We start from the raw sequence: 54,781 nt of genomic DNA, 5'->3' as shown, positions 1-54,781 counted from the left end.
CATCGGCGGGAACAGCACGACTGAAACAGCGAAGATGATCGGGATGACGCCGGCCATGTTCACTCGCAAAGGCAAGTGGCTGGTCGAACCGCCGAACATCCGGTTACCTCGCATCTGCTTGGCGTATTGCACCGGCACGTTGCGCTGGCCCTCGCTGATGATGACAACACCGATAATGGTGGTTATGGCGATAGCCAGGAACCACAGCAAGGTGAACAGCTGCGACTGGTCGAAATTGACCATGATCTGCTGCAAAGAGACCGGGATGCGGGCGACGATGCCAGCGAAGATGATCAAGGAAATTCCGTTGCCAACCTTCTTTTCGCTGATCAGCTCACCGAGCCACATCACGAAGACGGTGCCGGCGGTGATAGTGAGCAGCATGACGAAAATATCGAAAGGATTGGTTGCGGTGATGATATCGCGGTTAGACTGGCGCAAGATAGTGATCATGCCATAGCCCTGTAGAACAGCCATCGGTACGGTCAGCCAGCGGGTCCACATATTGATTTTCTGCCGTCCCGCCTCTTCCTTGTTCATTTCTTCCAAAGAAGGAATGATCATGCCCAAAAGCTGGAAGATGATCGAAGCGGTGATGTACGGACCGACGCTCATCATGATGACGGAGAAGTTCTCCATGCCGCCGCCGGAAAAGAGATTCATGAGACCGAGAATCTGGTTCGAATTCATGAATGCCTGCAATTCCTTGACATCGACTCCCGGAACTGGAACGTGGGCAGCCATGCGGAATATGACCAACATGCCCAAAACATAAAGGATGTTGTTCCTCAAGTCTCTGGCCTTCCAAATTTGGATAAGCTTATTCATATGGATGAGTGGTGCTATTTGGTAATAACCTTGCCGCCAAGCTTTTCTAGTTGCGCTTTAGCGGTCGCGCTGACTTTCAGGTTCACTAACTCCAGATTTTTAAGGGAAAGCTGGCCCTGTCCCAAAATTTTGACAGATTTGCTTGCATTCTCAATCAGGCCCGCCTTGAGGAGGGTGTTAGGGGTTACCTTGCCGCCTTCTTTGAAGTGGCGGTTGATGGCCGTCAGATTGACGACCTGATCCTTGTCCTGAAGCGAAGTAAAGCCGCGCTTCTTAGGCAGGTTCAAAAGCATCGGCTTCATGCCGAGCCTCTTCAGGCCGGAAACGCCCGAACGGGATTTCTGACCCTTCAGACCGCGAGTACTATAGGTGCCGTGTCCGGAGGCGTTACCGCGTCCGACGCGTTTGCGCTTCTTGGTTGCGCCCTTATTCGGCTTCAAATTGCTTAAACTCAACATACGATATCAAATTCAATGTGTTAAAAACTATTTAGCAGATTCGGCTACGGCTTCAGTGACCGGAACAGCCTCCTTCTTCATTTCAATTTTAGCCTTTTTGGCCGGTTTCTTCAAATTGGCCAAGGCATCGGAAACGCACTTGGCGTTATTCACCTTGTTGCTAGTGCCCAAAGTCTTACAAGTGATGTTCTTGATGCCGGAAAGCTCCAAAACCATGCGGACAGCGCCGCCAGCAATGATACCGCGGCCTTTAGAAGCCGGCTTGAACAGGATTTCGGCTGCACCCAGCTTATGAGTGATGGCATGAGGGATGGTGTCGTTGACAATCGGCACTTCGACCAGATTCTTCTTGGCCTGGGTCGCTGCCTTGGAAATAGCTGCAGTCACATCGAGGCCTTTGGCCAAACCGATGCCGACTTTGCCCTTCTTGTTGCCGACAACCACACAAGCTCGGAAACGCATTCTCTTGCCGCCGGCCATAACGCGGGTAACGCGGGCCAAATCGACTATCTTCTGCTCGAATTCCTCGATGATTTCCTCACGACGGCCGCGATTCATCGGACGACGAGCTCCGCCGCCGCGGGCATCTTTCCTGACTGGGCGGTTAGCTGCGCCGGCTGGCCTATTATCAGCTGGCTTTGTTTGTTCTTTTTTGACTGGTTCTGTCATATTTTCCAATGTTTATAGTGATAAGTTAAAACACTAGTCCGCCTTCGCGAGCACCGTCAGCAACCGCTTTGACGCGTCCATGATACTGGTAACCGCCGCGATCGAAAACCACAGCCGTAATGCCGGCCTTCTTGGCCTTTTCAGCGATCAGCTTGCCGAGGCCGAAACCTACGCCGACTTTGCCGCCTTCCTTCTCCTTCTTGAGCTCGGTGGCGTTAGCGCTAACGATGGTCTTGCCAGCCTGGTCATCGATCAACTGGATGAACATGCCCTTATTCGAGCGGAAAACGCTCAAGCGCGGACAAGCAGCGGCACCCTCCACCTTGGACCTGATCTTGGCCCGGCGGCGGTCTCGTTTCAATGTTTTCTCTTTAGTCTGATTCATATGCGAGATATATTATCTAAATTTATTTGCCGCCCTTAGCCGCGGTCTTGCCGGCCTTGCGTCGGATAACTTCATCGGAATATTTGATGCCCTTGCCTTTGTAAGGTTCAGGCTTCCTGACTTTGCGGATCTGAGCAGCGGTTTCGCCCAAAAGGTATTTATCAATGCTGTTCAAGGTGATCACGTTGGCTGCGACTGCTGCAACTACGCCTTCTGGCAGAGTGAAATCTACCGGATGGGAGAAACCCACGTTCAAGGTCAACTTGTTGCCTGCGACTGCGGCGCGATAACCGACACCATTGATTTCCAACTTCTTTTCGTAACCCTGATTGACACCGATTACCATATTATTGATCAAAGTGCGGAACAGTCCCCAGATGGCGCGCTCTTTCTTGACGTCCGGCTTAGCCACGTTCACTTTGATTTCCTGCTCAGCCAGCTCGACTAAGGCCAAAGGATGGATCTTTTCGCGAAGCTCGCCCTTAGGTCCTTTGACGACCAAAAATTCTCCGTCCATCCTGGCGGAAGTGCCTGTCGGTAAGCTGATTGGTAATTTGCCGATTCTCGACATATGTTTATCGTAACTTTAGGTGATTAATAAATTTCACAGACAACTTCGCCGCCCATGCCGTTCTTGCGAGCCTCTTTGTTCGTCATCAGCCCCTTGGAAGTGGAGATGATAGCGATGCCGAGGTTATTCAAGACGCGTGGCAGCTCTTCTTTGGTGACATAAACGCGCAAGCTAGGCTTGCTGATGCGCTTGATCGAGCTGATAGCTGATTTGCCGTCCGACTTATACTTCAGGACGATCTTCAGCTGATCAAAAGCTCCGCCTTGGTTTTTCTGGCCATCAGCCTTGATTACCTCGGTGCGTTCAACCCAGCCTTCTTTCTGTAATATCTTTCCAATGTTGAACTTGATCTTGCTCATGGGTAAAACAACCTCTGGCTTTCTGATAGCTGAAGCATTTCTTATCCTTGTTAGCATGTCCGCAATAGGATCCATCATAATATTGCTACTTAAAAAATGTTATGTAAACGAATGATTACCAGCTTGATTTCGTCACCCCTGGAAGTTCGCCAGCAGTGGCTAGTTCGCGAAAACAGATGCGGCAGAGGTTGAAATCACGGATGTACCCATGGTTTCGACCACATCGCCAGCAACGACGGACAACCCTGGTGCTAAATTTCGGCTTTCTGTTAGACTTTGCGATTTGTGCTTTAGTCGCCATATTCTTTGATCAATTATTTTTCTTCGGTCTTAAAAGGAAAACCCAACGCTCGGAACAGGGCCAAACCGGTCTCGCGGTTCTCGGCGGTAGTGTCGATGCAGATCTCCAGGCCATGGACATTGTCGATATCTTCAGCTCTGACTTCCGGGAAAGCCGTGTGCTCTTTGAAGCCGATGGTCATATTGCCCTGCTTGTCGACCATCTTGTCAGAGATGCCGCGGAAGTCGCGGATGCGCGGGAAAGACACGGATACCAGCTTCTCGAGGAAGTCATACATCCGCTGGCCGCGCAAAGTCACCTTGAGGCCGATGATCTGGCCCTCACGGACCTTGAAAGAAGCAATCGACTTCCTGGCCTTGGTCTTGACCGGCTTCTGGCCAGTGATCCTGGTCAGGGTCTTCTCGACGTTATCGACGAAAGCCTGCTCCTTGGTCTGGCGGCCGACACCGACGTTCAACACTACCTTCACTAAGCGCGGTGTTGCCAAGATGTTCTTGATGCCGAATTCCTTCTGGAGGCTAGGCAATATTTCCTTTTTGTATCGCTCTTGTAATCTCATATGGTTAATCGATCACTTGTTTACATTTCTTACATACTCGCACCTTGGTCTTCTTGGCGCCATCAGCGCCTTCGGTGACCTTATAGGCGACTCGGGTCGGCTTGCCGCACTTGGTGCAGACCAGCATGACATTGGACATGTTCAATGGGGCTGGAAACTCGATGCGCTGGCCTTTCTCGCCTTCGCGACGTGGGCGCAAATGCTTGATCAAAAGATTCAAGCCTTCAACGCTGACGCGCTGCCTTACCGGGAATACCTGCAGGACCTTGCCGGTCTTGCCGTTATCCTTGCCGGCCAGGATCATTACTTTGTCGTTTTTCTTGATTTTCATATACGCTGTCCAATGTTTTAGTTATAGCACCTCAGGAGCGAGCGAGGCGATCTTCTGATAGCCTGCCTTGCGCACTTCGCGGGCGATCGGACCGAACACGCGGGTGGCCTTCGGTTCCTTCTTGTTCTTATCGATAATGACGCAAGCGTTCTCGCTGAAGCGGATATAGGTCCCGTCGTTGCGCCTGATCTCTTTCTTGACGCGAACAATCACGGCGTGAGCTACATCACCCTTCTTGATCGACATGTGCGGTGCCGCTTCCTTGACTGCAACGGTGATGATTTCAGCGATGCGGGCATAGCGCTTCTTGGTCGCGCCGAGCACCTTAATGCACTGGACCCTCTTGGCTCCGCTGTTGTCGGCTACTAATAAACGTGTTCCCATCTGTATCATATGATTGTTCTCAAATATTTCTTAGGCGTTAACTACGCGCCAGCGCTTGTCGCGAGACAAAGGGCGGCATTCGACGAAATTGACCTTATCCCCTACCTTATACTGGTTCTTCTCGTCATGAACTTTATATTTGGTGCTGACGGTATAGCGCTTCTTGTACTTGGGGTGGATCTTCACCTGCTCGACTTTGACGGTGATGGTCTTATCCATCTTGTCGCTCATGACCACGCCGCTGAATTTGCGGTGGATCGGGGCGGCGGCTGTATTTTCAGTTTTAATAACTTCTTTAGTCATAGTTATCTAATGATTGGATTATTGATCACTCGACTGCTTCGGCAGATGGAGCAGAGTTAAAATCTGGGCAATTAGCTTTTTCACTTCCCTGATTTCGCGCACATCCTTCAGCTGTCGTGAAGCGTCCTTGAAGCGCAGATCGCGCAACTTCTCCCGTGATTCGGCCAACGAACGGTGCAATTCCGCTTCACTCTTGGTTTTTAACTCTTTTAGTTCCATATTCTTAGTGCTTAGTTACGAACTTAGACTTCACCGGCAGCTTGTGGCCGGCCAAAGTTATCGCCTCGCGTGCCAATTCAGCGGTAATACCTTCGATTTCGAACAAGACCATGCCTGGCTTGACGACTGCCACATAATGATCGACTGAACCCTTACCTTTACCCATAGGCACTTCGCCTGACTTCTGAGTGACCGGCTTGTGCGGGAAAACGCGGATCCAGAGCTTGCCGCCCTTTTTCAAGTAGCGGGTCAAGACACGGCGGGTAGCTTCAATCTGACGGGCGGTAACCCAGCAGTTCTCAGTGCTCTGCAAGCCGAACTCGCCGAAACTGACATCGATCATGCGAGTAGCCTTGCCTCCGCGGCTGCCTTTATGTGATTTGCGCCATTTAGTTTTCTTGGGCATTAACATAGTATTTTCTTCAAACTATTATACAAAAATTACTTTTTAGACCTTTCTCTGATGACTTCGCCCTTCTTGGACTGGGCACCGCCGAATACTTCGCCTTTGTAGACCCAGACTTTGATGCCGATAGCGCCGTAGGTGGTGGCGGCAGTGGTCAGAGCGTAATCGATGTCTGCGCGCATGGTGTGCAGCGGGATCGAACCGGAAGTCAGGACTTCGCTACGGGCGATTTCCGCACCGTTCAGACGACCCTTGATGCCGACTTTGACGCCCAAGGCTCCGGCCCGCTCGACGCGGTTGATAGCCTGCTTCATGACGCGGCGGAAAGGCATGCGCTTCTCGATTTCCAAAGCCATCGACTGGGCCAGGATTTGGGCTGACAGATTCGGACGATCAACTTCGGTGATATTCAAAGTAATGTCGGAAATCTTATAATTTTTCAAAAACTTGGTGTGGATCTTCTTCTTCAAATCTTCCGCACCTGCGCCACCGCGGCCGATAATCAGTCCCGGCTTAGCAGTAAAGATGCCGACAGAAATCTTCTTATGATTCCGTTCGACTTCTACGCGATCGACACCGGCTTCGCGCAATTCCTTGATCAAATACCTGCGCACTTTGGTATCCTGTTCCAAATTGCTTGCATAGGCCTTGCCTTGAGCAAACCACTTCGAATCCCAGGTTCTAGTAATGCCGATTCGGAAAATTTTTGGATTGACTTTTTGTCCCATAGTATCTTATTAGTTATTCTCAAAATATTAGCCGCTCTTGCGCTGAAACATCTTGCCGACGAAGCCTTTGCTGCCGCCTTCGACTTTAGCGTGTCCGCTGCGTCCGGTATAGCGCGGGTCATTGACCTTGGCGCCCTTCTCATCAGCAGTCTCGGTCGGTACATTTGATTTGTCAGTCTTCTTGACCTTGACTCCCTCTTCTTCGGTCGGCTTAGTGCCGAGTTTGATCGGAGCCTCGATCTTCTGCTCGCGAGCCTTCAGGCTGCCGCTATCTTTGATTTCAGCCAGAGTCACGATGATGTGGCTGGAGCGCTTGCGGATCGGGGTAGCGCGTCCATGAGCCTTAGGCATCCAGCGCTTCATGGTCACGCCTTCATCGACGCGGATGGTCTTGACGAACAGGTTGGTGCGATCCAGATTGAAGTTGTGTTCCGCGTTGGCGATAGCCGAATTGATCAGCTTGGCGACCGGTTTGGTAGCAAGCTTATTGATGAACTGCAACTGTGCTAAAGCCTGATCAACCTTATTGCCGCGCACCACATCAACCACCAGGCGGACCTTGCGTGCTGACATGTGAATATGTTTTGCTTTGGCTGTAATTTCCATATGATTACCTAATGTCCAAGTTTAGTTAAATGCTTACTTCTTGCCTTTGGCCTGATCTTTGGCCATCTTGCCGCCATGGCTGACGAACTTCCTGGTCGGAGAGAATTCTCCCAGCTTGTGGCCGACCATGTTCTCAACCACATAAACCGGAGTGTGCTGGCGGCCGTTGTGGACGCCGAATGTGAATCCTACCATTTCCGGGGTGATGGTGGCAGCGCGATCCCAAACCTTGATCACAGTCTTATCGCCTGGCTTCAGGTTCAGCACCTTCTTTACGATGCGCTCATTAACGTATGGACCTTTTTTTAAACTTCTCGACATAATATTGGAATGTTGAATTACTTGTTCTTTTTGCGCCTCTGGATGATCAGCTTGCTCGAGGACTTCTTGCTCCTGCGAGTCTTGACGCCCAAAGCGTGCTTGCCCCACTTGGTCTTCGGATGCTTCAAACCGATCGGCTGGTTGCCTTCGCCGCCGCCATGTGGATGATCATTCGGATTCATGGCCGTACCGCGGACGGTAGGACGGATGCCCATACGGCGGCTGCGTCCGGCCTTGCCGACATTGATCTTCGAATGGTCAGGATTGGAGACTTGGCCGATAGAGCACAAGCATTCTTTCTTGATCAGGCGGATTTCGCCGGATGGCATCTTGATCTGGGCGAAATTGCCCTCGACGCCCATCACGCGGACTCCGACACCGGCACCGCGGGCGATCTTGCCGCCCTGGCCAGGCTGTAACTCGATATTGTAAATCATGACACCGGCTGGGATGAACTTGACCGGCATCGCGTTTCCTGGAAGGATCTCGATCTGCTCTTGTGAGCTCATAATGGCTGCGCCGACATTCAAGTCGACAGGAGCGACGATATAACGCTTCGCGCCATCGGCATAATTAATCAAAGCTAAACGGGCTCCGCGATTCGGATCGTACTCGATAGCTGCGACCTTGCCCGGAATGCCGAACTTGTCACGCTTGAAATCGATGATGCGGATGCCGCGCTTAGAACCGCCGCCGCGATGGCGGACAGTGATCTTACCCTGGTTATTGCGGCCAGAGCAGCGCTTTTTTACGATGACCAATGCCTTTTCCGGTTCGCGTTTGGTGATGTCTGAAAAATCATCAAAACTCATTCCGCGCCGTCCATTGGTTGTAGGTTTTACTTTGATAATAGCCATATATGCTCAATGCGAATTACTTTCTATTAAACTCCTTCGTAAACTTTGATCGACTTGCCGGCCGGCAGAGTGACGACGGCCTTCTTCCAATCCTTGCGCTTGCCCTGGATGCGTCCGAAGCGGACGTTCTTGCCAGAGACACGCAGCATGTTTACGGAAACCGGCTTGACTCCGTAGATCGACTCGATGGCCTTGGCCACCTCGATCTTGTTGGCATCCTTAGCAACGGCGAAAACATATTGGTTCAAGGCGTTCAGGACGCTGGCCTTCTCAGTAACCAACGGCTTGACGATCCAGCGATAAGCCTGATCATACTTGCGCTTGCTCTCGGTCTTATCAGACGCTTTCTTGCCGCCTTCCGAATAAAGATCCTTCATGCTGGAATCGGCTGGAGCCTTGGCAGCGGCAGTCTTAGCAGTCTTAGGGGCAGCCGATTTCTTGGCGGCCGGCTTGCTGGCAGCTGCAGTTTCTTCTTTTTTGCCAAATATTGCCATAGATTTACTTTAATCTTGCTTCTAATTTTTTAACACCATCGACGGTCATGATCAGGTCGCGGTATTTCAGGACATCGACGATGTTCAGGTTGTCCAGATTGATGACCTCGACGCCAGCCAGGTTGCGTCCAGAAAGCTTGGTATTTTCATCCTTGCCGGCTAATACGACCAAAGCGCTGCGCTTAGTCTTAGCCTCGCGAGGCAAAACCTTAGTCTCGATACCCTTAAGCATCTCACTAAAAACCTTGGTCTTGATTTCGGTGAACTCGACCTTATCAAGCAGCATCAGCTGATTGTGAGCCAACTTGTCGGTCAAAGCCATATATAAAGCCTGCTGCTTCATCTTCGTGTTGATCTTCTTTGTGAAATTGCGATTGTTCAACGGACCGAAGGTCACGCCGCCGCCGATCCAGATCGGTGAACGGGATGAACCGGCGCGAGCGCGTCCGGTGCCCTTCTGTTTCCATGGCTTCTTGCCGCCGCCGCGCACTTCAGCGCGACCTTTGGTGTGGGCCAAAACCTGTCGTTCGTTAGCCAGCTGGGTAACGACTGCCTGATGGACCAAGCCATCATTCAAAGCAACAGCGAAAATACGGTCATTCAATTCCTGCTCGCCAATTGCCTCGGCTTTTTGATTGTACAACTTAACTTTAGTCATAGTTATTTTTCGCTAGTTACTGGAGCCTCTGTTGGGGCAGCCGGAGCGGCGGCAACGAGGTTAAAAATTTTATCTTGCATGGCCTTGGCGATTTCCTCAGCCTTGGCGGTCTCAAGCTTGAATTCGGTCTCGATGAACTTGGCGACCTCTTCGGTCTTGAGTTCGGCAACTGCAACCTTGGTCAAGACAGGAACCAAATCAATGTTATATTGCCTTTCCAATTCGTTCAAAGCATCCATGATGGCTGGCTGTGAATATTTCTCACGTTCAGCTTCTGGTAAGTGATTGAACTTATCAATATAGCTATCTTCAAACTTCTCTTCAGCTTTCTTTTCAGTCTTTGGCTTAGGCTCTTCCTTTTTCTCTTCCGACTTCTCTTCAACCTTAGCCTCCTCTTTCACTTCGGCAGCTGGCTTCTCTTCGGCCTTTGTTTCAGCCTTAGTCTCGGTCTTCTCTTCTGCCTTGGTTTCTTCAACCTTCTCTTCAGCTTTGACCTCGGTCTTAGCTTCTTCCTGCTTCACCTCTTCGACCTTCTCTTCAGCTTTTGCTTCAGCTGCAGCCTTGGTCTTGAGGTCGCCGCGTCCGACGATGGTCAGAACGCCGTTGCGAGCGCCTGGCAAAGCGCCTTTGACCAGCATAGTGCCTTCTTCAAGGTCGATATCGATAATCTCTAAATTCGAAACGGTAACAGACTCACCGCCCATGCGGCCAGCCATGCGGGTGCCTTTGAAAACGTGCTGCGGCTCACCGGCGCCGATCGAGCCAGGCATACGGACCTGGTCTTTGGTACCATGAGTGGTCTTATGGCCGGCAAAACGATGGCGCTTGACGCCACCCTGGAAGCCCTTGCCCTTGCTGTCACCCTGGACCTTGACCATGTCGCCGACTTCGAAAGTGGCTGGGTCGATGGCCAAACCGCGAGTCAGAGCGGCAAACTCAGCCTTCTCGTTAGTGCGGATATCCAAACGATAACGGAATTCTTTCAAATAACGGAAATTGCCGACGCCCTTCATCTGCCCGAGCTGTGGCTTAGCGATATTCTTGGCGCGGCGTGAACCGAAACCAACGACAACAGCATCATAACCGTCGCGGTCTGATGTCTTGATCTGAACGATTGAACCTGGCTCGAGTTTTACCTTGGTAACGGGGATTGCGATCTCGTTACGCCAAACCTGGGTCATCTCAACTTTCTTGGCTAATGCGAATTTCATAATCTGTTGAATTCAATCCAGCAAAGCGGAACCATCGGCTCATTTGCCTGCCAGACCCCTTAAGGATCCAGAGAATTCGATAATATCTTTATAAAATAAAAAACTGCTTTGTTCATAAACAAACCAGTCTAAACAAATAATCGTTCTTAAGGCCCTCTTGAGCTCGAACTTTTATCCCGTGACTATGTAGCTTATTTATGAATGTTACTCCTGCAATTTCCAGAGTCGCTTTCTCACCTTTTCTTTTAGCTAACTTTAGATAAAAGAAGTGTAAAATTGCTTGTTGGAAACTTATATTTCTTTCGAACTATTAAATCTTACACGAAAACTAGCACTATGTCAAGGCTCTGCGACGGGCGTGTTGCCAGTGCCCAGAAGGGCCCGCAAGGACCAAGAAAAGCCGCCCTAACCGGCTTCAAATAACCACAAGATACATTGACAAATTTAACAAATTATGCTATATTATTAAGTATTTTAATCAACCGAACCGGAGGCTGCCATGTTGGCAAAACCTAAAAAACAAAAAAGCAACTTTTTAACCGACCTCGGCTTCCGAGAAGAATTTCAAAAAATTCAATTGGAGGCAACACGAAATCAGGGGAGATATCTCCTCAAAAACCCCACCCCTTTAACAGTCTCTGCACCGAAGGCAAAGATAAACATCTATGCCTGACGATCCCCCAGGCGCGCCGCTGATAACGGCGCGCTTCTTCTTGCCCTGAAAGCAAAAACACCCGGGTTAAGCCGGGTGTTTTTGTATGATATCTGAGTTCGGGTAAATAAAGCAGGTGACGATGGGTCGATCGTCATGAGTTCGTTACTGATTGTTTTGAGATCTTGGTGATGATTACTCATCAGTCCTCAGTGGCCCTTTCGAGCGATAGGACAATCTCGTTTTACATCTTAATCTCCACGTCGACGCCAGATGGCAAGCTCAACGAAGAAAGCGCCTCGATGGTCTGAGCAGACGGCTCGACGATATCCACGATGCGCTTATGGATGCGCATCTCGAACTGGTCGCGAGCATCCTTGTGCACGAAGGTGGAACGGTTAACCGTGTACTTCTTCTTCTCGGTCGGCAACGGGATCGGGCCGAAGACCTTGGCACCACTCCTTAAAGCTGTGTCGATTATGGTCTTGGTCGATTGGTCGATGATCTTATGATCAAAGGCCTTGATCTTGATCCGGATGCGCTGGGAGAATTCTTCCTTGCCGCCGGCAACCTTTTTCGCTTCGGTTTTTCCTTTTGCTTCGGTCATGAAATTGCTTAATTACTTACATAATAGATTAACCCTCGCCAATTTCTTGACGAGGGATGAATCTGCTATTTAAGAATCTTGGTTACGACACCAGCGCCGACGGTACGACCGCCTTCGCGGATAGCGAAACGCATCTTCTCTTCGAGTGCAACAGCAGTCAACAGCTTGACGGTGAAGCTGACGGTATCGCCAGGCATAACCATCTCAGTGCCGGCTGGCAGTTCGACCTCACCAGTAACGTCAGTGGTGCGGATATAGAACTGCGGCTTGTAGCCCTTGAAGAAAGGCTTGTGGCGTCCGCCTTCTTCCTTGGTCAAAATGACGACCTCGGCTTCGAATTCGGAGTGAGGAGTAACGGTGCCGGTCTTAGCCAATACCTGGCCGCGCTCGACTTCGTCCTTCTTGGTACCGCGCAAGAGCAAGCCAGCGTTATCGCCGGACATACCCTGGTCCAACTGCTTGTTGAACATTTCGATACCAGTAACGACGGTCTTGCGGGTCTCGCCCAAACCGACGATCTCGACTTCTTCGTTGACCTTGATGACACCGCGCTCGATACGGCCGGTGACAACAGTGCCGCGACCTTCGATGGAGAAGATGTCTTCGATAGGCATCAAGAAAGGCTTATCGGTATCGCGGATCGGTTCTGGGATATATTCGTCGCAAGCTTTGATCAGTTCCATGACCTTGTCGCCGTATTCGCCGGCAGGATTGTTCAAAGCCTGCAAAGCGGAACCGCGGATGATCGGAGTTGCGTCGCCTGGGAATTCATACTTCTTCAAGAGATCGCGGACTTCCTCTTCGACGAGGTCGATCAATTCCTTGTCCTCAACCATGTCGCACTTGTTCAAGAAGACGACGATGTAAGGCACGCCGACCTGGCGAGCCAAAAGGATGTGCTCGCGAGTCTGAGGCATAGGGCCATCAGTCGCAGCGACAACCAAGATAGCGCCGTCCATCTGAGCAGCACCGGTAATCATGTTCTTGACGTAGTCAGCATGACCAGGACAATCGACATGAGCGTAGTGGCGCTTCTCCGATTCGTATTCGACGTGGGCGGTTGCGATGGTGATACCGCGAGCTTTCTCTTCCGGAGCTGAGTCGATCTGGTCGACTGAGCGATCAGAAGCAGTCAAACCGCGGTCGCTCAGAACCCTGAGGATAGCTGCGGTAAGAGTGGTCTTGCCGTGGTCAACGTGGCCGATGGTGCCGATGTTGACATGCGGCTTTGTTCGTTCGAATTTCTCTGCCATATTATTTTTTCCTTTTTTTACACGGCCCACCAAACGAAAGAACGTGTGGAGGTTATTAGCCCAACTGATTATAGAGGCAACCAGCCGTTAGTTTAATTAGGTTATTTAATAAATGATTTAATAAGTGACTGTCTCGAGGTACTGGCGGTCTTCTTCGATCACTTCTTCGGCCGCATTCTTAACCTCGTCTTTGATGGCCCACTGGGAGCGCTTGGATTCGGGGGTCGCCGACTCATCACTCAGTGGCATATCTTCTTTAATACTAGCAAGAAAATCTACTGCGCTGTCGGTCGATTCAAGGGTCTCCTGTTCGCTTTTCCACAGCGCAATGTCGCGATTTATCTTATCAAGTAACTCCGCTTCTGTCAAGCCACGGACCTCGCTCCCAGAAACAGCTATTTTCTCATAATCCGTCAAGTTCATCAGCACGAAGGGGTTTTCGGCCTGCGGACTTTCGAAAACGATAATCCGGTCGCCGGTCTTCTTGCATAGTGCCAAGGCTTTTTCCAATTGGTTGGACATACGGGCTATGTGATTAATAGTTAAGGCTATTTCTTGTTCTTGCCGATGATTTCCTCAGCGACATTGTTCGGTACCTCGGTGTAATAGGCGAATTCCATGGAATAGCTGGCTCTTCCTTGGGTCATTGAGCGCAAGCTGGTGGAATAGCCGAACATGTTGGCCAAAGGCACCTTGGCGTGAATCACCTTGGCCTGACCCTGGTCAGCCATCTCTTCGATCTGGCCGCGCTTAGAGTTCAGATCGCCGATCACGTCGCCCATGAACTGTTCCGGGGTAACGACATCGACTTTCATCATCGGCTCAAGGATGACAGGCTTGGCCTTGCGGGCCGCCTCTTGGAATGCCATGGAACCGGCGATCTTAAAGGCAGCTTCGTTAGAGTCGACTTCGTGGTATGAACCGTCAAAAACGGTAGCTTTGATGTCGACCATCGGATAGCCGGCCAGAACGCCGCGGCCCAGAGCTTCTTTGACGCCCTTGCCGATCGGAGCGATATATTCACGCGGAATCGAACCGCCCTTAGTCTCATCATTGAATTCATAACCCTTGCCCTGCTCATTCGGCTCGATGCGGAGCCAGCAATGGCCGTATTGGCCGCGACCGCCGGACTGCTTGACATATTTGCCTTCAGCCTCGGCCTTGGTCTTGATGGTTTCGCGATAGGCAACCTGCGGTTGGCCGATATTGGCTTCGACGTTGAACTCGCGCCTCATACGATCGATAATGATGTCCAAGTGCAGCTCACCCATGCCGGCGATCAAAGTCTGATTAGTCTCTTCGTTCGAAGTGACGCGGAAAGTCGGATCTTCTTCGGCCAATTTGGACAAAGCGATACCCATCTTTTCCTGGTCGACTTTGGTCTTCGGCTCGACTGCGATCTGGATAACCGGCTCGGGAAAGGTGATTGATTCGAGCAAGACCGGATGTTCAGGGTCGCACAAAGTGTTGCCGGTAGTAGTTCCCTTCAAGCCGATAACAGCGGCGATTTCACCCGAGTAAACCTCTTTGACCTCTTCACGGCTATTGGCATGCATGCGGACGATGCGGCCGATGCGCTCGCGTTCGCCAGAGGAGACGTTCAAAACATATGAACCGGATGTCAAGACGCCTGAATAAACGCGGATGAAGCACAGTTTGCCGACAAAAGGATCGGTAGCTATCTTAAAGGCCAACGCTGAAAAATTCTCATCATCAGCAATGCGTACGGTAATCTGTTTGGTTTCGTCTTCAGGATCGGTAGCGATCATTGGCGGGATGTCTAACGGGTTAGGCAATAACTCAACGATCGAATCGAGCAAGAACTGGACGCCCTTATTCTTCAAAGCTGAGCCGCAAAGCACTGGCAGCAGCTTGTTGGCGATGACTGCCTTACGCAATTCAGCTTTCAAGACTGCCACTTCGATCTCTTCGCCAGCCAGATATTTCTCCATCAGCGTCTCGTTATTCTCGACGATCGCTTCAACCAGCTGAGCGCGGAAAGTCTCGACCTTCTCCTTCATGTCTTCAGGAATATCACGGACTTCGTGCTTGGTACCGAGTTCGTCGAGATAGAAGTGAGCTTCGCGTTCAAACAGATCGATAATACCTAAAAAATCCGCTTCAGCGCCGATTGGCAGCTGGATCGGAAAAGCGTTCTTGGTCAGGCGGGTATGGATAGACTCCAAATCCTTATAGAAATCGGCGCCGGTACGATCCATCTTGTTGATGAAGGCGATGCGCGGTACCTTGTACTTCTCAGCCTGGTGCCAGACGGTCTCGGATTGCGGCTCAACGCCGGCAACGCCGTCGAAAACCATGACGCCGCCGTCAAGGACACGCAAAGAGCGCTCTACCTCAACGGTAAAGTCCACGTGGCCCGGGGTGTCGATAATATTGATGCGATGGTTGTTCCAAAAACAAGTCGTAGCGGCGGAAGTAATGGTGATTCCGCGTTCTTGCTCCTGTTCCATCCAGTCCATGGTGGCCGCTCCCTCATGCACTTCGCCGATCTTGTGCTTCTTGCCGGTAAAGAACAGGATGCGTTCAGTCACGGTCGTCTTGCCGGCATCGATATGGGCGATAATGCCGATATTGCGGGTCTTTTCGAGTGAATATTCTCGGGGCATAATATAAGTTCAAGATTAAATGTGAAAATTCGAGTCTTAGCGCGCAAAATGGGCGAAGGCCTTGTTGGATTCGGCCTGGCGGTGGACATCGTCGCGCTTCTTGATAGCAGTGCCTTCGTTGCGGAAGGCGGCCATCAGCTCTTCGGCCAATTTCTCACCCATAGGCTTGCCGGTGCGTGCAGCGGCGGCAGCGATGATCCAACGATAGGCTAAGACGAAACGACGTTCGCCACGGACCTGGTGCGGAACCTGATAGTTGGCGCCGCCGACGCGCTTGCCGCGGACTTCGAGCAAAGGTGCGACATTCTTCAATGCTTTGTTGAAGACATGGCGCGGATCCTGGTTGGTCTTGTCCTTGATGATATCAAAAGCGGAGTAAACGACTTTCTGGGCAACGGTCTTCTTGCCATCCTTCATGATATAGTTGATGAACTTGGCGATGTCGATATCGTTATAGCGGATGTCGCCTTCGATCTTGCGTTTTGGTGCTGGTTTTCCTCTCATATATTTCTAATTACTTGCGATTATTTAGCGGCCGCCTTAGGTTTCTTAGCGCCGTAGCTGGAGCGGGACTGTCTGCGGTTGGCAACACCCTGGGTATCATAAACGCCGCGCACGATCTTGTAGCGGACGCCTGGCAGATCCTTGGTCTTGCCGCCCTTGATCAGAACGACCGAATGCTCCTGCAAGTTGTGGCCCATGCCGGGAATATAGCAGGTGACTTCCATGCCGTTAGACAGGCGGACACGAGCGATCTTACGCAAAGCCGAGTTAGGCTTTTTCGGAGTGGTAGTGGTAACCTTCAAGCAAACACCGCGCTTGAAAGCGGCACCGGCAGGCAGAATGGTGCGCTTGCGGTGCAGAGTGTCCAAAGTGGACTGCAGGGCTGGACTCTTACTCTTGGTCTTGGTCTTGATACGCCCTTTGCGAACTAATTGGTTGATTGTTGGCATAAATACAAAAATTTCTAATATTAGCTTCAAAAGCGCTCATCCCGCAAGCCTAGCCACAGGATTGATGATGAGTCAGGTCGGTCAGTCGAGTGCAGCACGACTCAACTTTCCGAAAAACTAAAATCCCCCAAAGAATTGGGGCATTTTTATTGCTTAAATAATGTAGCAGTTTTAAGAGGCTGTGTCAACAGCCGAAATGGGCGCTAAAGCCCGGTTATAAGGGAAAAAATCAAGGTCAAAGGGATTGTCAGCAGACTGAATACCCCGAGATAAGCAAGGACTAATATAATAAGGAACCCGTATGCGCTTAACTGATGGTAGCGCATCTGATTGCGATAAGACAGGAAAGGCAAGATTACCTTTGAACCGTCCAGCGGGGGCAGCGGAATCAAATTGAATATCATCAATGCCAAATTAACGAAACAAAGGATGATCGACATGACGAACATGGCGGCCAATGGCTGTCCTTGCATCAAGCCTAATACCGCATCGCCATCGCTCATCAAGACTCCAGAGGCTAAAGTTAGCTTCAATTGCTGTGCCAGAGGCAAAAACCTAGACAAAAGGCCGAAAAACAGGGCCAAGGCCAGATTGCTGCCCGGACCACCTAGGGCCACCTTCAAGTCGCCATATTTCTGGTCGCGCAGGTTATTGGGGTTGTAAGGAACAGGCTTTGCCCAAGCGATAAAGAACCCCGTTTTACTTAAAAGAAGTAACATTGGCAATAAAATAGATCCGACAGGGTCAAGATGCGGTATCGGGTTCAAAGTTAGACGGCCAGCGTCTTCGGCTGTATGATCGCCCAATTTCAGAGCCACCCAGCCATGAGCATACTCATGGACGATGGCCGAAAATATCAAGGCGACTATAAAAAATAGGGTGATTATCATAATTATGGTTTAATCAAAAAAATTATCCAGACTTTCATTCTACCAACTACCCTTGCCAAAAGCAAATGATTGTGATATTATAGGGTGTATTGTTTAATATAATCTTTAGATAGGAAATAGTATGGCAAAACGTTGTGATGCATGCGGACGCGGCGCTACCAAGGACGCTTCCCGATCCCACTCGAACATCAAGACAATCAAGCGCCAGCACATCAACCTGCAAAGCAAAAAGATTGCCGGCGAAAAGCTGAAAATCTGCACCAGCTGCATCAGGACCCTGGCAAAAATCACTGCAAAATAGATTGTTTTACCGAACCGCCCCACCCGTTGGGGTGGTTTTTTTATGGTCGAAGGTCATGAATTGCCGGCTACGCGAAAAACCTTCGGCTTTTTTATTCCCCCGATTAGCAGTATAATGGATGGTATTATGATCGAAAACCTAATCAACTCATTCTCTTCATTCATACAGAATATCGGCGACCTTAGCTACTGGATCGTCGGTCTGATTTTTTTCGCCGAATCGATCGTCTTCATCGGGCTGATAATCCCTGGTGCGGTCGTTGCCATCCTGATCGGAGCCTTGACCGCCCAAGGCGTCTTCCACTTAGGCGACATCATCGCCTTCGCGACCATAGGCTTCGTTCTGGGAGACTGCTTGAGCTATTATCTCGGCCAGCGCGGCGGCGGCATGTTCAGCGACGAGAATCGCTTGCTCAAAGAGGCCCACCTCGAGAAAGGCCAAGCCTTCTTCGACAAGCACGGCAACAAAAGCGTCTTTTTCGGACGCTTCATCGGCTTCCTCCGTCCGATGACCGCTTTTATCGCCGGCCTAGGCAAAATGTCGTTCCGACGCTTTCTTGTGCTAGACGCTCTCAGCGCGATCTCTTGGACCATAATCCATATCATGGTCGGCTATTTTTTCGGCCAAGCCTTGGGGTTGGTTAAGATTTGGCTCAACCGTCTTGAAGTCTTCACTCTGGTGGCGGCCATTCTTTTCGGACTGTTCTACCTGATCAAGTGGCTCTTCATCAGGAAGGGCGAGCAATTCTGGCTGGCCTTTAACGACCTGCTCAAGTCGCGTTACCACCGTTTGCAGCATCGGCCTCGTCTGGAAAAATTCTTGATATCACACCCCCAGCTCATCAGCTTCCTGCATCGCCGCCTCACCCGACAGAGATTCACCGGGTTTCCCTTGACCATCCTGGCCCTGATCGGCGGCTACACCGCCCTGCTTTTGGGCGGCCTAGTCGAAGATGTCATCTACTCTGACCCGATCACGCGCATCGACCAATGGCTCGAGACGATGCTGATCGCTTTCCGCCATCCTGTCCTGGTCGAGACGTTCCTGGTCATAACGGTCTTAGCCAAGTTCAGCATCATCATAATCTTCGCTTTGCTTTTGACGCTTTTCCTGTGGCGTTTGAACCAGAAACGCTTCTTATCCGGACTCTGGGTGTCGGTCGGCGGCGCTGCACTGTTCTCTTTCATCATCAAGATCACCATTGAACGCCCACGTCCCCTGGGCGGCGTCTATGAAGAAGCCAGCTTCTCTTTCCCCAGTGCCCACGCCGCCCTGTCGGTCTCATTTTACGGCTACCTGCTGTATTGGGCCTGGCGACGGTCGACCTGGTCACGCCGCGTTAACCTGACTTTCGGCTGGCTTATCCTGATATTCTTGATCGGCTTCAGCCGGTTATTCCTGGGAGTCCATTACTTGAGCGACGTCCTTGGCGGTTTCGTTCTGGGCTTGCTGTGGCTCCTGGTCGGCATCGGTTTAGCGGAATGGCATCTGCGGCGATCCGGTCCGACCGAATACTTCAAGCCCCTGGCCAAGCCGATGTGGCACTTCGGTTACTTCCTTGCTTCACTTGCCATCATCAGCTATACCATCGCCACCATATCCTATCTTTACGGCATAAATTTCAGCGCTATCGAAAAGCTGCCGCCGATCAAGAGCGCCGATGTCTTCCAGACGTTGTCCGACGCTTCTTTCCCCCGTTTCAGCGAAACTATCGATGGAACGATCGAGCAGCCGATGAACTTCCTGATCATCGCGCCCGCAGCCAGCGCCATCGATTCCAGCTTCGCCAGCCTTGGCTGGTACAAAGCCGATGAATTAGGCATCAAATCCCTGAAAAAGTCGCTCGGCTCCTGGGTCCGCCGGATCAACTACAGCAAGGCGCCGATAAATCCCAGCTTCTGGGGCGGCGAACCGAATGTGATCGCATATGAAAAACCCTTGGACGGCAAGAGAAGGCAATCCCGGCTCCAACTAAGGCTCTGGCAGACTAACATCGCTGATGCCGATGGGCAGCGAGTCTTCATCGGCGCTGTCAGCCAGGATACGGCCCGCCACTTTTGGCTCTTCGGCAAGCAGATCGAACCCGACATCGACACGGCCAGAGACTGGCTAAGAGCCGAGCTTGAGTACGCTGTTCCTGTTGCCGAGATCCGACCCATCGAGTGGATCAAGCCCTCGGTGCTGAGCCGGATCAAGACATTCCAGACTGATGGCCGCTTGATTTACGTGAAGTACGATGCCAAAACTCTACCCGAACAAAAATAACCAAGATATCAAAAAGCCGCCCTCTAAGGGCGGCTTTTTGATATCTTATCTGAAGAGCTTCCTGATTATTTCCATATTCTCCTTATCCGGGCCCATATTGTCCATGCCCGGAACTTCCAACAACCAATCCTTGCCATGCAGACGTTTGTCCGCAGCCAGATTCTTGAAGCCGTCCAAGCCGATATGCCCAGCGCCGATGTTTTCATGACGGTCATTGTGCGAGTCGAAGGGCGTCTTGGAATCATTGATGTGCAGGGCGACCAGATTATCCAAACCGATATGCTCATCGAAGTCATCGAACAGCTTCTTGACCTTGGGCTTAGAATACTCGTCGATGCCGCCTGCTTCGAAGATGTGGGCCGTGTCCAGGCAGACTTTCACTCTCGGCGAACCGACAGCCTTGATTATATCACCGACTTCAGAGAACTCGCGCCCGAGCTTGTGTCCGCCGCCGGCTGAATTCTCCATAATCAGCCAGGACTCTCCCGGTACGGCCTTGAGAACCGATTTCATCCCAGCGATAGTGAATTTCATCGCCTCTTCCTTGGTGCCTGACATGCTGGAGCCGAGATGGAAGATCAGGCCTCGCGCTTTGAGTTTGTCGGCAATCGCCAAGTGGTCAATCAAGCTCATGACCGACTGCTCCCTGTTGGCGTCCTTATCACTGCCCAGATTTACGAGATAGCTGGCGTGCAGATAGACGTTGCCGACTTTCGACAGCTTCTGGGCCTCGAAATATTTTTTCAAAACTGCTTCATCGGGCTGTTTGGCTCGCCACATCTTGGGCGAGCCGCCAAAAATCTGGACGCATTCGGCGCCGATCCTCTCAGCATTGATGAAGGCATTATACAGGCCGCCTGCCGCGGAGACATGAGCGCCGATGTTTGGTTTGTTTGCCATATGCAGGAAGGGGCGCTTGCGCGCCCCTTATGAGAAATTATTTTATTGCCAGGCCAGAGAGCATCTTCTCGAAATCGATGATCATCTTATCGATCTTCTTCTTGTCGGTCTCGACGATATTAAGCGAGGCGGTCATGACGTATTCGCTGCCGATAGGCTTGATATATTCGACCGTGCCGACATAATATTTCAGACTGCTCTTCTTATTATATAGGATCATCTTGCGGCGAACCATGCCCGAAAGCCCCTTGCTGAACTTGAAATTACCCTTGACCTCGCTGATAAGCTGGATGTCGCTCCTGACCTTGAGCATCTGCACCACATCTTCCAATTCTTTCTTGCTATTCTCAGTCAAGGCAGCCAAGGAAATATCTTCTTCTTCAGGATTGATTTTTCGCAAGGAGATTTCTCCGGAATACAGCTTGTTCTTCTTGTTGAAGAACTGGATTGGCTGATCTTTGGAATTCAGGACGTGAAGCTGCCAATCGCCGCCAGCCTTCATGATCAGGCGCGGCACACCGGCAAAACGGTGATCATAGCTGGCCAACGGACGGAACGGTTTGGCGCCGCCGCGCAGATTGAACGAGTTAATAATCGAATCGACGACCGCCTTGTCCTTGTTGTTCTTGCCATAATTATAATCGACGGTTACGACGTAATTGCTGGCCGCGAACAGATAGGTATTGCTTGTGCTATTGCCTTGGTAGCTGCGGCTATTGACTGTGAACTTCCTGCCGATAACTGTTTTGCCCCGTTTGACGTCGGCTTCCTTAATGGAATTGACATCGAGCAAATCCGTATCCAATCGCTGCTTGGCAATGATGCTCAGATCGGCGATCGATGGGACGAACGGCAACCTGGTCCAGACGACGCGCACCGCGCCGCCATCCTGGTCCTTTTCTTTGCGCACCATGACATCATCTTCTCCATTATAGAAGAACTTCCAGTCCTTGGGCTTCGAGAATTCGAATGGCGGATCCAAGCTGATATATTTGTTGCTGCTTAAGAGTATTTTTGACTTCCAGGCGAAATCGCCGGCCCGTTGCGACAACGGATTGTCTTTCGGCTTGTCGTTCTGATGAGACTGCAGCCAGCCGTAGAACGACGCGGTACTCATGATGTAGCCGATGCTCCCGACGAAATCAGAATACGTCTGAGTCGTGATACCGACTACGCGTCCAGCGCTATCGATGGCGGCGCCGCCGGAATTGCCGAAAGAAATCATGGCGTCAGTCTTCAGCCACTGGCGATCATATTTCGAGGTCTTTCCGGAGACGATGCCCTTGGTGATAGTAATGGTTTCGCTGCCGATGCCGGGATAGCCGACAGCGATAACCGTATCATTGATCGAAGTCTGATCGCTGGAGTTGATTTCAAGATAAGGGAAAGAGGTGATTTCGCTCATTTTGGGAGTAGGCTTCACCTGCAGCAAAGCGACATCAAGATCCCGATCCTTAGCCACGACCGATGCCGTATAGTTGCACTCGGGCTCGAGGTTGGTCTGCTTGGTGACGCAGACCTGATAACCCAATGGCTGATCCGAAAGGTCGATGCCTGATGACTCATCTTCATTTGTGACCACATGATAGTTGGTCAGCACCAGCCCGGTCGAATTAATGAAAAAGCCGGAACCGGAACCGATTTCGGTCATGGCGAAATCTTCGTTAAGATTGAAAACCTTGATCTTGACCGTGGCCGCGTAGGCCTTGGACTCTACCTGCGCAAAATTGGCTGGCGAGGTCGATGATGCGGCGGTAGTCGAAGCTACCTGGGCCTGTGCCGCGGTTTGCCAGCCAAGACCAGCCAAAATGATTGATGCCATCAGCACGATGCGGATGATTGCCCTTTCTCCTTGAAAAATCGAAGTCATAATGACTATATTTAGTTTGTAACTTTTTGCTCAGCCAGTTTTTCCAACCGGATTTCCCGATAGGACAAGAACAGAAATAGGCCCAGGAAGAGGAAAGTGTTCAGAGGCGCGACCCAGAACGGGAAATGCTTGCCCAAAGATTCCAAAATCATGATGCCGCCCAAGAAACCGATCGAATACATGGCGCCGTTCTTCAGGTAGGCGAATTTGGAAATCACATCGATGCCGCGGATGGTGAATTCCCGGACGATAACTGCGCCAATGCCGTTGCCGATCAGTATCAAAGGCACTGAAACCGTAAAGGCAAAAGCGCCGACTACGCCATCGATCGAGAACGAGGCGTCCAGAACTTCCAAATAAAGTATTTTCGACCAGGCGCTCATGCTGGAATCTATAAGCAGTTTCTTCTCCTGCTCTTCGGCATTCTTCTTGAATCCATCAGTTATAAAGAAGGCTGTTGCACCTATCGAAGCGGATAAAGCCAGAATCGGATTGATCTTGAGGGCCACCCAAGTGATGGTGGTCAAGGCGATAGAGGAGATGGCATAGAACCAAGCGCCGCGGCGATGAATGAAATGCTCGACCAAAAAGGCGTATTTCTTCTCTTCCAGGAAAAGCCAGGCCAAAAAGACTAAAAACAGATAGACCCCGCCGCCCAAAAGCAGGATAGGCTTGGATTTTTCAACATACTCCGTTATTTGCGGGTCGCCGGAGAAGGCGAAGGCGAAGACCTCGGTAACCGACAGGCTCGGGTTGACCATCCAGACGATCAGGAATGGCAGGACGCCGCGTACGACAAACACGGCGAGCAAAAGTCCCCAGACAAGGAAAATCTTGCGATATTTTTCCGGCAAGGTCTTCAGGACGTGGGCATTGACGATGGCATTGTCGATGCTGGAAATGACTTCGAAGACGACCAAGCCCAAAATGATGACAAAGAAACTGAAACTCATTTTTTTTATTTACTATTAGATAAAAGAATTATATCACTAAACCGGCAAAAAAAACAAAGCCGGCTAGCGGCCGGCTTTGGCGGTATTGTTTCGTTTTTGCGGCTTGGCCGCTTTCCTTTTAGCGGCCAATTGTCCGCAGGCGGCATCGATGCCTTGGCCGAAGCCGTGCCTTTGGACCACCGTGATGTGGCCGTCTTCAAGTATCTTCTTGAACTTATCGATACGTTCCTTGGTCGAGGGGTAGAACAATTCGGTTTCGTTGTAATTGATCAGGTTGACGAAGGCCAGCCAGCCGGACAGCAGTTTGACCAGCTGCTTGGCGTGTTCTGGCGCGTCATTGATATTCTTGATCATGACGTATTCGAACATGACGCGGCGATTGGTCGCCTCGATGTATTCGGCCAAGGCGGTCATGACCTGGGTCAAGGTATAGTTTTTGCTGATCGGCATGATCTGTCCCCGAAGCTCGTTATTAGGCGCGTGCAGCGACAAGGCCAGATTGACTTCAAGACCTTCGCGCGAAAGCTGCCGGATGCCCTTCGGAATGCCGGCCGTCGAGATCGACATGCGGCGGGCACCAAGATTGAAGCCGTCGAAACGGTTCAAAGTACGTATCGCCGACAGGACGTTATCATAATTCAAAAGCGGCTCGCCCATCCCCATGAATACCACATTGGTGACCTGCTTGCCTTGCTTCTTGAGCTGGCGCGCGAAATATAGCACCTGTTCGACGATCTCTTCAGCACTCAGATTGCGTTTATAACCCAAGCGGCCGGTCGCGCAGAAAAGGCAGCCCAAGGGGCAGCCGACCTGCGAGGAGACGCAGACCGTATGGCGGCCATCCTTGTGCTTCAAGAGCACGGTCTCGATCTTCAAATCATCCTCCAATGTGATTAGGGCCTTTTGGCTGCCGTCAGCGGAAACAGACTCCTCCACATCGATGGCAAGCGGACACTCCTCGGCCAACTGCTGGCGCAAAGCCGCTGGCAGAACCGTAGCCTCGGACCACTCAGACACCAAATCGACATAAATCGCCCGCTCAGCCTGCTGCCAGCGGTATTTCGGCTGATCAGCCAAAATCTCATTTAGTCTTTTTGTATTCATTTTCTTGTTTATGAAAAGGCGCGACGGCCGGTTTGTTTGTTAGGGTTTTCTTGTCGATAGCCGGCAAAGCCCGCCAACGCGAAGGCGTGCGATAAGAAGGGTTGCTTTTCCGGTTCCCGACCTTGCTTCTGGTTCCGGCTTTCATAGGTATTGACAAATCATTAGAAATGTAACTATACTGACAACTCAGCTCATTGTCAAGTGCGTCTTCGGACGCCTATTTTAAAAAGGAAACCACAACAAGGAGGATGTACATGAGTGTAACGATACTGATTATAGACAACGAGCCGTCCATCGTGCAGATTGCCAAAGATATCCTGGAGCGGGAGGGGTTCAATGTCCTGACCGCGTCCGGAGGCAAGCAAGGCACCGACATCTGGCTCAGCCACCGCAGCATCATTAACCTGGTAGTCGTAGACATGGAAATGCCCAATGTCGATGGTCCGGCCGTCATCTCTTCGATCCTGATGATCGAACCGAAGGCCAAGATCCTGGCCATGTCCGGCAACCCCGAAACTCGGGAAAGGTGTCAAGCCGGCCTCTACCTGGCCAAGCCGTTCAGGCCGCACGACTTGATCGCGGCCGTAAATTCTCTACTGAAGTAAGGTTTCCCCGAGGGACGCATCCGCGCCCCTCTTTTTTTTATTTCTTGGCCGGGTCTTCCTTCTTGAGGTCAAGGCGATCAAGCTTCATACCCTTGAAGCCGAAGTAGACCACGGCGGCGATGATAGCGAAATCGATCAAGCCGGCCAGGAATCGCCCATACATTATATTCCTGAACTTGAGCGTGACTAGTTCCTGTCCCGAACCGAACAGCAAGCCGATTGCTGGCTGGATGATGTCGTTGACCAAGGAGGTCACGACCTTGTTGATCGAGGTGCCGAGAATGAAACCGATAGCCAGACCGACAACTCCCTGCTCCCGGATGAATTGCACGAAACCGACCAACGGCTCCTTGATCATCTTATCTTTCAGTTCTTGCATAGTCTTATAAGTTATTGGGTTAATACCTATATTCTACCCCTGCCCTGCCGATTATTCAAGATTCAGCTGTAATTGGCAAAAAAAACATTCGATGATATAATGAACATACTAAACAAACATATGAAACAAGAATCTTTAAAGGAAATAATCGAGGGCCTGCGCCAAGATGAGGTCATGGAATCCCAGATGATCGGGCTCTACCTGACTTTGCTTGATGTCGGCATCGACGGTTGCCTGCCCGAAGACAAGCGTCCCGGCTTCCGCCAGGCTCTGACCCAGATCCAGCAGGAATCGATACGGCACAAAGAGGCCGTACAAGGATTAATCAAAAAATATGATGTCTAACCAACCCGACTTCAAACCCCGCACTTGCGATATGAATCTTGATGACGCCTTGTTTGACCTGAACCAGGCTTTGATTGCTGAAGAGCGCTCGCTCGATTCCTACCAATTTCTCGCCGAACTCTTGACCGATCAGGACGACCAGGACTTGTTGCGCGATATCGCCAGCGACGAAGAAAGGCACATCACCATGGTGAAAGCACTGATTGAAACCTTGAAACAATACTACAAAGAACCGGCTGCTAACGATTAACGCTGCGAGGCAGCGGACAAGGAGGTCAAGCCATGAATAAGCGGTTGATTTTCCCAGTGTGTTCGTGTATGGCCTTCGTCGGGCTCGGCGGTTTCGTAATGTTTCAAGGAGCCAAGCATGTTCTTTTCTTCAAGCTCCTCGAACAAGCGTTCACCGCTATCTTTAATTTCGCCATCTCTGCCTTCGCGCACGGCTAGCCCGTGCGTTTTGTTTTGGCAAAAAAAATGAGGGCACTCGTAGGTGCCCTCGTCGGGTTGCGAAAATTTAATTTCAGAATTGGAAGCTCTTGGGAACGACCGTAATGCCGTCAACGACAGCCAGGCCGCGTGCGGAGTCTTCTTCGGCGCTGAAGCCGATCATCGTTCCCGGAGGGATGCGCACGTTCTTGTCGACGATGCAGCGTTTGAGCCTGGATCCCGGACCGATGTTCACATTAGAGAAGATGACGCTCTCCATGACTTGAGAGGCTTCGACGCGGACGAACGGGCTCAGTACGGAACTGTAGATTTCCGACTTGTTGACGATGCAGCCGCCGCTGATGAGGTAGTTGTCGAGCCGGGAGCCCAGTCCGCCTTTGTGGGGCGGCGAGTTATCGGCCGGCGAACGCAAGGGCCACATCCTGTTGTACAGGTTGAAAACCGGATCGACGCTGCAGACATCCATGTTGGCAGCGTGGTACGAAGCGATCGTTCCGAGGTCGCGCCAGTAAGGCTCCTCCTGACCGGCGATCTTGTTGGTGTGGAAATCATAAGCATAGACAGCCAGGCCACGGTCGAGCATCATCGGAATGACATCTCTGCCGAAATCATGGCTTGATTCCTCGTTTTGAGCGTCTTCCTTCAACAGTTCGGTAAGGATGGGGATGTTCGCCAGATAGTTGCCCATCGAGGCGTAACACCAGCCCGGTTTGCCAGGAATCTCTTTGGGCACGGCCGGCTTCTCATCGAAGCCGATGATCCGGTCCTGCTCGTCGACGACAATGACGCCCAGTTGTCCGGCCGCTTGTTCGACCGGGGTCGGTATCGCCGCGATGGTGAAGTCTGCCTCTTTATGGCAGTGATACTCGTACATCTGGCTGACGTCGACGACAAAGATGTGGTCACCCGAGAATATGGCCGCTACTTCGAAACCGAAATCTTCCAGCATGTAGCTGTTCTGATATACGGCATCTGCGGTACCGGAATACCATCCTTGGCCGACCCGCATCTGAGCCGGCACCGGTTCGATAAAACGGTTGTGGATCGGGGCCGACGGATACAGGGCGGTGATGTGGCGGTACAGAGGCTGGGACTTAAACTGGATCAGGACTCTGATTTCGTTCAATCCGGAATTGACCAGCGAGTTCATGATGAAATCGATGATCCGATACTTGCCAGCTATCGGGACCGACGGTTTGGCTCTTTCGGCCGTCAAAGGCATCAGCCTTTCACCGCGACCGCCAGCCAACACCATCGCGATAACTCCCTGCATATCTACCAATCTCTTGATGCTATTTCCTCTCATAATACGCCCTCCTTTGGTGGGTGGTTTTTAGAATGAGCCTGCTTTACAGCGGAAAAATGACCATACCACTTTTAAATGCTTTTGTCAATATTAACAAAAAAAACAGGCCCTAAACCCGTTTTTTTTACATTTCCCTGTCGGGGTATGCGGAATCGAACCGCAGCTACATGACCCCCAGCCACGCGTACTGCCACTATACGATACCCCGAATCTTCATATGCAAAAAAGTTCCACCAAATGGCTGATCAAGAATTGGCTAAAGAGAGAAATAGGTTTTCGCGCCGTGCGGACAAGCCGCTCGAAGCGAAATTTGGTTCGTGACGGATTACTCGGATTCCTCTGAACAATCCGTCTCTCGCCAGTTCACCCTTGTGGGCCTATAGACCGAGCCTCAGCCCGGGACTAAAACGGCCTGCCAATGTCTTATAGTTTGATCCAAAACTTGCATCAGTCTTCGGTGGAACTTTTCTGGTAAGAACGTTGTTTCCTACACCTATATTGTAGCATTAAGCCGCCAAAAATCAAGATTAGGCGAGGATGCTCTGGCCGCTTTTTACCCCGAAATGCTGGGCCGCGCTTGCGCCTTGGACAACCAATTCAAGAAAGCGCGCTGACCCGAAACCGGAGCTGCCGATGATGATGGCCGGCTCGCCGTCAGGCACGTCCTTGAGCCGTTCATACCCTGGCAATTCTCCCCAGATAGTACTTACGCTGCTCCCTGCCTTAAACGAAACCTCTTGCGCCAGTAAACTGGTTTTGCAGTTGCCGAAATTATCCGCCCACCAGACAGCCGGTTCCGCCTGATCCAATTCGTCGAGAGAGACGGTTTCGCTCGGAACTGCACCGCCGGAAAGCAAGAAGGCCGCGACGCGGGGCAAGAACTCATAACTTCTGAACTGGCTCTTGGTAATCGGTTCGATCAGATCAGAATCCAGGACGCCTGCCTCGGCCAATTCCTTGAGCACGGTCGGGATATCCATCACCTCGATCGATCGGGCCAACCCGAGCTTGCGGACGAGTGACCAAGTCAGCCCGCTGATCGAGGCCACGACCAGGCTGTTGCCGATGCGAGCGTAAGCGAACGGCGTACCGTTGGGCCAGCGCTTGCCTCCGCCGTTGCGCGGCGCGACGTTGGCAATGATCGTACCGCCCGCCTCGCCATAAGCATCAAGCACGTCGATGATACAGCCTGCTGCCTCCAGGTCGTTAGCTACTCCGATGAATGCGGCCTCGTGGCCGATCAGGCTCTTGGCCCGGGCCAGTTGCCGGACTTTGGCATTGTCGTCACGGCAGTCGTTAATGATTGTCAGATTCATAATTTTTTCTTTAAAAAATAAATAATATATTATTGCGCCAGCCAAGCTTTTGGAACTCGATTTTTGCGCATATGTACCCATCTAAGCAAAAATCGAGTTCCAAAAGCTTGGCCATTCACAAGTGCCTCAAAAAAATTTAGAACAAAAAAACCGGACCGTTCTTCAGAAGAATGGCCCGGTTTGAAAAGCGAAAGCAAGCAAAAACCGGCGCCCTAAGGGCGCATCATCATTAAGCCTGGATTTGTCAGTAAGGTTTTTGTCATGGCGCTACTTTAGCAAAGCCTAAAAATAATTGCAAGAAAATCACTATTCCCTTTTGTCCGCCAGAATTTGAGCCTCGACAGTTTCAAGCGCTGACACAAGCGCCTTGCGGGCGACGGCAGCATACGGATTATAATACTGCATGTCCAAAAACAGCTGCCAGGTGTCATTGGCGACAGTCTCGTTGACCGCCAAGAGGCGCTCGAAGCCCATGGTGGTTATCTCCTGCTTTTCCAACTTCATCTCATCCAGGCCTCTGCCCAAAAAGTGGACCATGGCCAGACAATTCGCAGCTTGGCGGTCGTGCTCGTCGGCGGACGTTTCGATAATCTTCAACTCCAGCTTTCTGAACACTTCACGCACCTCCTCGACGGTCGACTCGGCGGCACGCAACGGGCACAAGACCACTTGCAAACCTTTGAGGCCGTTCTTGGCGCTATCAGGCCCGAACATGGGATGTGAACCGATAATCTCGACTCCGGCCGGAACATGTTTGAACAGCCATTCGCACGGCTTCACCTTGACCGAGCAGACGTCCATCACCAAGGCGTCAGGCTTAAGCTCGGAAGCGATGTCTTGCAAGGTCTGTTCCAGTGCGGAGATCGGCACGGCCGGTATCACCCAGTCCATCTCCCCGAGCTGCTGTTTGCCGATCAGCGGAAAGGCGCCGGAATGGCCGCTTTGGCTCATGATATGAACTTGTCCGTGATTCTTCAAAATGTCAGCTAAGAGCTCACCGAAACGCCCGAAGCCGATGATTGCTATTTTTTTCATTTATTTTATATAATTAAGTTCGCAGATTCGTCTATAAAATATAGATTATTGCTGCTCTCTTCGCCCCTTGCGGGGTCTTCAGAGAGCCGACTGCTCGCCCGCAGTCGTGGCGACGATAAACGTCGTAAAATTGAATTTCAGGTCCTGGATGCCTTCTTCCAGGATTTCCAGATCATACAGCTCGGCGCAGACGCGGTTGGCGATTACTGCCGTCGTGGCTGGCAGCCGCCCTTCTGCGATGTCGCGCGCCGCCTCGGCCGTGTCCTTGTACTCGACCAGCTCGACTTCCGGCCACTTGCGCTTGAGGTACATGCGGCACTGCTTCAGCGCCTGCTGATGCGAGGCGATGGCCGCGATATCCCCAGGGTTCAGGCCGCGGCGGGCCAAGAGATTGTGCCTGATATCGATCTCGAACATCTTCTTGATCTGGAACTGGTGTTTGGCCATGGCATACACCGCCTCAATGACGATGCCGCCATTAGAATTCTCTATCGGAAAAACCCCCTCATCGATTTCGCCCTTATCCAAGGCGGATAAGACGTTCTCGACGCTCACCAAATACTTCAATTCGTAATCCTTGATGCCTTCCTTCTGGCAATGGTAGTTAGCCGCTTCTTCGGAGAAGCTGCCGACCCCTCCCGAAACGCCGATAGTGATTTTTGACATATTCATTGTTCGATTAGATATGAGTTAGCAAAGATGACCGCGTACAAGTCCCTTAAGAATTGCGGGCTTAGGCTGGTGTCTTCCGCCAGCAAGGCTAACAGTTCCTGCTCGCGCTTCTCGTCGCGGACCGGTAAACCATTGGTCCGCTTGTAGCCGGCGATCTTTTCAACGACCCGGAAGCGTGCCTCCAGAGTCCTGATCAGCTGGCGGTCAAGTTCGTTGATTTCCTTGCGCCAGCCTTCCAGTCCATTGTTCATAATATTTTATACACGAATAATCTCCCTCTGCAATAGCATAACATATGTAAATCTATTTTGGATAATTGGAGCGGGGCTGAATGTTCAGCCCCGCCTGTGTTGCTTGCTCAGAAAACGCTCGCTCCGCCGACTGCGTTGCAGTCCTTGCATCTGAGACGTTCGCCTCGCAAATCACCGCTGATAACTTCTTCGGTTCCGATATGGGTGCCGTTGCACGCCGGACAGACGCCGTCTCCAGGCGACCAGCTGCGCCAGTTCTCGAACATCTTTTCCGGAACGGGCATCGCTGCGATGTGCGCAACCGGCGGCATCAATCCAGGGTTTGTTACGAAATAGGGACCTTTCATTTGCCGCCTCCTTGCTGGTCTTGTTGATCTTGCTCACGAATGATGAGTATCGCTTCGGCTTGCGCAGCCTTAGAACGATTGCCGCCAGCCAGACTAAGGGCCATAACCGTCCTTAACTGATCATTATCCAACCTTTCCATGGTTACCTCCCTGTCGTCGGTGCGAACACCGCGCCTGTTGCGCCGCAGCCAGTACACTGGAGCTGCGCGCCTGATTCGCTGAAAATCGTCCCGATATTTCCGCCGAAGCAATTCGGACATTCGTCCTCGTCCAGACCGCCACCATCAAGGCCGCAGCCCGGCACCCAGAACTGCAGCAATTCGTGGACATCACTTGAATAATCCGTGTAGCTTTGAACTGCCGCCTGCAAGATTGCCATACAATCCTCCTTTCATATCTATCCCGAAGTATTTTTTTAAAAAGAACGCCGATAAAACAAAAAGACCTCCGTTTCCGGAGGTCAGTTTGTTTTCCCTGTGATGAGCTTTAACTTTCTACTTAGTCAAAACACCACAAAAAACTGATCTCCGCCGGGAGCTCATAAAATAGAAGCTAAACCAGAAATTAGTTTTTTGTGCTGTCTTAATCATATGTGGATAACTATAGCATATTTTGAGAAATTTGCAAGTCTTTGGTTAAATTGAATTTAAAATTAGCCAAAATATCTATAACTGCCCCTTCAAGCTCAGATGACCGCGTCCAACCTCTCTAAGGCTAATCTTAGCTCTTCAGGCCGGATACAATACGACAGGCGCAAGTGGGTGTCATAAGCCTCGCCGAAGGCAGAGCCTGGAGTGGCGGCCACCTCAGCCTGCTCCAAAAAATAGGAGGCCAGACCGGTCGAATCGGCGATGCCCTTCTTGGCCATGATGGGCGCAAAATCAGGAAAAACGAAGATGCCGCCGGTCGATGGAGCATAGGGTATGCCGTGCTTGTCGAGCCAGGTATGAATCATATCCCGCTGTTCGGTAAAGTCAGCCAGCGGCTCCGTCTCGAGCGCCGTCATGGCGGCCGCATCGGCGATCGACGAAGCGCAACCGAGATAATTGTCCAGATAGCGCCCAACCACGACAGCCAAATCCTGGGGCATGATAGCGTAACCCAAGCGCCAGCCGGTCATGGCATAGGTCTTGGAAAAAGAGTTGATGATGATCGCCTGGTCGTCAAGCTGCCTGACCGTAAAATCCGGGTCGGCGCTGAAATTGTTATAGCACTCGTCGGAGATGATCGTCATGTTGCGCTCGCGGCAGAAGCTGACGATCTTTTCCAGCTCCGCCCGATCGTAGGCAACGCCTGTCGGATTGTTGGGTGAGTTAAGCAGGATGTGGGCGGCGTGGCCGCTGAGCTCAGCGTCCAGGTAGGCCTTTTCCAGAGCCGCCAAGGTCATCTTGAAGCCGTTCGGTTTCGTGTCGATCAAAACGACGCGGGCGCCGTTCGATTCAGCGATCTGGAAGAACGGCGGATAGACCGGTCCGGCCATGAAGATGATGTCCCCCTCGTCGATTACTGACCACATGATCGAGCCGAGAAACGGCTTAGCCCCGGAGGCCAGCGCCACCTGTTCGGGCGCAACATCATATTTTTTGGCCAGGGCTTGGCGCAAAGCCATAGAGCCTGACGCCGTATTGTAGCGGGTCTTGTTAGCTTTGATGGCGGCGATGCCAGCCTCTTTGATCGGCTCGGGCGTGTCCTGATACGGTTCGCCGACGCCCAAAGAGATTATCTTCTTGCCCAGCGCCTCTTGTTCCTTGACCTTGCGGAAAAAGACATACAGCGAAGATGAGACCAGGTGGGTCGAACGCTTGGAAAATTTCATATGTTATATTATCGATATTAGCTAAAAAGATGATATCACGGAATTATCAAAAAGCCCATACTTAGCGTATGGGCCTAATTGCATTGCATTAGCTGCAAATCAGTGTCAATGAAGACAGTCTCGAATGAACTCGGTTACCGATGCGTGGACATCGGGCAGCGTCTTTTGGTTGACGCTCAACGGCGTGCAGATCCTGGGCGTGGTGTTGGCGAGATGCTTGATGGTCAGAGGCTCTCCCAGCTCCCGTTCAACGCCTTCGTAGAAGCGCAGCGCTTTCTTGAGGAAATAATCGGAAAATTCCTGGCAGTAGACCTTGGGGATGCCGGTCCAGGCTTCCATGGTTTCGCGGTTGACGAAAGGCATGATGTAGGGGATGCAGAAGGCGGCCCCGTCATGTCCGTACAGCGGCAGGTTCTGTTCTCCCCAGGCGTGGCCGACGACACGGCCGCAGTTCGGAAGGAAGGGGAAGAAATCATGATCCGGCATCCAGTCGATGATGTTGTCCATCTGCTGCATCTGGATGATCTTGCCGTCGTAGACCTCGGTGATGTTCTCGATCGCTTTTGGGAAGGCGAAGCCGAGGATGATGGAATCGATCTTGGCGCCGGCCGCCCTGAACTTCTTGATGATGAAGGCCAGAGTGGTTCCGGTGAAGGATCCGTCCTCGATGATCACGATCGGATCGCCGCGGAACGATGCCATGAACTGCTTGATCTGCTCGTCGATGGTGGGGTAGCCCGGACGGGGTCCGAGTCCGATCTTCTGTCCGGTACAATCGAAAATCCGGTTGATCTGGAGGTTCTTGCCTTTGTGAAGCTCGGTGAATTCCGAACAGGTACTGAGCAGCGTCGCTCCCCTGACAGCGGAATGGGCCTTGACCGCGCTCGAGAACACTTCGTCTCCGAGCTGATCCATGTCGACGAAGAAGATGTTCGCTCCGGGAAAATACCGGCTGACGAACTTCTCGACTTCGCAACGCGATTCCTCGCAGAAAGCCTTGTCTCCATCCGAGACGGTGAGGCCGAGGCTGGTCTTGAGGATCCTGATTTTCTTCAACAGGCTCGAGGTGATGATGTAGGACTTCGCATTTCCGCTGCCGTTCGCTTGGGCCAGTGTCTTCATGATTCGCTCCTTTCGTTTTTATTTTGCCAAAATTAGCAAAATATTTGGTGTATTGTAATGTTCAGCCATTCTGAATAACATTAGGCCAATTCGAATGCGCTGTCAAGAATTTTTTTCTCCTGAGCTCCTGTTCGACCTTTGAAATTGCCCGAAACCGAAAATTGGACAAACTGCAGCGAAATGTTCTACTATTTAGAGGCTAATGAATAACAAGCTTATGAAAAATAGAAAACTCCAAATCGGCGTCATGGGTTCGGCGGCCGACCTGAATTACTCCGAGAAGCTCGAGGCTATCGCCATGAGGATCGGCGAGGACGTGGCCAAAAGCGGCAACATCCTGGTTTATGGTGCCGAGAAGGATTATGATTCCCTCTCGACGGCTGCAGCCAGGGGGGCCAAGAAACATGACGGCCTGACTGTCGGTGTCACTTATGGCAAAGGCAAGGACATCTGGGACGAAGCCGGCGATACCGACGTCATAATCTCCAGCGGTCTCGAAAGGGGCGGCGGCCGCGAATTCGTCCTGGTCAATTCCTGCGACGGCATCATCGCCGTTTCCGGCGGCTCCGGCACTATGACCGAGATGCTGATCGCCTATCAGCTCGACATACCGATCGTAGTGATCGAAGGCACCGGCGGCTGGGCAGACAAGATGGCCGGGCAGTTCTTCGATGACCGGAAGAGGCTTAAAGCCGAAGCAGCCAACGAGACTGAGGCAGTAGAAAAGATAATCGATCTCATCAGAGAAAAAAACAGCCGCTAAATGCGGCTATTTTTTTCTCATCTTGTAACAGCTGATTCCCTCTTCAATATATTGGTTGACGAGTAGGGGGTAGAATTCTTCGCTCCCCATCTTCGCCAGTTCGAAATCTTTCAAGACTGACCCCTGCCCTTCAAAAGGCTCTCCGGCGGGCAAATGGCCATAGACTTCATAAACATCCTTCGTTTCGCTATCGACGGCTTCAGACCTAGCCAAGCCAGAGAAAAACTTCTCGCACACTGCCACTGCCTCGGCCACGACCTTACTCCTATCCTTGCCCAGCATGCCGAACTCCAGCTCTATCGCATTCTCGAGAAGGCTGGCCATCGGCCCTTTCGGTTCCGGCCACAACAGCACGGTCCTGAGGTCGATCATTTCTAAAGGAAACTCTTTCGGCAATTCTTCGCGTGGAGCGATAATGAAATTATCCGAGCCGCATCTCGCCTCGTGCAGATCGATGACATACCGATAGCTTCGGGCGGCGTCCAGATTCTTGCAGGCAAGGACATCCTCTAGCAGCTTAGATCCGATATCCCCCGGATAGGCGCGATTAAGGTCACGCTCGATGAAGCGCCGGCCGGCAGCCAGGGCGAAAGGATTGCCGATCGCCAGATCGAACTGTCCTGACAGTCCTTTGCGCATCAGCTCGCTAGCCACCTCCAACCCGATCTTCTCATCTCCGTGAGTGGCGGCGATAATCAATGTTTTGTTTTTTTTATTGCTTTCCATAATTTATATGAGAATGGGTAGGCCGAGGCCTACCCATTTGATATGCATTAAATTGCAAGATGCCAATACGTCCTGGTCGGGTACTTCGCATCGCGCACCGGGATTTCGACGAAGCCGAGCTTGGCGTAAAGCGCCCTGGCAGCGAAGGCCTTTTCGTCGGTCCGCAAAACCAAGGAACGTGCTCCGCTGATCGCGGCATGGTCGATGAGAGCTCTCGTCAACCGCTTGCCTACGCCGTGGCCGCGGCAACCGGCATCGACTCCCAGCTCATCGACATAGAACGTCGTTTCGGTGAACTTTCCCGAGGAAGTGAAATAGTCGGACCCTGAAATCTCGTCCAGATAATTGTCCGGCGCCATGTAGCCCCAAGTGAAGCCGGCCACTCTGTCCGTGCCGATAACGGCGATCAGGCAGTCACCGGCTTCTTTCGCTGAATCCCGGATTATATCCTGCTTCACTTCCTGAGGTTTCCAGAAATCTTCGTTCCAAGGCGGCTCCCTCCAGATGCCGCAATACAGGTTAGCGCATTTATCAAGAATCGTGTTGTCCACTTGATTTCCTGCCAAACTGAGAATCTCCAATTTTTGCTCCATCTTCCCCTTCCTCCTTTTCTAAAGTGCGAATTTTTTATAAGATAACATTTACTGGGTATTTGTCAACCTCTCGGGGCATTGAACGGTCTAGGGCAGCCAGCTTGACAGCGAGGCCTATATCTGCCAAGATTAAATGATTTACAAGCTTTATTTTTGTAAAGGATCTTTTCAAAACCCCAAGCAGACTGACAGTCAGACAAACGAAAGGAGGTGGGCCATGCATATCGTAGTCAGCGGCAAAGAAGATTATTCCCGAGCGATCCGCAAATTCATGTCAGACAACGGCTTGCACAAGATTGTCGCCTTTTCCGGCGGCGCAGACGCGGAAATAGCAGGATTGTCCCAGGATGACCCCTTGCAGAAACAGTACCAGGAACTCGCCAGCCGGATGGAGGAGCGGATTATCGGCGAAGCCATGATGAAGCTGCAGAATTTCCAGATTGCTATCCTGACCGGCGGAACCAAATGGGGCGTACCCAAGACGGCGACGCTCAAAGCGAAGGAACTCGGTCTCAAGACGATCGGGATATACCCGCTCGTCGGCCGCAAACACGCGTTGCCGCTCGAATTTCTCGATATCTCCATCTGCGTTGAGCCGCTGGTCGGCGAAAGCCGTTGGGGTGACGAGAGTCCGATGTTCACGAGCCTGCTCGACGGCGTCATAGTCTATGGCGGAGGTGCAGGCACGCTGATCGAATCCGCCCACATCCTCAAGACCAACGAGGCGATCATCAAGAGCGGCGAAACGGTCAAGTACATCATCCCCATAGCAGGCACCGGCGGCGTTGCCGACGGTTTGCCCTTCGTCTGGGGTAAAGCTGAAGTACGTTCCCGTTGCATGCCGTTCGGCAAAGTTTCTACCGGCTATGCTGCCGCCGACCTGATGCGCGAAAAGCTGAACCTCGACGACTACCCTAAACTGTAGTTAACAACAAACCACATAGGAGAAAAAGCATGAAAACATCCGAAGTAAAAATCGTCAGGCCGCAAGCGATCAGCGGCTTCCCCGAGTGGCTCCCCAGCGTCAAGATCCTGGAAAACAGGCTGCTTGACATCATCCGGGCCAGCTACGAGAAGTTCGGCTTCGTACCGATCGAAACCCCTGCCATCGAAAGGGCTGAGACCCTGACCTCGAAGGGCGGGGACGAGAAGGAAATTTACGCCTTAAGCCGTCTCTCGGCCGAAGAGGGTGAATCTCCCGAAACCGGTTTTGCCCTGCATTTCGATCTTACCGTCCCGCTGGCCCGCTACGTCGCCCAGCACTACAACGAACTGGCCTTCCCTTTCCGCCGCTACCAGATCCAGAAGGTCTGGCGCGGCGAACGTCCGCAATCCGGCCGTTTCCGGGAATTCTACCAGTGCGACATCGACGTTATCGGCGACGGTGAACTGAGCCTCATGACTGATGCGGAAATCCCCAGCATCATCTACCAGGTTTTCCGCGAGGTCAACATCGGCAAGTTCGCCATCCGCCTGAACAACCGCAAGGTCCTCCAAGGCCTTTGCCAGCACTACGGCATCTCGGACGACAAGATCGCAGCCGTACTCACCCTCATCGACAAGATGGAGAAGATCGGCACCGGACGAGTCGTCAGCGGCATCGAGGATGTTACGGGCATGGCGCCTGAACGCATCAGCGAGCTGATGAGCGTCATCTCTTCCGACTGCGGCAACGACGAGCTCTTGGACCGGCTGGAACGGATGGAAACCAACGCGCTTTTTCTCGAAGGTGTCACCGAGCTGCGCAGCGTCTACGAGAACGTCAAACGCTTCGGCGTACCCGATGACTACTTGGTCATCGACCTGCGCATCGCTCGCGGACTCGGCTACTACACCGGCACCGTTTATGAGACGGTACTCAAGGACCACCCGGGAATCGGCAGCATCTGCTCCGGCGGACGCTACGAAAACCTGGCCAGCCACTTCACCGACAAGAAGCTCCCTGGCGTCGGCATCTCGATCGGCCTGACCAGGCTGCTCGACCGCTTGCTGAAGGCTGATATCCTTACTGCCGGACCGGCGACCGTCGCCAAGGTGCTCGTCACCACGATGGACCAGGACAGGATAGCAGATTACCTGGAGCTCGCTACCGCGCTCCGCCAAGAAGGCATCAACACTGAAATCTTCCTCGAACCGCTCTCCCTCAAAGCGCAGATGAAATACGCCAACAAGAAGAAATTCCAGTACGTCATCATCGCTGGCGAGACCGAATTCGCAGAGAAGAACCTGACTGTCAAGAACCTCGAAACCGGCGAACAGCAAACCCTGACGCAGGAAGCTGTCATCGCCTTGCTCAAGTCGTAAAACCGCACATAGCCCTGAGGAGGTGCGCCATGGCAAGGATTCTGATCCGCCACAACGACGACCCTGATGAGATGGAAGCGACCGCCAGAAGCATTTTCGGCGAATCGGCCTCCCTGTCTTCAGTAGACGGCAACCACGGTGAAATCGAGCTTTATGTGGAAAGGGACAACCTTACTCCGCACGCGCTCGCCGATTTCGAACGCATGGAATTCGTCATCAGCGCCGAAATGGCCTGATTCCGCACAACTGTTCTGAACTGACAAGGCACTCGCAAGGGTGCCTTTTTTTACGCTTGAACAAACTTTCATTTCCTGCTAGCATATAGTCATATGTCAATGTCCTATTTCCGACAGCTGAATAATGATAATAATAACGGCAATAATGATTGCCGTCGGTTTTGGTTTGAGCGAAGCTGAATAGCGGACGCCTCGAAGCAAAACCGGCTCAAAACGAGTCGGTTTTTTTGTGGTCAATGGACATGAATTCCCGACCATATGAAAACACTTCAGCTTTTTATATAATAATGCCTTAAAATAAATCCATGGAATCAACGGAAGGAAAAAAATTCAAGGTGGCGGTTCTGGGCGGCGGAATCTCCGGCGCAGCTACCTTCTACACCCTAGCCAAGTACACCGACGTCGGCTCGATCTGCTTGGTTGAAAAATGTCCGCAGCTCGGGCAGATCAATTCCCGCGGCAGCAACAACAGCCAGACCCTCCACTTCGGCGATATCGAGACCAATTACTCTTTGGAAAAAGCCCGCGTCACTAAAGCCGCTTCGGAAATGGTCGTGGCCTATCTTCTGTCTTTGGGAAATGACGGCCGCGGCATCTATGAGGTGTCGCAAAAGATGGCTTTGGCAGTAGGTGAAAAGGAGGTGGCCGCTTTGGCTGAGCGCCACGAGCGCTTCAAAGAGCTGTTCCCCGATTCCCGCCTGATCGGCCGTGAAGAAATCGCCAAGCTTGAACCGGAAATCGTCAACGGACGCAAAGCCGATGAAACTCTTGCCGCCTGCTATACCGACAAGGGCTACACGGTCGATTTCGGCAAATTGGCCGAATCACTTGTTAATGAAGGCTGCAAAGCCGGCCAGATGACCGAACTTTTCTTAGGCGCCAAGGTAACCAACATCAAAAAAACCCCCAGCGGCTATGTCATTACAACGGACAAGGCGCGCATCGAAGCCGAGGCTGTCGTGGTCGCTATGTGCTCGCACAGCCTGATGTTCGCTAAGTCGCTCGGATACGGCCGTGAATTCGCCATCTTGCCCGTCGGCGGCAATTTTTACACCTCCAACCGGCAGACCCTCAAGGGCAAGGTCTACACCATGCAATCAGGTAAGCTGCCCTTCGCCGCCGTGCACGGCGACCCGAATCTTGGCGACTCCGTCCATACCCGTTTCGGCCCGACGGCCAACATTATGCCTTTCCTCGAGCGTAACAGCCTCAGAACCTTCACCGACTTCCTGAGCTCGTCTGCTGACAGCTACTCTTCGCTGCGCGCTTTGCTCAAGGTCGTCTTCGAGCCGACCCTCTTCACTTTTCTTTGCCGCAGCCTCGTCTATGAATTGCCCTATTTCGGGCCGCGCGCTTTCGCCAAGCTGGCCAAAAAAATAATTCCCGGCCTGACTTATGCCGACTTCAAAAACGGGAAAACCAAGGCTGGAATCAGGCCGCAGCTTATCGATATCCAGAACCGGAAACTGATGATGGGCGAAATCGGGATAACCGGAGAAAACATCATCTTCAACATTACGCCGTCACCCGGCGCCACCTCCTGCCTCAAGAACGCGGCCAAGAATGTCGAACAGATCATCGGCTTTTTCGATGGCAGCCATAAATTCGATAAAGCAAGACTGGAAACGGATTTGTCGCTATCCAAAAACTAACAGGTTTATTTGCATAAAAAATATTTAATATTAAACAAAAAAAAGCACTTACCCTTGACGAGACCCCATTTTTGTGCTATCATTCCGTTATGATTTTATCAACCAAAATTCTAACTTTCGCCGCAGGACGCATGGACGGTAATAATAACCGGCTGAAGGTTTTGGTTGTGTAGATATATTTCACAGTTTCAGATAACCAAAACCGATTCGCTAACGAGTCGGTTTTTGCTTTTGAAACGCCCGTTCCTTACAATTCATGCTCACTTTGGGCAGAAAGGAGAAAGTCGTAACACCCATCAGCGGCCCTAACCCGCAGCAAATTCCCCCAGGAGGATAATATGAAAAGAACCCTGTTCGACCATGACAACACCCCGATCCTTGCCCCGATGCCCGGCGATAATCTTTCTTTACCGATTACCGGCCCCTATTCCGACCGTGCCTTGGCATTGTCCAGTCCCCAGGATGTGGTAATGCTGCATCCCGAAGATTACCCGCACGCCCAGTGGATGATCCGCCACCAGCAACGGGTCGGACTCAAACCGGCCACCCTGATTCTGAGAAAGATGGCCTACAACATGGTCACTAACTTCCCGGAATACAGACTGTCCACCTTCATCTTCAACGATGATGCTCACCGCGCCCGTCCTGACAAAGAGCGGCTGGCCATCACCAAAAGCATGGATTCGAAGAACGACTTCATCCAGCTGTGCGAAGCGCTCTGCATCCCGGTGGCCAAAACCTGGCGTTACGACTCGAAGAACCAGCTGACCGACCTCGGACACCTGGAGTTCCCCTGCTTCATGAAGATTTCGACCAGCCTGGCTGGCAGGGGCGTCTTCCGCTGCGAAGACAAGCAGCAGCTGACCGCCTGCCTGGATAAGATTTCTCCGGAAATCAAATTCCAAATCCAGGAAGACATGGTATCGAAACACCGTGCCATCACCTTCCTTAATCTGCAGTATTACGAAGAAGACGGACGAGCCATGCCGCTGCTCCTGACCGACCAGGTCCTCGACGGCAATGTGCATGTCGGCAACCGCCATTCAACCGAAATCGCCGCCAAATATGCCAAGGCCTGGGAAACAACCCACCCGCTGGCCCATTACGCCGCGAAGTTCGGCATCAAAGGCATCTTCGCCTACGACGTCGCCGTCTGCCAGGATGAGAACAGCAACATCTACTACCTGCCGGTCGAATGCAACCCCCGGCCGAACGGTTCGAGCTACGCTACCGCCGTCGCCGACAAACTGCTCGGCAAGAACACCCCCTGGACATCGAAATCGGTTAAGACCCGGCACCGTTCGCTTAATGACATCGACCTGGGAGACCTGGAATTCTCCGCTAAGCGCGGCAACGGAGTGGTCGTCCACATCGGCTCGACCATCGGCCAAGGCAAACTTGGCGTTACCTTTCTCGGTCCTCCCCCGGTCCAACGTGAGCTTGAAACCAAACTAACTGCACTTCTGCAGTAATCGTCCTTTCCCGGGCAGCCCCAGCGCTGCCCTTTTTTTATCTTAAAATTCAGCTATAATGACCTTATATGAAAAACTTCAAAGAACCATGCCAGGAACTTTTTTTATCCCTGGTGGCGATCGACAGTCCGGCCGGCCATGAACAGGCGGTCAGCGATTTCATTACCAAGAAGCTGAAAAGTTTTGGCATTACCGCCAAAACTGATGCTTACGGCAACATCATCGCCAAAATCCCTGGACAAGGAGCCCCCCTGATGCTTTGCGCCCACATGGACACCGTCGAGCCAGGGCGAGGCATCGAAGCTAAAATCAAAGGTGACCTCATCACCAGTCTCGGAGACAATATCCTGGGGGCCGACGACAAGGCCGGCATCGCGGAAATCATGGCGGCCGTGGAATATCTGACCAGGAACAAGGTGACTCACCGCCCCCTGGAAATCGTCTTTACCCGCGAAGAGGAAATCGGATCTTATGGCGCCAAGAACCTTGATTATAAGTCGCTCAAGGCCAAGGAAGCCTTGGTGCTTGACCGCAGCGGAGGCGCCACGATTATCGTCATAGCTGCGCCCTTCATTACCGATCTCGTTATCGATATCCAGGGTAAAGCGGCTCATGCCGGCCACCCGGAAAAAGGTATCGATGCCATCAAGATTGCCGCTTTGGCCATCGGCCAAGCACGCCTAGGGCGGATTGATGAGGAAACGACCGCTAACATCGGCGTGATCCGCGGTGGTGAAATCCGCAATGGCGTGCCGGAGCGAGTTTCTATCCTCGCCGAAGTCCGGAGCCACGTCAGATCCAAGATGAATAAAGAAGTGAACTCTATCAAGAAAATATTTGAAAAAGAAGCCAAGCGCGGCCAGGCCAAGATCAGTATCAAGGCTACTGTCGAGTGCGACGGATATAAATACCCTCTAAGCGATCCCCTAGTCAAAAGCCTGGGTCAGCTTTGGCAGAGTCTTGGCGAGGTCCCGTCTTTTGAAAAGGTCGGTGGCGCCAGCGATGCCAACGAACTGGTCAAGCACGGCATCAAGGCTGTCACAATCGGTTACGGCGGCATGGACCCGCATACCTCGAGGGAAAGCATCCGTGTGAGCGACATGGCCAAGATAACTGACTTGCTGGTCAGATTCGTATTGAAATAAGCAGCTTCGGATAAAAAATACGGGCGGCTAACTGTGAAGTTAGCCGCCCGTTTCGATTGCAGGCGTTTTTCCGCCTATTCGGGCGAGTTCATTACGGTTACAGGCACGGCGTTCCTGGAATGCTGCCGGTTCAGGGCATTGATGAAGGCTTTAGCCGAAGCTTCGATGATATCGGTCGAGGAGCCGCGTCCAGTGATGGCGCGGCCATCGCCGTTGACGATCTTGACCGTCACCTCGCCCTGGGCATCAGTGCCTTTGGTGATGGAACCGACGTTGTAGTCGAGCAGGCTGACCTTGGTTTTGGCCAGCTTCTTGATGGCCTTAAGGGTGGCGTCGACCGGACCATCGCCCAATTCGGCTGTCCTGACGACTTCGCCGTCGATTTCCATCTGGACTGTAGCCGTCGCGACCTGGAACGAGCCGCAAGTGACCGTGATGTGGCCGAGCTTGTATTTCTCGTCAGACCGGAAGACTTCTTCCGTTACCAGCGCGTCGAGATCCTCGTCGAATACCTCCTTCTTGAGATCGGCCAGAGTCTTGAACTTGGCAAAAGCCTTGTTCAGGTTCTCTTCGGACAGATCATAGCCGAGCTCAATCAGCCGCTTCTTGAAAGCGTGACGGCCGGAATGTTTGCCCAGGACCAAGGCGTTGGCCTTGAGCCCGACCGACTCGGGAGTCATGATCTCGTAGGTCGATTCATGCATCAGCATGCCGTGCTGATGGATCCCGCTTTCGTGGGCGAAGGCGTTGGCGCCAACAACCGCCTTGTTAGGTTGGACGTTGATGCCGGTGATGGTGGTCAGCAGACGGCTGGAGGAAGTGATCTGCGTGGTGTCGACCTGGCAGACGTAAGGCAGTATATCATGCCGCGTCCGGAGCGCCATGACGAATTCCTCGAGCGAGCAGTTGCCTGCGCGCTCGCCGATGCCGTTGATGGTACACTCGACCTGCCTGGCTCCGGCCATGACAGCCGCAATGGAGTTGGCGACCGACAGTCCCAAGTCGTTGTGGCAGTGGACCGAGATGACGGCCTGGCTGATGTTCGGCACATTGTCATTCAGGTACTTGATGATGTTGTAATACTCGAACGGGATGGTGTAGCCGACCGTATCAGGGATGTTGACGGTCGTGGCGCCGGCTGCGATTACCGCTTCGACCACCTGGGCCAGGAACGGCAATTTGGTGCGGACTGCGTCCTCACAGGAAAATTCGACATTCGGGGTGTACGACTTGGCGCGCGTGACGGCTTTGATTGCCGCCTCCAGGACCGCCTGCGGCTCCATCTTCAGCTTGTAGTGCATGTGGATGTCGGAAGTGGCGATGAAGGTGTGGATACGGCCTTTTTCGCCGGCAGGCTTCAAAGCCTCCCAAGCGCGGTCGATGTCCTTGTCGCTTGATCGGCACAAGCCGGCGATCTGCGGACCCTTGATCGACTGGGCGATGCGCCTGACCGCTTCGAAGTCGCCTTCGGATGCGATCGGGAACCCTGCTTCGATGACGTCGACGTTCAGCTTCTGGAGCTGCTTGGCGACCCGGAGCTTCTCTTCGATGTTCATCGAGTTGCCCGGTGACTGCTCGCCGTCGCGAAGGGTGGTGTCGAAAATGATGATCTGCGGCTTATCCTGCTTCTCTGTCGTGGTCATGTCTGCCTCCTTGGCATGGGTTGATGCTGCGTTAAAATCGACTGTGTACCGCTGCTGGAATCCATCTCCTTTCATTTATACGTAATGTGACTTGCTCGATTGTAATGGGCAAAATAAAGACCACCGTTTTTGCGGTGGCCTTTTGCTGCTTGATCGGATTTTACGGATCAAACGACAAAAGACCATCTCAAAAGAAGGAGTGAAAGCGAGAGCGGAAGATATTTTTTTTCGTTGACTCTCTTCATGCTTTTCAAAGGTTATATATCAATGCTTTTTTGATGTAAGGGGGCCCGTCGTTTTTCACGACGGGCCGGTTGTTATTCGACATCCGATACGAAGTCAACTTTCCCTCCGAGACTGGCAGCGATCACACTGAGCGCGGCGTTGTTGTTGTCTCGCAAAGGCAGCGAGGGCATGCCGGGAATTATCATCCGGCTGTGTCCTGGCAAGGTTGTCAACTGGCTGTTGCCGATTTTCTGCACGCGAACGAAGTCGCTTGTCTCATCTGCTGTCTTAGTCATAAGACCTCCCTCTGCAACCGCAGTTGGTGACAGGATCAGAGTCCGGGGCAGCTGCCACAGATGACCGAGTTTTCCGACATGCTGCAGTTGACGCCGCCCCTGATGAGAACAGACACGCTCTCGGGGTTGCGGCCAACCAAGGCGCCGACCTTTTCACAGGCCAGATCGCAGCACTCAGTGATCATATTCTTGGGGGCTCCCCAAGTGGTGACGCCTTGAGGCGTGCGGACGATGACAACTCCTTCTCCTTCCTTGAGACGATCGAAAATATCCCGATCGTCTTTATAAACATCTCCTGGTGCCATGCGCATCTCCTTCACTGGAATAGTAGCCGAAGCTAAAGTTTGGATTGGGCGGAGGGGTTGCCTCCGCCCATGTTAATGCCCATTCATACGCTGGCGACGGACCACCTTCCGAGGGTTACCCGGCGGGATTTAAATCCTGGCCTGTTATGCCCTGCTAGCGCAGAACGGACAAAGCGATTATGCTCTCAGCGGCTGACGGATACAGCCATAGTTTCCGTGCATCGGAGTCGGCGATTCGGTCGCCAATTCCTTGGTCGGATCGATCATCATGCCGATCTCGATCGGTTCTACGGTGAACTTTTTGCAGCCGCACTGCGGACAGCTTTTCGCTGTCGGAGAAACATCGTGGAGGTTTGAGCAGTAACGCCTGTACCCCAAAATCTCTCCGCTGGCTTTCATCAGCTCAGTTACCTGTTTGCCTACGACTGCGACGCCGACGCCATCCTCTCCTGACTTGTTCATGGCATACCTCCGTGATGGTTGTGGGCTTTTAGCCCGGTGGATATGGACTTCGTTCGAATAAAATGTCCAAAGAACAAAAAATCCCGGCTCATTTGGCCGGGTTCGGTTGGCTTACTTGGAGTAATCTCCTATTGATCAAGTCTTACCAAACCCAGCGCAAACTTCTTGCCGACGAGGGCAATAATGAGGGCGATAATAGCCTTGACGCTGGTTTTGATATAATTCTTAATCATATGTGGATAAATATAGCTTAAAAACAAGAAGTTGTCAACTTCTTGAGCTGACAACTTCTTGTTTTATGCTAATTTTAGCAATTACTCTAAAATCCCGTCCAAATTAACGTCGTAAAGGACCTGTTCAGCCACGAGACGATATGAAACTATTTCCTCTGGCTTGAACCAGATGGCGATTTCACGCTGCGCTTCTTCCGGCTTGTCCGAGCAGTGGATCAGATTCCGCACAGCGCGGCCATCGATACCGGCCAAATCGTAAGAATCCAAAGTCAGGTCGCCGCGGATAGTGCCGATATCGGCCGTAAGCGGCTCGGTGCCTCCGACCAAGCGGGTAACATTGGCCACGGCCTGATTGCCCTCAATGACCATGGTTACGACCGGTCCGGAAGTCATGAATTTAACCAGCTGGCCGATAATGTCGCGTCCATATTCGATTGCTTCCTTCTCTAGCGGCAGCCCCGCCTCTTTGCGCTGATTGTAAATTTTCTCTCCTTTGGCCTGAAACCAGACCTCATCCTTGTTATAATGGGTCCAGCACTGTTCTGCTGTCGGCACGACAAATTTGATACCGGAAATCTTCAGGCCGGCACGTTCGATACGGCCGATGATGTCACCGATCAAAGAGCGTTGTACTCCGTCCGGCTTGATAATGACAAAAGTCTGTTCTTTTCTTGGGTGAGCCATAATATCTATTATTTTATAAAAATTTCTTGATTTCCGAACTTATCTGCTCCGGAGTATAATTGGCCTTGACCAGATAGTCGACAGCGCCTAGCTTCTGGCCCTTTTCCCTGTCTTCGTCCGTGCCGAGGTTGGTCAGCATGATTACAGGAATCTTCTTAGTCTTCGTGTCGTCCTTTAGCTCCTCCAAAACGGAAAAACCGTCTAACTGCGGCAGGATTATATCCAAAAGGATCAAGTCCGGCTTCTCCGCCTTGGCCTCGGCCAAGGCTTCGACGCCATTAGCTGCCGTGAATATCGTGTAACCCTCGGCTTCGAGCTTGGTCTTGTACATAACGCTTAAAACCGGGTCATCCTCTACGACTAAAATGGTCTTTTTGTTCTCAGGCATATTATTTTTGATTTAATACTCGCATTATAACTATAAACCCCCGTCTAGGCAAGGGTTTCTTACGGGCCATAAGCGAAAGAAACCCGACCATCCAAATCTGTCCGCCGAATCTCGAGGCCGAGCCTTTCCAGTTTTTTCAAAACCCGACGGCTAGGATGATGATACTTATTCCCCTTTCCGACCTCGATTACTGCCGCCTTGGCCCCGAGCTGCTCAAGCCAAGCTTCGTCAAGCCCGTCATCCGATCCATGGTGGCTGATTTTGACCGTTTCTGCGCGCCAATCCGGTAATTCCTCCCTGAATCGTGCCTGCTCTTCGATTGGTGCATCGCCCAAAAAAAGCCAGCTCTTGCCTGCGCAGTCGAATCTGGCAATCAATGAATGATTATCATCCTTCTCCGCCTGGTTTGCGCCGGCCAATTCCAAGCCGCAACCAGGGCCCAAGTCTATTTTTTTCCTCCCCCTGTTCACAGCCAAGCCGACGCCCTCCGCCTTAAACCCGGACAGCACCTCTTGGACTTTCTGGCTTGGTGCTTGCCAGCTATCGAAGACTGCCTCTTTGACTTTGTAATTTTGCGCAACCGACAAAAGTCCGCCGATATGATCCTCGTGAAAATGACTTATAATTACCAAATCGATCTCTTTGGTCCAGAAAGGCAAAACCCGAGCCAATTCGCCTAAAACCGCCCGATCCGGACCGCCGTCTATCAGGATGCGCTGGCCGGATGGCGCCTGCAAGAGCGTCGCGTCACCCTGCCCGACATCTAAAAAATCAACCCTGGCCTGTGCGGGTCGATCAGATATTACCAGCAGCAAAAATAATCCAGTAGCAACGGCTGCCAAAACAGCGATCGCGATGAGCCGCCTCTTCATCAATTCTGTTTGAACTTAACCGGGACCTCGAAACTGTCATCGTGCTCAGGCAAGCCGGATGGATTATCTTTGGAAAAAATAAGAACCCCTCTATCAGTGCTAGTCGGTACGGTGAACTCCAGTACCGCCTTGAATCCGACCAGTTTTTCTGTCATCCAATCGCTTTGCGCTTGGGCAATGGCCTGGCCAAGTGCTTTGCCATCGGCATCGACAAGCTTTATGGGAAACGAAGCCTCAAAAAACCAAGTTCCATAAGCCTGGCCGCGGATCTCCAGCGGACTGGCAATGGCTGTGCCCGGTTGCGGCGACTCTACCAAGACTTTGGGCCGAGGCAGTTGGCCAGTGCTGCTCGGGGCATTTTCGGAATTATAAGTGACCCGATAGATCACCCCGGCGCCATCATCCGACAGGTACATCAGGCCGCCAGGAGATAACAGGATATCGACGGGCCGGCCCAGCGTGGACTTATTGTCTTCTAAAAGCCAACCAGTGATGAAATCTTCCGTGCCCAGATAGTTCCCCTTAGCATCGAGCTTCACCCGCACCACCTTGTAGCCGGTCGGCTTGGTGCGATTCCACGAGCCATGATAGGCTACAAGCAGATTGTACCAATAAGCTTCGGGCCACCCCTCTTCAGGCACGAAAGCCAGGCCGAGAGGCGCCGAGTGCGCCGGTATATCTATGTAGCTAGGTACTTCTGTCGGCTCCTGGCAAGGATTGCGAATATAGGTATTCTTATCAAAATCCGTATCGTGGATATTCTTGCCATAGCAGGTGGGCCAGCCGTAGTTCTTCGGTCCGCTGCCCCCAGTCTCGATGATATTGATCTCATCTGGCGGCAAGTCGTCGCCTAAGAGATCGCGCCCCATGTCCGTGGCCCACATGCGGCCGTCGACATAGCTCCATTCGAAAAAAACGGAATTGCGCAAGCCGCGAGCCGATTCCCTGACGTCGGTACCATCTGGCTTCAAAGAGAAAATTTTGGCACGCCGGTCATCCTTTTCATGGCACACGTTGCAGCTTGAACCGATCGAAACATAAAGCCGTTCGTCCGGCCCGACCTTGACCGTCCGCGTTGAATGGCCGCTGCCCGCCGGCAGCTCCATCAATTTTTTCTTATTGGTCGCCTTGAGCAGGAGCGTATCGTAATCGTAGGCGGCCAGCTGGTCGGTTTCGGCGATGAAGAGCTTGCAATCTTTGGTGCCGTTATCAGCATAGCAGCGCACGGCAACGCCGTGCGGGCTATCGAGGCCCGTCACGACTTCAACGGCTGAATCAGCTTTGGCGTCGCCGTCCTTGTCTGCCAAAGCTACGACCTTGCCAGATTTTGGCAGGCTGACCAGCAACTTGCCTGTCGGGTCATAGGCCAAAACGCGCGGGCCATCCAAATCCTTGGCAAAAATCGAAGCCGTAAACCCAGGCGGCAGTTTTAATGGCAGTTCTACTGTGGTGGTGCCGATCTGTCTCGAGCGTTCGAACAGCTCGACGATGCTGACCTTAGGGCTGCGCAACGCTAATGAAGCGCCGCGGAGATTGTGCCAATAGAAATACCCGCCCCAAGCCAAGGAGGCTAGCGTCGCCAAGAGTGAAACTGAAAGCAATAATCTTTTCATATCGATGGTTTATTCAGACAAAAAAAACAGCCGAAGCTGTTCTGCTATCGGCTGACGTCGACCCCTGATCCGAAAATCTTCTGTTTTATGACGTTCTCTAATTTGTACCTAGGATAAACATAAGCGCCACGGGCTGGCTCAAGCTTCTGTGTCGGCAGTTTGTTCTTCCCTCCGAACATGTACCAATAGAAAAAAACTGCGGAACTGGCCAGCATTAGGACGAATACCGCCGCAAGTAAGATGACATGCCAAGATGCGGGCTTGGATTGAAGCAATTTTTCCTTGGTTATCATGGAAATATTATAACATGTCAGAATAAAATCACAAAATATTCTCGCTTTCTGCTGACATCCGTTTTCTCAGCCGAAACAACAACCACGCCACGAACATATAGTATGATAATATGGCCGAACCCGACAGGCCGCTCACGTTTGTTACTGCCCAGTCTGGCCGAGCCATGAGCCGCGCGACGGCAGCATCAAAACCGGCCAACCAACCGGTCAAAAGCAGCAGTCCTTGTCCAAGGGGCAGCCAGAATGCCGCCAACGGCAACCCGACAAGGGCGATTAGCATGATTAACGGCAAGGTCCAAACGACTAGGAGATTGGCCAGGGGAGCAATCAGCGAAACCTGACCGAACGTGACTGCCAAAAGCGGCCAGACCAAAATCTGCGCCGACAAAGTCAGCCAGATTAGCTCCCTGACTTTGGGCAAAAAGCTTTTCGGCCACCAACTGATCCGATCGAACAAAGGGACAAAATATGCCACCCCCAAAAAGGCCAAGAAGCTCAATGAAAATCCCAGATCATCCCGCAACATCCGCGGACTGGCCAAAAGCATCGTAGCCGCGGCTAAGGCTAGGGCGCGAGGCAGGTCAGCCAGCCTCCCAGCAAATACTGCCAAAAGGTAAAGCGAACTCAAGATAACGGCGCGCACAGCCGAAGCTGGCCAGCCGATAAGCAGAGTATATAACCATAACGCAGCTCCAGCGATAACGACTGCCGGACGCCGTGATAACCCTGCCAGCAGGAAGAACTCCACGAACAGGGCCGCCAGTATGGTCATGTTCATGCCGGAAATGGCGACGATATGACTTAGGCCGCTGCGGCTGAAATCCGATTGTACTTCCCGGCTGATGCCTCGCTGGTCACCCAAAATCATGCCCTTAACCAAACTGGCTTGCGGCTCCGGCAAGGCGCGTCCGATCTGTCTCCGCGCCCAATCCTTGACCGCAAAAACCTGGATCCTCAACCGCTGCAGCCAAGACGTCTCGGACCGTCCGACCACACTGATCAGCGGCTGGTAACAGACGGAGTAAACACCGTCCTTAGCCAGATAACGGTCATAAGCGAAATCCTCAATCGGCCGAGGCGTCTGCAGCATACAAGACAGTTTCACTCTATTCCCATAAGCGAAGGCGGGATTCAGGTTGGTGACGGCCAGAACACGCCCATCAACCATTTTATTCTCTGGTTCCAGCAAGTATGAGACCTCGATCAATAAGCGCTGGTCTTTTTGGCTAAAGACAGGTTCGTCACCTATCGTCCCCGTCAATACGACCCTCTTCTCATTGTACCGCCATATGGATTGCTCGCTACCCGCCGGGAAGGTCAAAGAATAGCGCCAGCCGGCAAAAGCCAATAAAAAAAGCGCCGCTAGCGCATAACGGCACCTTGCTCTTGCCCACAGCCAGGATGCAAGCACTCCGACAACTGACATCACCCCCAGCCAGATGGCTTCATTGCTGGCGAGCCAATCCGGTAAATATGAAAAAACGGCGATGCCAACCACAAAAACCAAGCTTGCAGACAAGAGTAAATTAGCTGGCGTAGGCTCTATCTGGCCGAACTGCTGCCTGAACATGGCCGATAACTAATTCGCGTCGACCGATTTTCTAAGATAGGCCTCCATAAAACCGGCCAACTCGCCGTCTAACACGGCTCTGATATCGGTCATCTCGTAGTTTGTCCGGTGGTCCTTGACCATCTGATAAGGCTGCATCACGTAAGACCGGATCTGCTTGCCCCACTCCGCTTTCTGGGCCGCACCCTTGAGCCTTGATTGTTCAGCGTCCGATTCAGCTTGCTGCAGCTGATGCAGTTTGCCCAAGAGTATCTTCATCGCATTATCGCGATTCTGGTGCTGTGAGCGTTCGGTCTGACAGGAAACGACGATGCCCGTCGGCTTGTGCTTGATGCGGATAGCGCTCTCGGTCTTATTGACATTCTGTCCGCCCGGCCCGGAGGCGCGATATGTGTCGACTTCCAAATCTTCATCACGGATAACGATGTCGCTCTGCTCTGCCAACTCAGGGATAACTTCGACCAAAGCAAATGAAGTATGACGCATACCCTCGCCGTCGAACGGTGAGATGCGCACCAAGCGATGAACGCCGGACTCGCTCCGCAGATAACCGTAAGCCCAGCGGCCGGTAATCTGGATGGACACGCTCTTGATGCCGGCTTCGTTGCCCGGAGAATAATCGATGATCTCGCTCTGCCACCCTCGCTTTTCCGCGAAGCGCAGGAACATCCGCTCAAGGATTTCGGCCCAATCCTGGGCATCAACGCCACCGGTGCCGGCATGGACGGAGATAATGGCATTATTCTGGTCATATTTTCCAGAAAATAGCACCAAAAACTCGAAACCTGCCAGCTGCTCCTTGAGGTCATTGTATTGCCCTTCTATCTCCTCGTTCATACTGACATCGCCTTCCCTTTCGGCCTCAGCCGTCAACTGTTCCAAGTCAGTGATTTTAGTCTTGAGCTCCTGCCACTTTCCGGTCTCGCGTTCCAACTCTTCCACCTGCCTGCCTACCGCAACCGCCTTTTCCCTATCATTCCAAAAATCCGGCTTGCCGGTCTCCAGTTTCGCTTCGTGCAGATGTTCGATCTGCCGGTCGATATCCAAAAGGCGCCACAGCTCCAAAAGACGCTCTCGCAGTTCCTCAATTTTTTTCAATAGATTTTCCATATCGGAATGATTAGATGAATATTAAAGCCAGATAAGCGACAGCGGCAGCCACGAAAGACCACTTGATGCTGCTGGCGATCAGCAAAGCTAAAAGGTACAGAGCAATACGCCCTAAAGATATCGGCAGCTCGCGGAAAATGATGAAATCTTCGACATGGCTATCCTTGGCGTTACGATAAATCATGGAAGAGAACGGGACTGAAATCAAGACGCCGCAAAATCCGGCCACAACGCTCAAAAGATAAAAGGCGGTCTGGGTTTCAGCCGTAAAACGCGCCAGCCAAACCAAGGCCATTGATAGCGCACCGGCTCGTAGAAAAGCCCTGCCATTGCCATGGTTGGAGTATTTGCCGATGATCATCGTAAAAAGAGCCGAGCCAAGACTGAGATAAGTCGCTACGGCTCCGACCGCCATCACGTCCTTAAAAAGAAGAAACAGGAAAATGGGCAACAAATACCCTTCCACTTCACCGACAGCTGACAGCAGAGTCTCGATTGCAAAATATTTCTTGAACCGTTTGACATATTCGATGATTTTCGCGCCGCTTATTTTGACATCGACCGGGATGTGTCCGACAAACAGCAGAGGCACCGCTGATGCCATATAAAAGACGCCTGCCACGACAAAGAGCGCTTTGAAGCCGAATAAGGCGGTAATCGTTGCCCCGAAAAAAGGCAGCAGTGCCTTGGCTAAGGCTGGCAATGCCATCAAGTTGCTCACATGCTCATCGACTTTATCGTGATCTGTCGCCTTGGCGAAAATGACGTGCAAAGGAAACCAATAGAAGGCGATCTCCGCCGCACTCAAAAGAGAAATCAGATAAAATGCGTTCGGATAAGCTTTCAAATTAAAAAGCAAAAACAGATTGGCGGATAAGAACAAGAGTCTGAGCCCGATCGTCTTAGCGAAGCCGAAGCGATGTGCGAACGCTGCCGCAACCAGAAACAAGACCAAAATCGCTAGGTTATTGACTATAAAAAAATAAAAAACATCCCTAAGGCCATAGCCCAAAGTCAGAAAATAAATCGGAATAAAAACCCCGATCAATCCTCCAGCCAAACCCTCGATGGTCTGCATCAGATATAACGCTCTGCGCCAATGTTTCATATTTTTACAATACACCGATATTTTACCTCATTTTAGCCAAAAAAGCAAAAGGCGGTCAATGCCCGCCTTTTATTCTGTATCAAACATCAATTCCCCACCTTCCCGACCCAACCGAAGATATCCTCGAAGTTCTTGAGGATCAGCTGGAAGACCGATTCCTTCTGCTTGGGGGTGAGGATGGTGTAGATCTTGGAGGTGACGGTGTTGCCCGAAGAGTCGGTGGCGGTGATACGGAAGGTATAGACCTGGCCGGAGTCGAACTTGGTGACCACGGCCACGTGCTTTCGGGAGTAGGTAGTCTCGGCTGGGGTCTTGTCCGGGAACTCCTTGTCGTCGGTGACTACGCCCTTGATATATTGGACCTGGCCGATGGTCGGCTCGTTGGTCTGCCAGGAGACGATGGTCTGGACTTTCAGCTGCTTTC

General features: G+C 52.0%; 70 protein-coding genes and 1 tRNA gene (1 of these 71 cut by a window edge). 13 read left to right on the top strand and 58 right to left on the bottom strand.

What is annotated here, in order from left to right:
- From secY to HGA34_04650, 27 genes are all read right to left on the bottom strand, one after another.
- A protein-coding gene (gene secY / locus HGA34_04780; protein NTW22822.1) for a preprotein translocase subunit SecY crosses the window boundary here: on the bottom strand, positions 1–828 show its 5' portion. Its footprint begins 441 nt before the window's first position; the window shows 828 of its 1,269 coding nt (coding positions 1–828); it begins with the start codon at positions 826–828; the stop codon falls past the left edge of the window.
- Positions 829–842: 14 nt separating this feature from the next.
- Positions 843–1,286 (bottom strand): 50S ribosomal protein L15, encoded by a 444-nt coding sequence (gene rplO, locus HGA34_04775; GenBank protein ID NTW22821.1) that lies wholly within the window; start codon positions 1,284–1,286, stop codon positions 843–845.
- 27 nt (positions 1,287–1,313) lie between these two features.
- Positions 1,314–1,844, bottom strand: a complete 531-nt coding sequence (gene rpsE, locus HGA34_04770) for a 30S ribosomal protein S5 (GenBank protein NTW22820.1) — start codon at positions 1,842–1,844, stop codon at positions 1,314–1,316.
- Positions 1,845–1,980: 136 nt separating this feature from the next.
- Positions 1,981–2,340 carry a 50S ribosomal protein L18 gene (gene rplR / locus HGA34_04765; GenBank protein ID NTW22819.1) on the bottom strand — a complete coding sequence of 120 codons (360 nt, stop codon included), beginning with the start codon at positions 2,338–2,340 and terminating at the stop codon, positions 1,981–1,983.
- A gap of 22 nt (positions 2,341–2,362) precedes the next feature.
- Positions 2,363–2,911 carry a 50S ribosomal protein L6 gene (gene rplF / locus HGA34_04760; protein NTW22818.1) on the bottom strand — a complete coding sequence of 183 codons (549 nt, stop codon included), beginning with the start codon at positions 2,909–2,911 and terminating at the stop codon, positions 2,363–2,365.
- Between the two features lie 23 nt (positions 2,912–2,934).
- Positions 2,935–3,348 (bottom strand): 30S ribosomal protein S8, encoded by a 414-nt coding sequence (gene rpsH, locus HGA34_04755; protein NTW22817.1) that lies wholly within the window; start codon positions 3,346–3,348, stop codon positions 2,935–2,937.
- Between the two features lie 37 nt (positions 3,349–3,385).
- Entirely contained in the window at positions 3,386–3,571 is a 186-nt protein-coding gene (locus HGA34_04750; GenBank protein ID NTW22816.1) for a type Z 30S ribosomal protein S14, read from the bottom strand.
- Positions 3,572–3,584: 13 nt separating this feature from the next.
- A complete protein-coding gene (gene rplE, locus HGA34_04745; protein ID NTW22815.1) occupies positions 3,585–4,130 on the bottom strand; it encodes a 50S ribosomal protein L5 in 546 nt (181 codons plus the stop codon).
- Between the two features lie 4 nt (positions 4,131–4,134).
- Entirely contained in the window at positions 4,135–4,461 is a 327-nt protein-coding gene (locus tag HGA34_04740) for a 50S ribosomal protein L24 (GenBank protein ID NTW22814.1), read from the bottom strand.
- A 21-nt stretch (positions 4,462–4,482) separates the two neighbouring features.
- Positions 4,483–4,854 (bottom strand): 50S ribosomal protein L14, encoded by a 372-nt coding sequence (gene rplN, locus HGA34_04735; GenBank protein NTW22813.1) that lies wholly within the window; start codon positions 4,852–4,854, stop codon positions 4,483–4,485.
- Between the two features lie 21 nt (positions 4,855–4,875).
- The gene (gene rpsQ / locus HGA34_04730) at positions 4,876–5,148 is read right to left on the bottom strand and encodes a 30S ribosomal protein S17 (GenBank protein NTW22812.1); all 273 of its coding nucleotides are present in this window, start codon (positions 5,146–5,148) and stop codon (positions 4,876–4,878) included.
- An 18-nt stretch (positions 5,149–5,166) separates the two neighbouring features.
- The gene (gene rpmC, locus HGA34_04725) at positions 5,167–5,367 is read right to left on the bottom strand and encodes a 50S ribosomal protein L29 (GenBank protein ID NTW22811.1); all 201 of its coding nucleotides are present in this window, start codon (positions 5,365–5,367) and stop codon (positions 5,167–5,169) included.
- Positions 5,368–5,371: 4 nt separating this feature from the next.
- On the bottom strand, positions 5,372–5,779 hold the full coding sequence (gene rplP / locus HGA34_04720; GenBank protein ID NTW22810.1) for a 50S ribosomal protein L16: 408 nt from the start codon (positions 5,777–5,779) through the stop codon (positions 5,372–5,374).
- 29 nt (positions 5,780–5,808) lie between these two features.
- On the bottom strand, positions 5,809–6,501 hold the full coding sequence (gene rpsC, locus HGA34_04715; GenBank protein ID NTW22809.1) for a 30S ribosomal protein S3: 693 nt from the start codon (positions 6,499–6,501) through the stop codon (positions 5,809–5,811).
- Positions 6,502–6,528: 27 nt separating this feature from the next.
- Complete coding sequence (gene rplV / locus HGA34_04710) at positions 6,529–7,107, bottom strand: 50S ribosomal protein L22 (protein NTW22808.1); 579 nt, start codon at positions 7,105–7,107, stop codon at positions 6,529–6,531.
- 33 nt (positions 7,108–7,140) lie between these two features.
- A complete protein-coding gene (gene rpsS / locus HGA34_04705) occupies positions 7,141–7,428 on the bottom strand; it encodes a 30S ribosomal protein S19 (protein NTW22807.1) in 288 nt (95 codons plus the stop codon).
- Positions 7,429–7,445: 17 nt separating this feature from the next.
- Positions 7,446–8,285, bottom strand: coding sequence for a 50S ribosomal protein L2 (gene rplB / locus HGA34_04700; GenBank protein NTW22806.1), 840 nt, complete (start codon positions 8,283–8,285; stop codon positions 7,446–7,448).
- Between the two features lie 26 nt (positions 8,286–8,311).
- Positions 8,312–8,662: a 50S ribosomal protein L23 gene (rplW, locus tag HGA34_04695; protein NTW22805.1), complete on the bottom strand. Its 351-nt coding sequence runs from the start codon at positions 8,660–8,662 to the stop codon at positions 8,312–8,314.
- Between the two features lie 121 nt (positions 8,663–8,783).
- Positions 8,784–9,437 carry a 50S ribosomal protein L4 gene (gene rplD, locus HGA34_04690; GenBank protein ID NTW22804.1) on the bottom strand — a complete coding sequence of 218 codons (654 nt, stop codon included), beginning with the start codon at positions 9,435–9,437 and terminating at the stop codon, positions 8,784–8,786.
- 2 nt (positions 9,438–9,439) lie between these two features.
- The gene (rplC, locus tag HGA34_04685) at positions 9,440–10,651 is read right to left on the bottom strand and encodes a 50S ribosomal protein L3 (GenBank protein ID NTW22803.1); all 1,212 of its coding nucleotides are present in this window, start codon (positions 10,649–10,651) and stop codon (positions 9,440–9,442) included.
- Between the two features lie 893 nt (positions 10,652–11,544).
- Entirely contained in the window at positions 11,545–11,907 is a 363-nt protein-coding gene (rpsJ, locus tag HGA34_04680) for a 30S ribosomal protein S10 (protein NTW22802.1), read from the bottom strand.
- 65 nt (positions 11,908–11,972) lie between these two features.
- Entirely contained in the window at positions 11,973–13,160 is a 1,188-nt protein-coding gene (gene tuf, locus HGA34_04675) for an elongation factor Tu (protein NTW22801.1), read from the bottom strand.
- Between the two features lie 117 nt (positions 13,161–13,277).
- Positions 13,278–13,682 carry a hypothetical protein gene (locus HGA34_04670; GenBank protein ID NTW22800.1) on the bottom strand — a complete coding sequence of 135 codons (405 nt, stop codon included), beginning with the start codon at positions 13,680–13,682 and terminating at the stop codon, positions 13,278–13,280.
- Between the two features lie 26 nt (positions 13,683–13,708).
- Positions 13,709–15,787, bottom strand: a complete 2,079-nt coding sequence (gene fusA / locus HGA34_04665) for an elongation factor G (protein NTW22799.1) — start codon at positions 15,785–15,787, stop codon at positions 13,709–13,711.
- Between the two features lie 36 nt (positions 15,788–15,823).
- The gene (gene rpsG / locus HGA34_04660; protein NTW22798.1) at positions 15,824–16,291 is read right to left on the bottom strand and encodes a 30S ribosomal protein S7; all 468 of its coding nucleotides are present in this window, start codon (positions 16,289–16,291) and stop codon (positions 15,824–15,826) included.
- A 20-nt stretch (positions 16,292–16,311) separates the two neighbouring features.
- Complete coding sequence (gene rpsL / locus HGA34_04655) at positions 16,312–16,740, bottom strand: 30S ribosomal protein S12 (GenBank protein NTW22797.1); 429 nt, start codon at positions 16,738–16,740, stop codon at positions 16,312–16,314.
- Positions 16,741–16,943: 203 nt separating this feature from the next.
- The gene (locus HGA34_04650) at positions 16,944–17,630 is read right to left on the bottom strand and encodes a site-2 protease family protein (protein ID NTW22796.1); all 687 of its coding nucleotides are present in this window, start codon (positions 17,628–17,630) and stop codon (positions 16,944–16,946) included.
- 121 nt (positions 17,631–17,751) lie between these two features.
- On the opposite strand from HGA34_04650, the gene HGA34_04645 reads away from it, so the two are divergent.
- The gene (locus HGA34_04645) at positions 17,752–17,931 is read left to right on the top strand and encodes a 50S ribosomal protein L28 (GenBank protein ID NTW22795.1); all 180 of its coding nucleotides are present in this window, start codon (positions 17,752–17,754) and stop codon (positions 17,929–17,931) included.
- A gap of 126 nt (positions 17,932–18,057) precedes the next feature.
- Positions 18,058–20,196, top strand: a complete 2,139-nt coding sequence (locus tag HGA34_04640; protein NTW22794.1) for a phosphatase PAP2 family protein — start codon at positions 18,058–18,060, stop codon at positions 20,194–20,196.
- Positions 20,197–20,241: 45 nt separating this feature from the next.
- Here the strand turns inward: HGA34_04640 and HGA34_04635 are convergent, their stop codons facing one another.
- The 4 genes from HGA34_04635 to rlmN form a co-directional block, all read right to left on the bottom strand.
- On the bottom strand, positions 20,242–21,096 hold the full coding sequence (locus HGA34_04635; protein NTW22793.1) for a deoxyribonuclease IV: 855 nt from the start codon (positions 21,094–21,096) through the stop codon (positions 20,242–20,244).
- Positions 21,097–21,133: 37 nt separating this feature from the next.
- On the bottom strand, positions 21,134–22,966 hold the full coding sequence (locus HGA34_04630; GenBank protein NTW22792.1) for a trypsin-like peptidase domain-containing protein: 1,833 nt from the start codon (positions 22,964–22,966) through the stop codon (positions 21,134–21,136).
- A gap of 11 nt (positions 22,967–22,977) precedes the next feature.
- The gene (locus HGA34_04625; protein ID NTW22791.1) at positions 22,978–23,919 is read right to left on the bottom strand and encodes a DUF475 domain-containing protein; all 942 of its coding nucleotides are present in this window, start codon (positions 23,917–23,919) and stop codon (positions 22,978–22,980) included.
- Between the two features lie 63 nt (positions 23,920–23,982).
- Positions 23,983–25,023 (bottom strand): 23S rRNA (adenine(2503)-C(2))-methyltransferase RlmN, encoded by a 1,041-nt coding sequence (gene rlmN, locus HGA34_04620; protein ID NTW22790.1) that lies wholly within the window; start codon positions 25,021–25,023, stop codon positions 23,983–23,985.
- 254 nt (positions 25,024–25,277) lie between these two features.
- Between rlmN and HGA34_04615 the strand changes: the two genes are divergently transcribed.
- Entirely contained in the window at positions 25,278–25,628 is a 351-nt protein-coding gene (locus tag HGA34_04615) for a response regulator (protein ID NTW22789.1), read from the top strand.
- Positions 25,629–25,665: 37 nt separating this feature from the next.
- On the opposite strand, the gene HGA34_04610 is transcribed toward HGA34_04615, so the two are convergent.
- Complete coding sequence (locus tag HGA34_04610; protein ID NTW22788.1) at positions 25,666–26,007, bottom strand: MscL family protein; 342 nt, start codon at positions 26,005–26,007, stop codon at positions 25,666–25,668.
- Between the two features lie 120 nt (positions 26,008–26,127).
- On the opposite strand from HGA34_04610, the gene HGA34_04605 reads away from it, so the two are divergent.
- Genes HGA34_04605 through HGA34_04595 form a run of 3 tightly spaced genes read left to right on the top strand, consistent with a single transcriptional unit; the run spans position 26,128 to position 26,799 of the window.
- Positions 26,128–26,352: a hypothetical protein gene (locus HGA34_04605; GenBank protein NTW22787.1), complete on the top strand. Its 225-nt coding sequence runs from the start codon at positions 26,128–26,130 to the stop codon at positions 26,350–26,352.
- Positions 26,342–26,602: a hypothetical protein gene (locus HGA34_04600; protein ID NTW22786.1), complete on the top strand. Its 261-nt coding sequence runs from the start codon at positions 26,342–26,344 to the stop codon at positions 26,600–26,602. Before HGA34_04605 ends, HGA34_04600 begins: the two co-directional genes overlap by 11 nt.
- Before the next feature lie 32 nt (positions 26,603–26,634).
- Complete coding sequence (locus tag HGA34_04595) at positions 26,635–26,799, top strand: hypothetical protein (protein NTW22785.1); 165 nt, start codon at positions 26,635–26,637, stop codon at positions 26,797–26,799.
- Between the two features lie 73 nt (positions 26,800–26,872).
- On the opposite strand, the gene HGA34_04590 is transcribed toward HGA34_04595, so the two are convergent.
- From HGA34_04590 to HGA34_04540, 11 genes are all read right to left on the bottom strand, one after another.
- On the bottom strand, positions 26,873–28,081 hold the full coding sequence (locus HGA34_04590; protein NTW22784.1) for a glucose-1-phosphate adenylyltransferase: 1,209 nt from the start codon (positions 28,079–28,081) through the stop codon (positions 26,873–26,875).
- A gap of 161 nt (positions 28,082–28,242) precedes the next feature.
- A tRNA-Pro gene (locus HGA34_04585) sits at positions 28,243–28,313 on the bottom strand.
- Between the two features lie 319 nt (positions 28,314–28,632).
- Entirely contained in the window at positions 28,633–29,421 is a 789-nt protein-coding gene (locus HGA34_04580; GenBank protein NTW22783.1) for an SAM-dependent chlorinase/fluorinase, read from the bottom strand.
- Positions 29,422–29,727: 306 nt separating this feature from the next.
- Complete coding sequence (locus HGA34_04575; protein ID NTW22782.1) at positions 29,728–30,456, bottom strand: prephenate dehydrogenase/arogenate dehydrogenase family protein; 729 nt, start codon at positions 30,454–30,456, stop codon at positions 29,728–29,730.
- Between the two features lie 78 nt (positions 30,457–30,534).
- A complete protein-coding gene (locus tag HGA34_04570) occupies positions 30,535–31,122 on the bottom strand; it encodes a prephenate dehydratase (GenBank protein ID NTW22781.1) in 588 nt (195 codons plus the stop codon).
- A 2-nt stretch (positions 31,123–31,124) separates the two neighbouring features.
- Positions 31,125–31,379, bottom strand: a complete 255-nt coding sequence (locus tag HGA34_04565) for a chorismate mutase (GenBank protein ID NTW22780.1) — start codon at positions 31,377–31,379, stop codon at positions 31,125–31,127.
- Between the two features lie 107 nt (positions 31,380–31,486).
- Positions 31,487–31,726 (bottom strand): hypothetical protein, encoded by a 240-nt coding sequence (locus tag HGA34_04560; GenBank protein NTW22779.1) that lies wholly within the window; start codon positions 31,724–31,726, stop codon positions 31,487–31,489.
- Positions 31,723–31,866 (bottom strand): hypothetical protein, encoded by a 144-nt coding sequence (locus HGA34_04555; protein NTW22778.1) that lies wholly within the window; start codon positions 31,864–31,866, stop codon positions 31,723–31,725. The genes HGA34_04560 and HGA34_04555 overlap by 4 nt, the downstream gene beginning before the upstream one ends.
- 2 nt (positions 31,867–31,868) lie before the next feature.
- The gene (locus HGA34_04550) at positions 31,869–32,105 is read right to left on the bottom strand and encodes a hypothetical protein (protein NTW22777.1); all 237 of its coding nucleotides are present in this window, start codon (positions 32,103–32,105) and stop codon (positions 31,869–31,871) included.
- 306 nt (positions 32,106–32,411) lie between these two features.
- Positions 32,412–33,542, bottom strand: a complete 1,131-nt coding sequence (locus HGA34_04545) for an aminotransferase class I/II-fold pyridoxal phosphate-dependent enzyme (protein NTW22776.1) — start codon at positions 33,540–33,542, stop codon at positions 32,412–32,414.
- Positions 33,543–33,647: 105 nt separating this feature from the next.
- Positions 33,648–34,664 carry a phosphoribosyltransferase gene (locus HGA34_04540; GenBank protein NTW22775.1) on the bottom strand — a complete coding sequence of 339 codons (1,017 nt, stop codon included), beginning with the start codon at positions 34,662–34,664 and terminating at the stop codon, positions 33,648–33,650.
- Positions 34,665–34,881: 217 nt separating this feature from the next.
- Between HGA34_04540 and HGA34_04535 the strand changes: the two genes are divergently transcribed.
- Positions 34,882–35,427: a hypothetical protein gene (locus tag HGA34_04535; GenBank protein ID NTW22774.1), complete on the top strand. Its 546-nt coding sequence runs from the start codon at positions 34,882–34,884 to the stop codon at positions 35,425–35,427.
- Positions 35,428–35,433: 6 nt separating this feature from the next.
- Here HGA34_04535 and HGA34_04530 read toward each other — a convergent pair whose 3' ends face one another.
- The gene (locus tag HGA34_04530) at positions 35,434–36,153 is read right to left on the bottom strand and encodes a hypothetical protein (protein NTW22773.1); all 720 of its coding nucleotides are present in this window, start codon (positions 36,151–36,153) and stop codon (positions 35,434–35,436) included.
- Between the two features lie 47 nt (positions 36,154–36,200).
- Positions 36,201–36,746, bottom strand: coding sequence for a GNAT family N-acetyltransferase (locus tag HGA34_04525; GenBank protein ID NTW22772.1), 546 nt, complete (start codon positions 36,744–36,746; stop codon positions 36,201–36,203).
- A gap of 217 nt (positions 36,747–36,963) precedes the next feature.
- Here HGA34_04525 and HGA34_04520 point away from each other — a divergent pair, with 217 nt between their 5' ends.
- From HGA34_04520 to HGA34_04495, 6 genes are all read left to right on the top strand, one after another.
- Positions 36,964–37,671, top strand: coding sequence for a hypothetical protein (locus HGA34_04520; GenBank protein NTW22771.1), 708 nt, complete (start codon positions 36,964–36,966; stop codon positions 37,669–37,671).
- A gap of 29 nt (positions 37,672–37,700) precedes the next feature.
- Positions 37,701–39,050, top strand: a complete 1,350-nt coding sequence (gene hisS, locus HGA34_04515) for a histidine--tRNA ligase (protein NTW22770.1) — start codon at positions 37,701–37,703, stop codon at positions 39,048–39,050.
- A 29-nt stretch (positions 39,051–39,079) separates the two neighbouring features.
- Complete coding sequence (locus HGA34_04510) at positions 39,080–39,286, top strand: hypothetical protein (protein ID NTW22769.1); 207 nt, start codon at positions 39,080–39,082, stop codon at positions 39,284–39,286.
- Positions 39,287–39,591: 305 nt separating this feature from the next.
- On the top strand, positions 39,592–40,938 hold the full coding sequence (locus HGA34_04505; GenBank protein ID NTW22768.1) for an FAD-dependent oxidoreductase: 1,347 nt from the start codon (positions 39,592–39,594) through the stop codon (positions 40,936–40,938).
- A 338-nt stretch (positions 40,939–41,276) separates the two neighbouring features.
- Entirely contained in the window at positions 41,277–42,410 is a 1,134-nt protein-coding gene (locus tag HGA34_04500) for a hypothetical protein (protein NTW22767.1), read from the top strand.
- Between the two features lie 68 nt (positions 42,411–42,478).
- The gene (locus HGA34_04495; GenBank protein ID NTW22766.1) at positions 42,479–43,555 is read left to right on the top strand and encodes a M20/M25/M40 family metallo-hydrolase; all 1,077 of its coding nucleotides are present in this window, start codon (positions 42,479–42,481) and stop codon (positions 43,553–43,555) included.
- A 74-nt stretch (positions 43,556–43,629) separates the two neighbouring features.
- On the opposite strand, the gene HGA34_04490 is transcribed toward HGA34_04495, so the two are convergent.
- The 13 genes from HGA34_04490 to HGA34_04430 form a co-directional block, all read right to left on the bottom strand.
- Complete coding sequence (locus tag HGA34_04490) at positions 43,630–45,198, bottom strand: 2-isopropylmalate synthase (protein ID NTW22765.1); 1,569 nt, start codon at positions 45,196–45,198, stop codon at positions 43,630–43,632.
- A 317-nt stretch (positions 45,199–45,515) separates the two neighbouring features.
- Positions 45,516–45,719 (bottom strand): hypothetical protein, encoded by a 204-nt coding sequence (locus HGA34_04485; GenBank protein ID NTW22764.1) that lies wholly within the window; start codon positions 45,717–45,719, stop codon positions 45,516–45,518.
- 35 nt (positions 45,720–45,754) lie between these two features.
- Positions 45,755–46,024 (bottom strand): hypothetical protein, encoded by a 270-nt coding sequence (locus tag HGA34_04480; protein ID NTW22763.1) that lies wholly within the window; start codon positions 46,022–46,024, stop codon positions 45,755–45,757.
- Between the two features lie 177 nt (positions 46,025–46,201).
- On the bottom strand, positions 46,202–46,486 hold the full coding sequence (locus HGA34_04475; GenBank protein NTW22762.1) for a hypothetical protein: 285 nt from the start codon (positions 46,484–46,486) through the stop codon (positions 46,202–46,204).
- Between the two features lie 314 nt (positions 46,487–46,800).
- Positions 46,801–47,403: a nucleoside-diphosphate kinase gene (locus HGA34_04470; protein NTW22761.1), complete on the bottom strand. Its 603-nt coding sequence runs from the start codon at positions 47,401–47,403 to the stop codon at positions 46,801–46,803.
- Positions 47,404–47,416: 13 nt separating this feature from the next.
- Entirely contained in the window at positions 47,417–47,791 is a 375-nt protein-coding gene (locus tag HGA34_04465; GenBank protein NTW22760.1) for a response regulator, read from the bottom strand.
- 59 nt (positions 47,792–47,850) lie between these two features.
- Positions 47,851–48,663, bottom strand: coding sequence for an MBL fold metallo-hydrolase (locus HGA34_04460; GenBank protein ID NTW22759.1), 813 nt, complete (start codon positions 48,661–48,663; stop codon positions 47,851–47,853).
- Complete coding sequence (locus HGA34_04455) at positions 48,663–50,276, bottom strand: hypothetical protein (GenBank protein NTW22758.1); 1,614 nt, start codon at positions 50,274–50,276, stop codon at positions 48,663–48,665. Before HGA34_04455 ends, HGA34_04460 begins: the two co-directional genes overlap by 1 nt.
- Before the next feature lie 44 nt (positions 50,277–50,320).
- Positions 50,321–50,569: a hypothetical protein gene (locus HGA34_04450; GenBank protein ID NTW22757.1), complete on the bottom strand. Its 249-nt coding sequence runs from the start codon at positions 50,567–50,569 to the stop codon at positions 50,321–50,323.
- 28 nt (positions 50,570–50,597) lie between these two features.
- On the bottom strand, positions 50,598–52,139 hold the full coding sequence (locus HGA34_04445) for a ComEC/Rec2 family competence protein (GenBank protein ID NTW22756.1): 1,542 nt from the start codon (positions 52,137–52,139) through the stop codon (positions 50,598–50,600).
- A 9-nt stretch (positions 52,140–52,148) separates the two neighbouring features.
- Complete coding sequence (locus tag HGA34_04440; protein NTW22755.1) at positions 52,149–53,249, bottom strand: peptide chain release factor 2; 1,101 nt, start codon at positions 53,247–53,249, stop codon at positions 52,149–52,151.
- A gap of 10 nt (positions 53,250–53,259) precedes the next feature.
- Positions 53,260–54,357, bottom strand: a complete 1,098-nt coding sequence (locus tag HGA34_04435) for an MFS transporter (protein NTW22754.1) — start codon at positions 54,355–54,357, stop codon at positions 53,260–53,262.
- An 86-nt stretch (positions 54,358–54,443) separates the two neighbouring features.
- Positions 54,444–54,781, bottom strand: a 338-nt coding sequence (locus tag HGA34_04430) for a hypothetical protein (protein ID NTW22753.1), incomplete at its 5' end; no start/stop codon positions are given.

It is taken from the genome of Candidatus Falkowbacteria bacterium (assembly GCA_013336275.1).
Lineage (GTDB): Bacteria > Patescibacteriota > Patescibacteriia > Patescibacteriales > GWE2-39-37 > JAAXUA01.
This window is presented reverse-complemented; position numbering and strand designations above follow the sequence as displayed.

Bases quoted from the DNA above. Each gene is read 5' to 3' on its own strand.
- rplO (NTW22821.1), bottom strand. From the start codon at position 1,286: ATGTTGAGTTTAAGCAATTTGAAGCCGAATAAGGGCGCAACCAAGAAG.
- rpsE (NTW22820.1), bottom strand. From the start codon at position 1,844: ATGAATCGCGGCCGTCGTGAGGAAATCATCGAGGAATTCGAGCAGAAG.
- rplR (NTW22819.1), bottom strand. From the start codon at position 2,340: ATGAATCAGACTAAAGAGAAAACATTGAAACGAGACCGCCGCCGGGCC.
- rplF (NTW22818.1), bottom strand. From the start codon at position 2,911: ATGTCGAGAATCGGCAAATTACCAATCAGCTTACCGACAGGCACTTCC.
- rpsH (NTW22817.1), bottom strand. From the start codon at position 3,348: ATGATGGATCCTATTGCGGACATGCTAACAAGGATAAGAAATGCTTCA.
- HGA34_04750 (NTW22816.1), bottom strand. From the start codon at position 3,571: ATGGCGACTAAAGCACAAATCGCAAAGTCTAACAGAAAGCCGAAATTT.
- rplE (NTW22815.1), bottom strand. From the start codon at position 4,130: ATGAGATTACAAGAGCGATACAAAAAGGAAATATTGCCTAGCCTCCAG.
- HGA34_04740 (NTW22814.1), bottom strand. From the start codon at position 4,461: ATGAAAATCAAGAAAAACGACAAAGTAATGATCCTGGCCGGCAAGGAT.
- rplN (NTW22813.1), bottom strand. From the start codon at position 4,854: ATGATACAGATGGGAACACGTTTATTAGTAGCCGACAACAGCGGAGCC.
- rpsQ (NTW22812.1), bottom strand. From the start codon at position 5,148: ATGACTAAAGAAGTTATTAAAACTGAAAATACAGCCGCCGCCCCGATC.
- rpmC (NTW22811.1), bottom strand. From the start codon at position 5,367: ATGGAACTAAAAGAGTTAAAAACCAAGAGTGAAGCGGAATTGCACCGT.
- rplP (NTW22810.1), bottom strand. From the start codon at position 5,779: ATGTTAATGCCCAAGAAAACTAAATGGCGCAAATCACATAAAGGCAGC.
- rpsC (NTW22809.1), bottom strand. From the start codon at position 6,501: ATGGGACAAAAAGTCAATCCAAAAATTTTCCGAATCGGCATTACTAGA.
- rplV (NTW22808.1), bottom strand. From the start codon at position 7,107: ATGGAAATTACAGCCAAAGCAAAACATATTCACATGTCAGCACGCAAG.
- rpsS (NTW22807.1), bottom strand. From the start codon at position 7,428: ATGTCGAGAAGTTTAAAAAAAGGTCCATACGTTAATGAGCGCATCGTA.
- rplB (NTW22806.1), bottom strand. From the start codon at position 8,285: ATGGCTATTATCAAAGTAAAACCTACAACCAATGGACGGCGCGGAATG.
- rplW (NTW22805.1), bottom strand. From the start codon at position 8,662: ATGAAGGATCTTTATTCGGAAGGCGGCAAGAAAGCGTCTGATAAGACC.
- rplD (NTW22804.1), bottom strand. From the start codon at position 9,437: ATGACTAAAGTTAAGTTGTACAATCAAAAAGCCGAGGCAATTGGCGAG.
- rpsJ (NTW22802.1), bottom strand. From the start codon at position 11,907: ATGACCGAAGCAAAAGGAAAAACCGAAGCGAAAAAGGTTGCCGGCGGC.
- tuf (NTW22801.1), bottom strand. From the start codon at position 13,160: ATGGCAGAGAAATTCGAACGAACAAAGCCGCATGTCAACATCGGCACC.
- HGA34_04670 (NTW22800.1), bottom strand. From the start codon at position 13,682: ATGTCCAACCAATTGGAAAAAGCCTTGGCACTATGCAAGAAGACCGGC.
- fusA (NTW22799.1), bottom strand. From the start codon at position 15,787: ATGCCCCGAGAATATTCACTCGAAAAGACCCGCAATATCGGCATTATC.
- rpsG (NTW22798.1), bottom strand. From the start codon at position 16,291: ATGAGAGGAAAACCAGCACCAAAACGCAAGATCGAAGGCGACATCCGC.
- rpsL (NTW22797.1), bottom strand. From the start codon at position 16,740: ATGCCAACAATCAACCAATTAGTTCGCAAAGGGCGTATCAAGACCAAG.
- HGA34_04650 (NTW22796.1), bottom strand. From the start codon at position 17,630: ATGATAATCACCCTATTTTTTATAGTCGCCTTGATATTTTCGGCCATC.
- HGA34_04645 (NTW22795.1), top strand. From the start codon at position 17,752: ATGGCAAAACGTTGTGATGCATGCGGACGCGGCGCTACCAAGGACGCT.
- HGA34_04640 (NTW22794.1), top strand. From the start codon at position 18,058: ATGATCGAAAACCTAATCAACTCATTCTCTTCATTCATACAGAATATC.
- HGA34_04635 (NTW22793.1), bottom strand. From the start codon at position 21,096: ATGGCAAACAAACCAAACATCGGCGCTCATGTCTCCGCGGCAGGCGGC.
- HGA34_04630 (NTW22792.1), bottom strand. From the start codon at position 22,966: ATGACTTCGATTTTTCAAGGAGAAAGGGCAATCATCCGCATCGTGCTG.
- HGA34_04625 (NTW22791.1), bottom strand. From the start codon at position 23,919: ATGAGTTTCAGTTTCTTTGTCATCATTTTGGGCTTGGTCGTCTTCGAA.
- rlmN (NTW22790.1), bottom strand. From the start codon at position 25,023: ATGAATACAAAAAGACTAAATGAGATTTTGGCTGATCAGCCGAAATAC.
- HGA34_04615 (NTW22789.1), top strand. From the start codon at position 25,278: ATGAGTGTAACGATACTGATTATAGACAACGAGCCGTCCATCGTGCAG.
- HGA34_04610 (NTW22788.1), bottom strand. From the start codon at position 26,007: ATGCAAGAACTGAAAGATAAGATGATCAAGGAGCCGTTGGTCGGTTTC.
- HGA34_04605 (NTW22787.1), top strand. From the start codon at position 26,128: ATGAAACAAGAATCTTTAAAGGAAATAATCGAGGGCCTGCGCCAAGAT.
- HGA34_04600 (NTW22786.1), top strand. From the start codon at position 26,342: ATGATGTCTAACCAACCCGACTTCAAACCCCGCACTTGCGATATGAAT.
- HGA34_04595 (NTW22785.1), top strand. From the start codon at position 26,635: ATGAATAAGCGGTTGATTTTCCCAGTGTGTTCGTGTATGGCCTTCGTC.
- HGA34_04580 (NTW22783.1), bottom strand. From the start codon at position 29,421: ATGAATCTGACAATCATTAACGACTGCCGTGACGACAATGCCAAAGTC.
- HGA34_04575 (NTW22782.1), bottom strand. From the start codon at position 30,456: ATGAAAAAAATAGCAATCATCGGCTTCGGGCGTTTCGGTGAGCTCTTA.
- HGA34_04570 (NTW22781.1), bottom strand. From the start codon at position 31,122: ATGTCAAAAATCACTATCGGCGTTTCGGGAGGGGTCGGCAGCTTCTCC.
- HGA34_04565 (NTW22780.1), bottom strand. From the start codon at position 31,379: ATGAACAATGGACTGGAAGGCTGGCGCAAGGAAATCAACGAACTTGAC.
- HGA34_04560 (NTW22779.1), bottom strand. From the start codon at position 31,726: ATGAAAGGTCCCTATTTCGTAACAAACCCTGGATTGATGCCGCCGGTT.
- HGA34_04555 (NTW22778.1), bottom strand. From the start codon at position 31,866: ATGGAAAGGTTGGATAATGATCAGTTAAGGACGGTTATGGCCCTTAGT.
- HGA34_04550 (NTW22777.1), bottom strand. From the start codon at position 32,105: ATGGCAATCTTGCAGGCGGCAGTTCAAAGCTACACGGATTATTCAAGT.
- HGA34_04545 (NTW22776.1), bottom strand. From the start codon at position 33,542: ATGAAATTTTCCAAGCGTTCGACCCACCTGGTCTCATCTTCGCTGTAT.
- HGA34_04540 (NTW22775.1), bottom strand. From the start codon at position 34,664: ATGAAGACACTGGCCCAAGCGAACGGCAGCGGAAATGCGAAGTCCTAC.
- HGA34_04535 (NTW22774.1), top strand. From the start codon at position 34,882: ATGAAAAATAGAAAACTCCAAATCGGCGTCATGGGTTCGGCGGCCGAC.
- HGA34_04530 (NTW22773.1), bottom strand. From the start codon at position 36,153: ATGGAAAGCAATAAAAAAAACAAAACATTGATTATCGCCGCCACTCAC.
- HGA34_04525 (NTW22772.1), bottom strand. From the start codon at position 36,746: ATGGAGCAAAAATTGGAGATTCTCAGTTTGGCAGGAAATCAAGTGGAC.
- HGA34_04520 (NTW22771.1), top strand. From the start codon at position 36,964: ATGCATATCGTAGTCAGCGGCAAAGAAGATTATTCCCGAGCGATCCGC.
- hisS (NTW22770.1), top strand. From the start codon at position 37,701: ATGAAAACATCCGAAGTAAAAATCGTCAGGCCGCAAGCGATCAGCGGC.
- HGA34_04510 (NTW22769.1), top strand. From the start codon at position 39,080: ATGGCAAGGATTCTGATCCGCCACAACGACGACCCTGATGAGATGGAA.
- HGA34_04505 (NTW22768.1), top strand. From the start codon at position 39,592: ATGGAATCAACGGAAGGAAAAAAATTCAAGGTGGCGGTTCTGGGCGGC.
- HGA34_04500 (NTW22767.1), top strand. From the start codon at position 41,277: ATGAAAAGAACCCTGTTCGACCATGACAACACCCCGATCCTTGCCCCG.
- HGA34_04495 (NTW22766.1), top strand. From the start codon at position 42,479: ATGAAAAACTTCAAAGAACCATGCCAGGAACTTTTTTTATCCCTGGTG.
- HGA34_04490 (NTW22765.1), bottom strand. From the start codon at position 45,198: ATGACCACGACAGAGAAGCAGGATAAGCCGCAGATCATCATTTTCGAC.
- HGA34_04485 (NTW22764.1), bottom strand. From the start codon at position 45,719: ATGACTAAGACAGCAGATGAGACAAGCGACTTCGTTCGCGTGCAGAAA.
- HGA34_04480 (NTW22763.1), bottom strand. From the start codon at position 46,024: ATGGCACCAGGAGATGTTTATAAAGACGATCGGGATATTTTCGATCGT.
- HGA34_04475 (NTW22762.1), bottom strand. From the start codon at position 46,486: ATGAACAAGTCAGGAGAGGATGGCGTCGGCGTCGCAGTCGTAGGCAAA.
- HGA34_04470 (NTW22761.1), bottom strand. From the start codon at position 47,403: ATGGCTCACCCAAGAAAAGAACAGACTTTTGTCATTATCAAGCCGGAC.
- HGA34_04465 (NTW22760.1), bottom strand. From the start codon at position 47,791: ATGCCTGAGAACAAAAAGACCATTTTAGTCGTAGAGGATGACCCGGTT.
- HGA34_04460 (NTW22759.1), bottom strand. From the start codon at position 48,663: ATGAAGAGGCGGCTCATCGCGATCGCTGTTTTGGCAGCCGTTGCTACT.
- HGA34_04455 (NTW22758.1), bottom strand. From the start codon at position 50,276: ATGAAAAGATTATTGCTTTCAGTTTCACTCTTGGCGACGCTAGCCTCC.
- HGA34_04450 (NTW22757.1), bottom strand. From the start codon at position 50,569: ATGATAACCAAGGAAAAATTGCTTCAATCCAAGCCCGCATCTTGGCAT.
- HGA34_04445 (NTW22756.1), bottom strand. From the start codon at position 52,139: ATGTTCAGGCAGCAGTTCGGCCAGATAGAGCCTACGCCAGCTAATTTA.
- HGA34_04440 (NTW22755.1), bottom strand. From the start codon at position 53,249: ATGGAAAATCTATTGAAAAAAATTGAGGAACTGCGAGAGCGTCTTTTG.
- HGA34_04435 (NTW22754.1), bottom strand. From the start codon at position 54,357: ATGAAACATTGGCGCAGAGCGTTATATCTGATGCAGACCATCGAGGGT.